The following is a 42,206-nucleotide window of genomic DNA, read 5'->3' as shown; positions in this document are numbered from 1 at the left end:
CCCGCCATCTCCGGCAGCCGCTGCGAATTGCGACAGCTGCTGTCCCCCAGCCCCGCCATTTCCGGCAGCCACTGACGCGTCCCGGCTATCTCAGATCGTCAGGTGATGTCACTGCCGGGGCAGCCAGCGGATCGGGGGCGCTCGACAGACCATTGATCGCACGAATCAGCCGGTATAGCGAGCCCACCTGATAGGGATCGAAGCGGCAGGCGAGCCGCGGCAGGCCGAGACGGTCTTCATCGTCCAACTCATGACGAAGGGGGCCCCGTTTGCGAATAGTGCCCCTGGTCAACATGGTGCCGAATCTCTCGTTCAGCCCGGCAACCTCCTCCTCGGTGGGTTCGCGACGCAGCCTCAGGACGAGGAGGTCCCCCACCCAGCGCAGCGAGTCGTAGTTGCGCCAGAAACCGGTGATCTCGTCAGCGGCCTCACAGACCGAATCGGTCAGCACGACCCTGCCGAAGTCATCCGGAGAGATGACGTCTGCGCCTAATAGATGCTGGTTCAAGAAGTCGCGGAAGTCGGTCCAGAAGCGCCCACCCGGCTCGTCCAGCAGAACGATCGGCGTTGGCTCAGACTTGCCGGTTTGTTGCAAGGTGAGTAGTTCGAAGAACTCGTCCAAGGTACCGAACCCGCCAGGTACACAGATGAAACCACTCGATTCCTTGACCAGCATCAGCTTGCGAGTGAAGAAGTACTTCATCGCGACGTTGTGACCATTAGCGATCGAGGAATTCGGTTTCTCCTCGAACGGCAGTCGAATCGAGACGCCCAGCGAAAGGTCCGGTCCTGCTCCCTCGGCTGCTGCCTGCATGATGCCTGGGCCGGCTCCGGTCACCACCATCCAGCCGCGTTCGGCCAACTCGGAGGCCACCCGCTTGGTCTGCTGATAGGCGACGTCGTCCGGCTTGGTGCGTGCCGAACCGAAGACCGTCACCTTGGGGACGTGCGTGAACGGCGCAAAGAGGGCGAACGCCGCCCGCATCTCGGTCAGCGCAGCGCTGGCGATCTTCAGGTCAAGCTTGTCTGCCGGGTCGGTGCCCAGCCCGATGGCGTTCGTGAGCAGGCGTTCGATCAATCCGACATTCGCGGTGATCCCGGCCTCGCCGATGGCGGTGGCGAGCGTCTGAGTCACTTCGGTGGGCAGAATCGGAGGATTGGACATGCCTTCAACACCTCTCGTAGATCTGGGATCAGTAGTCCATCTGCATGGCTTTGCGGACCTCGCTGAGCGTCTGCGTGGCGACCTCATTGGCCTTCGTGTTGCCGGCCCGCAGCACGTCGACGAGATAGCCCTGGTCAGCCACCAACTCGGCACGACGTTCGCGGATCGGCGCCAGGTGATCGTTGATCACCTCGGTGACCAGTCTCTTGAGCCCGCCGCCGCCGGCATCGCCGACCTGCTCGGCGATCTGCACCGGATCGTCCCCGGTCGCCAGAGCGGCCAGCATCAACAGATTCGACACCTCGGGACGATTCTGCGGGTCGTAGGTGATGTGCCGGTCGGAGTCGGTCTTGGCCTTCTTGATCAGCTTGGCGGTCTGATCGGCGGTCATGCCGAGTTCGATCACATTGCCGCGAGACTTGCTCATCTTGGTGCCATCCAGCCCGAGGATGTTCGGGGCCGACGAGAGCAGGGCGTCGGCGAACGGGAACACCTGCCGAGACTGGTCGGCGCGTCCATAGCGCTCGTCGAAACGGCGGGCGATCAGCCTGGTCAGTTCCAGGTGTGGCAGTTGATCCTTGCCGACCGGCACGATGTTGGCCTTGCAGAAGAGGATGTCGGCTGCCTGATGAACCGGGAAGGTCAGCATCAGCCCGCTCATCGGACGATCCGAATTCGCCAGTTCGTCCTTGACCGTCGGGTTGCGGCGCAGTTCGGCATCGGTCACCAGCGACAAGAAAGGCAGCAGCAGCTGATTGAGCGGCGCCACCGCCGAATGCGCGAAGATCGTGGAGCGCGCCGGATCAATGCCCGCGGCCAGGTAGTCGGCGATCGCGCCATAGACGTTCGCTTTCAAGTCGCCGACACCGTCGCGGTCGTAGATCACCTGGTAGTCGGCGACCAGCACCCACGAATCGAGTCCGAGGTTCTGCAGGCGCACCCGGTTGGTCAGCGAACCGAAATAGTGGCCCAAATGCAGCTTGCCGGTCGGACGATCGCCGGTCAGCATGCGGTAACGCTCCGGATGTACCTGGAGATCGGCCTCGATCTGCTCGCTGCGATTGAGGCTGGCGCGCAGAGATCCGTCGACCGAGGAGGCGAGGCCATCACCAGATTCCGCCGAGTTCGTGGGCAGATCGACTGAAGTCATGGTCGCGCTTCTCCTTCTCGTGCTGCGGTTGAGCGGGTCCAGCTTAGCGTCTCGATTAGCACCGCCCGTGAAGCCCGGCGGCTCAGTCGATCACTCCGCCATGTGCTTTGATCCGGCGCAGCAACTCATCGAAGGCCGGTGGCCGGGTGAGCGCACAGCCTAGGTCGTGGCCATTCTTGCCGGTGCCGTGGTAGTCGCTCGAACCGGTGCGTACCAGACCGAGACGGGCGCCCAGCTGGTGGTAGAGCTCGCGGGTGTTCAGATCGTGCAGCGGATAGTCCACCTCGATGCCATCCAGTCCGTGCTCGACGCGCAGCCGCTCGGTCAGCGGCCCGGTCAGCACCGTTGACATCCCGCGGATACCGGGATGCGCGAGGACCACCGCCGCCCCGGCACCGTGTAGCAGGTCGATGCCTGCGGCCAACGGCACCGCCGGGCGTCCGACGTACGCGGGCGCTTCACGGTCGAGATAGCGCTCGAATGCCTCATCGCGGTTCGCCACGTAGCCGCGGGCCACCATGGCATCGGCGACATGCGGGCGCCCCAATGAGGTCTGGGCGTCCTTGGCCTGTGCCCGCACCTCCTCGAGAGTGAGCGGCATGCCGAGGCCGTCCAGCTTGGCGAGCATCTTCGGCAGCCGATTCGCGCGCCCTGTCCGCAATCGCACCAACTCGGCGTTCAGCGCCTCGTCGTCGCGCCGCGGGCCGTATCCGAGCAGGTGCACCTCTCGGCCGTCCTGGACGGCGCTCAACTCGACCCCGCCCAATACTCCGATGCCCACGCGGCGGCCCGCTTCACGGGCCTCGTCCAGCCCTGCCAACGTGTCGTGATCGGTCAACGCGATGATGTCCAGCCCTGCTTGCTGAGCATTGAGAACCAGTCGGGTTGGACTGTCGGTGCCGTCGGAGACCCAGGAATGAGTATGCAAATCGATGCGCATGATTTCTATCCTGCCCGCCGTTTCTCCAACAGACCACGCAGCGAAGAAACAGCCACCGACATCCGTGCCAGATCGACCGGTCCGGACGCCAACTCGTCGAGTACCGCCTGCTGCTGAGCTGCGTCCGGATTGGCCTGCCACCAACGGTCGACGATCGCCTCGGCTGTGGTCAGCTCGGGCCCGGCAAGCTCCAGCGCCGCTCCGGTGACGGCTGCCTGGGCGTTGATCAGATCGTCGCGCACCGCTGCTCTGGCCATGATCTCCCAGCGTCCGGTTCGCGGCAGCTCGAGTGAGCGACGCAACGCGCGTTCGATACCGAGTTGCTCGCTCAACCGGAAGTAGACCTGCGCGCAGCACGGGACATCGCGTCCATATTGCCTTGCCACCCGGACGATGGGCAGTGCGGAGTGGGCCAGCGACCAGCGCGCAACCCGCTCGGCCAGCCCGGCGTCCAGGCCACGAGCGGTCAGAACGTCCGCGCTTGCCCGGTAACGCTGCACACCGGCCTGGGTGAGCAGCTCGGGAAGTCGGGCCATGACCTCACGCACGCCGGGCTTGAGCTCGGCGACAACCGCCTCGATATCGATGCCGCTGCGGTGGGTCCGCAGGATCCACCGGGTAGCGCGTTCGACCAGATGGCGGATCTGCACACGCACCAGGGTCTGGGTATCGGCGTCGGTGTTCCAGGTTGTGAGCGCGGACTCTTGGGCCCCGGCATCCATCAGGTTGCGGGCGGCCAGCTGCGCCCGGACGATATCGTCCGCACCCGCGCCGGTCTCGGAGGCGAGCCGGTGGGCGGCGCTGATCCCCTGGGAATCGACGAAGCGGTTCACCGCGACGGTCGTGATGATCTGCCGGGCCAACGGATGAGCCGGTATCTGATCGACGAAACGTCCTCGCAGCGCCGACGGGAAGTACTTGATCAGGCGGTCGCGAAGATAGGGGTCCTCCGGCAGATCACCGGCCAGTAGGTCGTCGGCCAGAGCGTTCTTCACGGTGGCCAGCAGCATGGCCAGCTCGGGACTGGTCAACCCGTGCCCCTGGGCGGGCCGGGCCGCCAGCTCCTGACTGGACGGCAACCCATCCTGGCCCCTGTCGAGCCTACCGGCGGCCTCCAGCGCGCTGATCAGATCGTCATGGACGCCCGCGTTGGCCCGCGCCTGCAGCAACGAATTGGCAAGCGCCCGGTTTTGCACCACATTTTGGTGCAGCACGATCTCCGCAACCTCGTCGGTCATCTGCCGTAGCAAAGCGTTGCGCTCGTCGCGATCCAGTAGGCCTGCGGCGATCGCGGTGTCGAGCAGGATCTTGATGTTCACTTCATGGTCGGAGGTCGCCACGCCAGCCGAATTGTCGATGAAATCGGTATTGATCTTGCCTCCGGCAAGCGCATACTCGACCCGCGCCGCCTGAGTCCAACCCAGGTTGCCGCCCTCGCCGACACAGCGGGCGCGCACCTTCGACGCGTCCACCCGCACGGCATCGTTGCTGCGGTCGTCGGCCGCGCTGTGTGGTTGCCGGGTCGCCTTCACCCAGGTGCCGATGCCGCCGTTCCACATCAGGTCGACCGGCGCGCTCAGGATCGCCTTGATGATCTCGTTGGGCGTCAGCTGCGTGATGGACGCATCCAGACCAAGACTGCGGCGTACCGGTTCGGTCACCGGGATCGACTTGGAGGTACGCAGGTAGACCCCACCGCCGGAGCTGATGGCCTCGCTTCGGTAGCCGTCCCAGCCGCGGCCCTCGGTGAACAGGCGAGAGCGCTCGGCGAACGAGACCTGCGGCTCGGGATCCGGGTCGAGGAAGATGTGGCGGTGGTTGAAGGCCGCGACCAGCCGGATGTGGGATGAACGCAGCATGCCGTTGCCGAAGACATCGCCCGCCATGTCGCCGATGCCTACGCAGCTGAAGTCGTGGGCGGCCGGATCGACCCCCAGTTCGCCGAGATGGCGTTGCACCGAGATCCATGCGCCGCGGGCCGTGATCCCCATCTTCTTGTGGTCGAAGCCATCCGAACCACCCGACGCAAATGCGTCTCCGAGCCAGTAGCCGCGCGCCAGCGCGATCCTGTCGGCCATGTCGCTGAACGTCGCGGTGCCTTTGTCGGCCGCCACGACGAGGTAGGAATCGTCATCGTCCCAGGCCACCACCCGGTCCGGGCGCACGATCAGCTCGCGCGCAGGCTTCCCGGTACCCGTCGCATCCATCGCGGCGGCACTGTGCTGGGTCGGGTCGGCATGCACGCGGTTGTCGGTCACCGATAGCAGAGCGTTGATGAACGCCGCATAGCTGGCCCGCGCCTCGGCGATCCGCGCGGCGGGCTCTAAACCGGCCAGCCGTAGCGGGTAGAAGCCGCCCTTGGAGCCGACCGGGACGATGATCGCGTTCTTCACCGTCTGCGACTTGACCAGGTCCATCACCTCGGTGCGGTAGTCCTCCGCCCGGTCCGACCACCGGATACCACCACGCGCCACCTTGCCGAAGCGCAGATGGACACCCTCGACCTGCGGCGAGTAGACGAAGATCTCGTGCGCGGGTTGCGGTCCGCGCGCGAATTCCAGCTTGCGGGGATCGATCTTGAGCGCGAGCGCATCTCGTCGCTGGCTAGTTCCTTTGGCGATCAGGGGGTCGTCCAACGCATAGAAATTGGTGCGCACCAGCGCGGTGATGACCGCCAGGTACTGGCGAAGCATCCGGTCCTCGTCGAGCACGGCGATGGTGTCGATCACCTGGCGTACCTGCTCGGTCAGGTCCTCGACTCGGGCGGCCCGGTCGGCTCCCGGCGTGAGCCATGGCGTGAACTTTGCCTCGAAGAGATCCACCAGCATCGTGGTGATCTGCTTGTGCTTGTTCAGGGTCTCGGCGATATATGGCTGGGAGTAGGTGGTTCCCAACTGGCGCAGGTAGCGCGCGATTGCACGCAGCAGCCCGACCTGGCGCCAGTTCAATGCGGTCTGGGTCACCAGCCGGTTCAGTCGGTCGGCCTCGGCCAGCCCCGCGTAGCTGGCGGCTACCGCGGCGGTGAATCGTGCTCTGGCCTCGTGTGACCAGCCGACGAGGCGCTCCGCTCCGCCGGGCAACCGCAACCCGAAGTCGTAGACGTGCGCGTCCACGCCACGCAACCGCAGGTCGAATGGACGCTCGTCGATAACGTCCACGCCCAGGTTCGACAGGTGCGGCAAGATCTGCGAGAGCATCATCTCGGAGTCAACCCGCACGATCTTGAGCCGGAAATCCACGCCGTTCTCCGGTGGGCTAGGAACATACATGGCCTCGACCATGTCGTCGGGCCCGCTCACCTGGTTCAGCAGCATCAAATCGTCGACGGCATCCAGCGGCGAATACTGTTCCTTGTAGCCGTCCGGGTATTGGACGCCGCGCTGGGAACTGTCCAGTCGCTCGGCAATCTGGATGAACCGGTCGTCCCAGCTGCGGGATGTCTCCTCGATCGCCCTCGACAGCCGCTCGATATCCAGATCTGGCAGCTCGTGTCCGTCCGGCATTTTCAACGTGACGTGCAGGCTGGCCAATTGAGCGTCCGAAATCTGAACGCTCCACTGAGACGACTGCGCTCCGGTCACCGAGAGCAGCAACTGCTCGATCCGCTGGCGCACCGAGGTGTTGTAGCGTTCGCGCGGCAGATGCACGAGTACCGAGATGAACCGTCCCCAGCGGCCCGGTCGTACGTGGGTGATCACCCAACGGGGATCCTCCACATCGGCGATCTCGGCGATGATCGGGGTCAGCTCCTCGGTGCTGGCCTCGAAGAGATCGTCCCTGGGATGAGCCTCGATAGCGGCGGCAACCGATCGTCCGCCATAGGAGGCCGGATCGTAGCCGATGGCCGCACTGATCTGGCGGGCCTTGCCACGCAGTACCGGAATGTTGGCCACCGGCTCGCTCAGCGCGGCCGGCATGAACAGGCCGAGGAAACGGCGCTCGACATGGGCACCATCCGGCTCGATCAGATGGAGCGCGAGATAGTCCAGATAGCTGGATCGCAGCACGGTGGAGCGTACCGAATCCTTGGTGATCACCAAGAGTTGGCCCTCCCGCGGCACCGCACCAAAACTCTGGGCGGCTCTGGCGTCGCCGGTCAAGATGCCGAGCCCACCGGGCAACGGCCGCAGCCGGTTGCCGGTCAGCTCGAAGTCGCGGGCACCGAGCAACAAGAAGCGGTCGTCGGCGCACCAGCGCAACATCTGGGCCGCGGTGGCGGCGTCCGCGTTGTCGCCGGAATCGGCCTGTTCTGCTGCGCTTAGCAGCCGGGCATGCATCGCGTCATGGTCACGGGTCGCCGCTTCGAGATCGGCCAGGCTGTTCTCGAGCGCCTCCGCCAAGTCGGGCAGCGCGTCCTCTGCCGATGCACCCACCGGCGGGTAAAGCTCGATCCACAGCCACGCTTCGGCGACCGCAGCCTTGCCCTCAGCGCGATGGACGACAGTGACCAGGTTTCCTGCCGCGTCCCGCGCGACCTGGTACTGCGGGTGGACGAGGTCGCGAACCGCCCAGCCCTGACCGCTCAGCACCATGGTCACGGTGTCGACCAGCCAGTCCTTGTCATCGGTGACGACGGTGAGCACGGTATGACCGCCGGCGTCCCAGCCGTCGATATCCAGCGTCGGGGTGAACAGCTCGATATGGGACTCCCCCGGCAGCCTGCGCCAAGCCAGTTTCGCGTGATGCATCAGCGCATTGGCGATCAGCTTCGGCGGCCGGGTGAGCAGCAGCGAATTGTCGGCGTGCCTGAAATAGTGCTGGAGGAACTCGGTGATCCGCTCTGGCCCGGCGAGGTTGATACCGGCGCTCGCCGCCAGATCAGCCACCTTCCGGAGCAAGTGATCACGATTCGGCCGTGGATTGCGACGAGCGTCGCTGTTCATTTCCTGGTCACACTCCCGTGCTCCGAGCATCTGCCTTCAGCGGAATCCTTGTCAAGCAACACTAGTGGCCACGATGCGTCGGCGAGTAGGACTTCGCCGTGTCCGATGGAAGTACGCAACAATAGAGCCCATGCAGATCACCGCCCGACACAGCTACTTCGCCAGCCCCGGCCAGATCCTCGTGATGATGGCGGACGAACGCTGGCTCGCCGAGATCGCCCGCCGCGCGGGCGCGCAAGAATGGGATGTCTCGGTCGACACGCAGGGCAGCCACGTCTGGGCCGCGATGCCCGCTCCGGCGCGCGCGCAACGCTTCACCGGCCCCACGATGAAGGTGGGCCTCACCATCGCTTGGAGCCCGCTCACCGATGTCGGCATCAGCGACGGGAGCCTCGATGTGAGCACCCCGGGGATGCCTGCCAGCATGACCGGTACCGCCCATCTGGCCGCGGAGGGTGCGGTGAGCATCGTCACCTACCTCGCCAACTTCGCCATCACCGTCCCGCTGATCGGCAAGTCCTTGGAGCAGGCCGCCGCCCCCTATGTGCGCCGCATCATCGACATCCAGCAGAGCGTGGGCACTGACTACCTGGCGGAAAATCTCTAGGAGATCGCGATGACCCGGCAGAGGATGTCACTTCGGGAGCGCCAACAGGAGCAGGCAAGACGCGAGATCGTCTCTGCCGCGCTGCAGCTGATCTCTGCGGAGGGTACCGAGGCGATCACCATTGACCGGCTGTCTGTTGAGGCCAATATGGCCAGAGCAACACTGTATGCGCGGTTCCCTGACGGCTTGGACGCGATCATCGCGGCTGCTTACGCGGCCGTCAGCGATCAGATCACCCAAAGCAGCGCTGCGGCGATATCGCCCGGCAGCGCATGGGATGAGTCGATGCTGGCGTGGGCCCAGTGCTTCGTCGACGTATCCGCCCAGCCCGGCATCGGGCGTTTCTATAACGTTGTCGGGCCGCGGATGAACGCGGCAGGCCAGGTCGTCGGACGCGGCTCCGAAGCGACGATGGCAGCCTTCGAGCAGCTTCTCGGCCGCGCTGTCGGCGAGGGCGCGCTGCCCGCTGACGCGCCGGTGCAGGCGCTGGCCGTGATGCTGGTCGGGGCGCTGCGCGAGTCGGGGATGGCGATAGCCCGGGGATCGGTGACTGCGGAGCAGGCATTGACATCATTCAGCTGGCTGCTGCAGCGGCTCAGCCGCTAGCCAGCACCGGGCTCACGCAGGGAAACTGGACCTGCCCGCGAACCCGAAATCGCTCAGCATCGATACGCCGTTGATAGCCCGCGACCGGGGCGAGGCGAGCATCAGCACCGCCCATGCCGTCTCCTCGGGCGTCTGCACCGGGTAGCCGGCGCCGTCGAATGACTTCACTCCGAGACCTCGGCGCGCCATCGGTGTGTCCACGATGGACGGGCAGACCGAATTCACCCGGATGCCATCATCGAATAGCTCCAAGCTGAGAGCCTGAGTGAGCTGGCGGACCGCGCCTTTCGAGGCGATATATGGCAGCATCCCGGGAGCGGAGACGAACCCGGAGTCAGAGCCGATCAGCACTACCGAGGGCGAGGCCGAGCACCGCAGGAATCCCAAAGCGGCCTGCACGGTGGCGAATGCTCCCACCACATTGATATCCAGCGCGGCGCGGAACCCTTCTGGGGTGAGATCGTCGACCGCGGCTCCGAATTCGCCTTCCACCCCGGCGCTGGTCACGACAATGTCAATGCCGCCGAGCCTCTCGCCGAGTTCGGCGACTGCCTCGCGCAGCTGCCCTGTCTCGCGCACGTCGGCAATCGCCGCCGCCCACGGGCCGCAGTCATCGAGCTCGCGGGCAAGCGCGCCGACTGCTTCTGGGCGCCGGATGATCACCCCGGCCGAGGCGCCCTCGCCCAGAGCTGCCTTCGCTACCGCCAGTCCGATCCCGGACGCGGCCCCGGTCACCAGCACCCTCGTGCCCTCAAGCTGCAGCGACACTTCAGCAGCCTCCCGTCGCGGATGCCAGCACGGCAGTCAGTCCGTCGGCGAAGGCTGCGGCGAAAACGTCTGCATCGGAACGACCAAAGGCCAGCGGAGGCCTCACCTTCATGACATTGTCGTATCTGCCTATCCGTGCGCCCAGGACGCCGCATTCCCGCAGCTCCTCGGTGAGCCAGCCCGCTGTCTGCGCGGCCGGACGGCCATCATCGCCGGTCAGCTCAATGCCGAGATAGAGCCCATCGCCCCGCAAGTCCGCGATCTGGGGCAGACCGGGGGCGAGCGCGGCCAGCTTGGCCCGCAGGTATTCGCCGGTTGCCTTTGCCTTGCTCATCAGCCCGGCATCATCCATCTCATCGAGCACGGCCGCCGCGGCAGCGGTCGGCACCGCCGTCGTCGCGAAGGTGTTGAAATACTGGTTGCGCGAGGAGAACTCATCCCCCAGTGCCGATGGCAGCACAACCGCGCCGATCGGCAGGCCATTGCCCATCGGCTTGCCGAGTGTCACCAGGTCGGGCACCAGACCATACTTCTGGTAGCCCCACATCCACGAGCCCAAACGCCCGAAACCCGACTGGACCTCGTCGGCAATGTACAGCCCGCCCTCGCTTCGGACCCGATCGGCCAGCCCTTGCAGGTACGCGGCCGGAACCCGGGGCAGACCCTCGGTGGAGAAGCTGGCATCGAGCAGCACAGCTGACACGCGATGCCCCGACGCGGCCAACGATGCCAAAGCCTCATCCGCCTCGACGAGTGCCGAGGAGACGATTGCCGAGATCTCTGCCTGGCCGGCGCCCTGCGGAACGTCGGGGATCGTGATGGCGCGCACGTGTTCTCCGAGGGGCTCCCGCACCGTCAGACCCGTGGTGAGCTGCGCCAGCATCGTGGTGTTGCCGTGATAAGAGAAATCGGAGATCAGCACCCCGTTGCCGCGGGCGTGCTGCCGGGCGATCCGCAGCGCCAGCTCGTTGGCCTCCGACCCGCTGTTCACGAACATCACCCGCTCCAGCCCAGGCTCGAAAGTGGCCAGCAGGCGCTCGGCGTAGGCGATCGGCTGCTCGGTCAGATACCGGCTGTTGATATTGATCTGGCTCAGCGCATCGCAGACCGCTTCGCGCACCCGCGGATGGCTATGGCCGATGTGCGGCACATTGTTATACGCGTCCAGATAGCGCTTGCCTGCGGAGTCGATCACCCAGCTTTTCTCCCCCCGCACTAGTTCGAGGGGCTCGGCATAGAACAGCGGGGAGCGCGAGCCCAAGGTGGCCAGTCTGCGGCGCATCAGCGGCGTTCGTGCCACGGCCTCTCGGGGACGGCCGTTGGTGATCAGTGCGGTGTCGGTCAACGTGTGACTCCGTTCATGGTTGCTGTGGATCTGAACTCAGTGCGTCCGGCCGGAGCCAGGCTATTCCCGCTGGCCTGCAGTCAGATAGCCGCGGGCCATAGATATAACGTGCGGCATGAAATCGTCGCGCAAGAACTCGGCCGCCTCATCGCCCCGCCGGTCGGCTGCCCAGCCCAGGTAGGTGAGCATGCGGGCCAGCAGCAGGCTCGGCCAGGCGGCAAGCTGTGCATCAGAGATCGCCCTGACGCGCTGGTAGCCCTCGAATAGGGCCACCTCGTAGCGCGGGTAGTCGGGATGCGAGGTGAGGAAGCCCAGCACGGTGGCAAGGTCGAACAGATACCAGCCCGATCCCGCATCGTCGAAGTCGATGACCGTCAGCCCTGCCGAGCCCCAGAGCAGATTCTCGAAGGTCAAGTCGCCATGCAGCAGCCCGAATTCGCCCGGCCCGGCGGGCAGCGCGGCGAGTGTCTGGCCGATCCGGCTCATCGCACGGCGCAGATCGGCCTTATCGTCCTCGTTTTCGGCCAGCCGCAGCGGGTCGCCCCACAGCGGACGCAGACCCACCAGCCCGGCGCAGTCCCAGCTCAGCCGGGCGTCCGCATTCAGCCTGCCCGATTGCTGGGCGCTGATGATCGCCTCATGCATGCGGGCGGCCAGTTCACCGACCTTTTCGATCTCGGCCACGCTGGGCACCGCAGCTCCCACAAAGACGTCGGTGACATCGCCGAGCTGGACCATATCCGGTATCCAGCGCTGAAGGTCAACGAAGAATGCGACCTGGTCAGGGCCGATGATCTGCTCAACCAGCAGGCCTGCCGCAGAGACGATCGGCTCAGGAACCGCAATCCCGGCCTCGCCCAGCACCGTCAGCAGCTCCATCTCGCATTCGATCGCCGCCCGGGTCTGGTATCCCGGACGATGCAGCCGTAGCGCGCAACTGCCGCTTGCGGTATCGACGCGGAATACCCAGTTCTCCCGGTATTTCACGAAATGGACCGATGCCTGGGTGATACCCCATGCGATGCAGGCCTGCCGTACCACCGGCGGCATCGACGCCGGCAATTGCGTATCGATCTCGATGTTGCTGTGCAGTGCCGGGCCGGCCGCCCACTCCTGCGCACCGGGCTGAGCGCTCATGAGGCCAGCGCCTCGATGTCGTTGCCGAGGCCCGCGTAGGTCACCGGGCGGGTCCGCTTGAGGATCTGCGAGTAGACCAGTCCCACAATCACCGCGATCGGAAGCAGCCACGGCAATGCGGCGATCACGGGCGAATCGGAGCCTGCCATCGTGCCGAAGTTCGCGATCGCCAAGGTGACGATGACCGCAAGCCCGAGAGCGCCGATCGATGGCATCACCAGAGTGCTCCAGATCCGGGGGTCGCGGTTGCGCCGGAAGTTGACGATGATCGCGATAGCGGCCAGCAGCTGCAAGGAGATGATGCCGAGCGTCCCGAATCCGGTCATGGCCGGCACCAGCGAGGTCATCGGGTCAGCGCCAACGACCGCGAAAACTCCGACAACGGCCAGTGAAAGCGCAATCTGAACCAGCGAGGCGTTGACCGGCGCACCATTGAGCGAGCGCGTCCGGCTCAGCCACTGCGGCAGCACCCGGGCCCGCCCGAGCGCGTAGAGATACCGCGTCGCCGAGCTGTGCAGTGCGAGCAAGGCGGCGAAGAGGCTGACCAACAGCAGCAGCTGCATCACGAAGGTGTATCCCGGCCCCAGGTAGGCATCGGCGATGGCGAAGACCAGGTCGCCGGCAGCCAGATGCTCCAGCGCGACCGATTGGGTCTCCATCACGCCGAGTGCGCTGATGAATGCCCAGGTGGTGAAGGTGGCAAATGCCCCGATCAGGCTGATCGCGATGATGGTCGCCTTGGGAATGGTCTTGCCCGGCTCCTTGGCCTCCTCGGAGAACAGGCCGGTGGCCTCGAATCCGACGAAGGCGTTGGCGGCGAACAGCAATCCCAGGCCCAGCGATCCCTGACCGATGGCCTGCGGGCTGAAGGCCCGAATGGCGAACCCGGTACGGCTCAGGATCACGAAATCCAGGACCAGCAGCACGGCCATCTCCAGCACCAGCGAGACTCCGAGGAATTTCGCGCTGAAACTCACTCCCTGCCTGGTGAAGATCCACGCTGCCGCTCCCATGATCAGTGACCAGGTGACCCAGGGGATCTCGACCCCGATCAGCGGCCCGAGAATGGCTTGGAAGAAGAAACCGGTAGTGCCGAAGGCACCAATAACAAAGCCGTTATAGCCGAGCAGTGCGATGAGCCCCGAGACGAGGCCTGCCCGATTGCCGAGGGCGCGCACAGTGTACGCGTAGAACCCGCCCGCGCTGACCATGGTCTTCGACATCTGACCGTAGCCAACAGCGAAACACAGCATGACAGCGGTCACTACAACGAACGATGCGGCCATGCCGCCGCCGTTGCCGACGGCCATGCCGATAGAGGCAACGACCACCATGCCGGTCAGCGGGGCGACCGCCGCCAGCACCAGAAAGACGATATGCGCAACGCCGAGTTCGTTGCGGCTCAAAGTGACGCTCGGGGAAGTTTGGATTGTCGCAGTCATGGGCTTCTCCGTCAGAAAGGGACCGACCCCGCCGCATCCGTAATGCGGCGATGAAGCTAGTTCAGCATACCGATCATTCAAAGCTTGAACTATGAGTCTAGTTGTAACGTAACTGCACGATCTTGTTACACCGCTGCCATCAAACAGCTGGCCTTGGCCCGGCATGCTCGTCTCAGCGAGACGTGCACGCCAAGCCGACCGGTCCGCAAGGCGCGGCACGACTGACGGAGGTGCGGAGCCATGCCGAAAATCGTCGATCATGCCCAGCGCCGCGCCGAGATCATCGACGCGACGCTGACCCTCATCGCCGCCGAAGGCGTGACCGCAGTGACCTCGCGAGGCCTCGCCAAGCATCTCGGCATCTCCAACGGCGCCCTGTGGCGCTACTTCGACGACAAGGCAGACCTGCTGGCGGCGGCCTACCGCACTGTGGTCACCAATACCAACAAGCGGGCTGCGGCCGCACTGAAGGGCGCCCACGGGGCCGAGGCCGTGCTCGCCTTCGTGGAGGCACTGCTACCGCTCACCGATATCGCCGGCCAGGAGGCAAAGGTGGTCGTCGGATTCTGGGGACTCGCCGCCGCCGACCGCGCCGCCAGCAGCCTCGGGCGCCCCGAGCTTCAAGAATGGGATAAGCAGATCGAAGTGCTCCTGCACCGGGCCCGCCAGGCCGGCGAAGTGCGAAACGAAACACCGGTTAGGGCACTGACAACCATGCTGCTGAGCTACGTCGTCAACACCCAGGTCGAGTACGTCTTCCAGGGTCCGGAGACCACCCGCAATATCCTGCAACCCGTGGCCGAAATCTTGCAGACCTTCCGCACAGGCTAGCCACGGCTCCGCATATCTGGTTGTCAGATCGGTATTCCGCACCGCCCGTCGAGCCACAACCGCTCAGCGTCCGCCCGGTACACCGCAACATAGTTGTCATATTTGCGAAACTTTTCGTGTACATGCGTTCATTAATGTACCGCTCACAGCACACGGAAGGACACAGCGATGATCTGCATCTGCGCCGCAGGCTCCAACACACGGGCTCCCCCGGCGCTGGCCAAGCCACCAGACCCGGATCCTGAACCCACGATCCAGTGCCGGGGCCGGCGGCCCCGCCGACAACACGTCTCAGCCAGGACCCGGCCCGGCCACTACTGGCAAATGGGCCTCAGCCTTTGGGAGCCATTGGGGGTTAACGACCCGAATTCTCGCGTGTCACCCCAGATTACTTGACCTGCATTTATCGTGCGCAGTAATCGAGCTCCACCCTTTTCTTTCAGCTGCGAGCACTTTCCAGTATCTCAGCGGAACAGGCAACAACTCTTGACCGCTACTCTTCGCGGCCAGATCAGATCTTGTGTGCGAATCAATCACACGCAGATCCAGCTTTTCAACCGTCCGATAAGCAACTGCACGGGATCTCCAAATCGTCCCGAAAGGACTCATCATGGCAAAATTCGCCCGCACGGCCACCGTAATCGCCGCCGTGACTATGGTTATCAGTCTTTCGGCCTGCTCATCTGGAAACACGGTCGGCAGCACCGGCTCGGAAAACGCACCCAATGGGGCTCTGGCCTGGAGTTTCCCCACCCAGGATGTCAGCATCTGGAATGCCCAGCTGAAGCTCATGGAGCCCATGGTCTCCGAAGCCGGCTACGAATTGCTCACCGATAGCCCCAATTTCAATGTGACCACCCAGGTATCTGACTGGGAGTCGTGGGTGGCCCGTGGCGATGTCAAAGCAATCGGCGGTTTCCCGGCGGATGCATCGTCCATGACTGCCGTTACCGCCCAGGCCGCATCCGCCGGCATTCCGGTGATCGGATATGCCGGAAAATGGGACGGTGTTGATCATGCCGTGCTGATCTCGAATTACGACGCCGGAATGCAGGTCGGCCAGGCCGCCGGCGAATGGATCAATCAGACCTATGGCGGCCAGAGCGTGCGAGTCGCGACTATGTCGGATACCACCGCTCAGCTGGGCCAAGATCAGCTCGCCGGTCTCAAAGCCGGGCTCGCTGCCAGCGGAGCAAAAGCCGAGATATCGCAGCTGGAGGCCAAGACCCGCAACGACGGCTACAGCCAGGCCCAAAGCCAGCTGGTCGCCCACCCCGACACAGTGGTGTGGCTCGGCATCGGGTCAGATATGGTGCTCGGCGCCCGGCAGGCGCTGATCGACAGCGGTGTGCCCGCCAACGATCCGAAGCACTACGTCAGCGCCACCGATGCCGACTCCGAAGCACTCGATCTGATCGCCAGCGGCAACGACATGTGGCGGACCTCCTTCGCCTGGAATGCCCAGGACCTGGCCGAGGCCAATGTCAAGCAGCTGCTCGCGGCAGCCAACGGCTCGCTCAGCGGCGACATCGAGGTAGGCGTGGCCCAGGTGACCAAGGACAATGTCGATGACTTCCGCAACAACTAGCCCGGCCGGCCCAGCCGGCCCGCCTGCTCCTCCGCGTATCTCGTTCGACTCTGTCAGCCGGGTCTTCGGCGCGACCACCGCGCTGTCTCAGGTGAGCTTCGCGATGGCTCCGGGCGAGATCGTCGGCCTGCTCGGCCACAACGGGGCCGGTAAGACGACCCTGATCAATATCGCCAGCGGGGCGCTCGCGGCCGGTTCGGGCACCGTAGCGATCGACGGAGAGGTGCTCAACGGGCTGGGCCCGGCGCGGATCGCCGAGCGCGGACTGTGCGTGGTGAGCCAGGTGCCCAGTCTGATTCCGGGCATCTCGGTCTGGGACAATCTCTTCCTCGCCGATACCCGCAGGCAATCCCATCACGAAAGGGTCGAGGCCGCGCGCAGCGCAATGGCCGAGGTGGGGCTCGGCGATATCTCACTGCACACCCAGGTCTCGTTGCTCTCGGTCGGTGAGCGGCAGCTCGTTTCGCTGGCGCGCGGATTAGTCCGGGGCGATATCAGGGTGCTGCTGCTCGATGAGCCGACAGCCGCGCTGGGCCTGCCGGAGACCCGCACCTTGCACGGGCTGGTCCGCCGGTTCGCCGCGTCGGGCACCTCGGTTATCTACGTCTCCCACCGGCTGCCCGACGTCATGGATATCTGCACCCGGGCGGTGATCTTCAACTCCGGCGCAGTGGTCACCGACCGGCCGATGTCGGAGCTGTCGCTGGCCGAGCTGGCTTCCGCGCTCGCCCCCGGCTACACCGACCTCGAACCGGCCGCAGTCACTCCCGGCGAGGTCGTGCTGCGCACTCACGACCCCGACCCCGCCGGTCTCCAGCTCGAGTTCCGGGCGGGCGAGGTGGTGGGAATGTTCGGAATGGCGGCCGGAATCGAATTTGACATCCTGACCGCATTGTTCGGGCTGGGCACCAACAGAAAAACCGACGACCTGACATTCGAGCTCTTCGGCCACCCGTTCGCCGCCAGCGGGCCATCGGAGGCGATCCGGGCAGGCATCCACCTGGTGCCGGCCGACCGCGAGACCGATGGCCTGGCACACAACCTGAGCGCCCGGGAGAACGTGATGCTGCCCTGGTATCACAGTGTCGATCCCGGCGGCATTCTGCGCGCGGCCACCGGCTCTGAGATCTATGCGCAGGCACGCTCCTTGCTGAATGTCCAGGGGCCCTCCGGCGACCAGTCGATCGACACATTCAGCGGCGGCAACCGCCAAAAGCACCTGCTGGCCCGCTGGATGCTGCCGCACCGCCCGCAGCTCCTGCTGCTCTTGCAGCCCACCCAGGGAGTCGATATCCGCGGCAAGAACGACATCGTCCGCGCCGTGCAGAGTTTCGCTGCCGAGGGCTGCTGCGTCATCGTCGCCTCCTCCGAGTCGGACGAGATCGCCCGCATGTGCAACCGCTCCTACGTCATCTATGGCCATCGCGCCACCCACGTCGAAGCAGGAGCCGAGATGGAGGGCGACCTGCTCTCCGGCCTGCTGGCCCTGTCCGGCGACTCACTCTTCCAGACAGGTAGGGATTCATGAAGCTGCCAAGCTCAGAGAGCATCCGGATGCTCCTCGTCCGCAACGGTGTCTTGCTGGCACTGGTCGCGCTGATCGCCGTATTCGGCATTCTCAATCCGCGCTTCCTCAGCGCACAGAATCTGCAGACCATCTTGCTGCAGATCTCCGAGCTGGGCCTGATCGCGTTGCCGGTGGCATTCGTGGTGATGCAAGGCACCGTCGACATGTCGGTCGGCTCGATTGCGACGCTGGCCGCGGTGATCGGCTCGCAGGTCATGGTGGCAACCCAGAACCCGCTGTTCGGCGTCGCCGCAGGATTGGCGGTGGGCGTTATCGCCGGACTGCTGAACGGCGTACTGGTCGCCAAGGCGGGGCTGAACCCGTTCGTGGTCACCCTCGGTTTCCTCAGTGCCTGGGGCGGCCTGGCACTGTTCCTCTCCGATGGCCGCACGATCAGCGGACTGCCCAAGTCGTTCACCAATCTCGGCTCGGCCTCCATCATGGGAATCCGGATGCAGATCGTCTTGCTGGTGATTGCGATCATTGCCTCCTGGTTCACCTTGAACCGGACCGCACGCGGACGCGAGATTCTCGCTGTCGGCGGGAATACCCGGGCCGCACATCTGATGGGCCTGCCGGTCTCGCGGATCAAGGTCACCACCTACGTCGTCAGCGGTCTGGTCGCCGCCTTCGTCGGTCTGCTGCTCTCCGCGAAGCTCGGGGCCACCAGCCCGGTGGTCGGCCAGGGCCTGGAGGTGGACGCGCTCACCGTGGTCCTGCTCGGCGGCATCGCGTTCGAGGGCGGCTCGGGCCGGATCAGCGGCGTGGTCTACGGCCTCGCCTTCGTCGGGGCTCTCAAGAACGGCCTGGTCATCTTGAGCGTCTCCCCTTACCTGCAGACCGTGATCGTCGGTCTCACCCTTGTCGCAGCGGTCATGCTGGACCGCTCGATCCAGCAGGCAGTGGCACGCGCCATCAATCTCAACGGACGCAAATCCAGCTCCGCCAGCACCCAGAACTGAAGGGACAGCTGAAATGATCGAGAAAGTCTTCACCAACGGCCACGTCTATACCGGCGAAAGCGCACAGCCATGGGTCAGCGCCTTCGCAATCGAGAACGGGCAACTGGCGGCGCTCGGCGACGACCGCGCCGCCGAAAGCTGGATCGGCGCGCAGACCGAAGTCATCGACCTGGAGGGCGCATTCGTGATGCCCGGGTTCGTCGATGCCCACTGCCACTGCGCCTTGCAGGGCCAGACCGAGGTCTTCGAGCATCCCGTCGAGCCGACCCTGGATCTGGAGGGCCTGCTGGCCGAGATCCGCAAAGCGGTGACCGGGCTGCCTGAGGGAGCCTGGGCGGTGGTCAGCCCCTACAGTGCTGCTTTGCAGACGCAGGTGGAGACCGCAGCGGCGCTGGCGCGCCTCGACGAGGCGGCGGCCGGGCACCCGGTGATCGTCCGTGAGTACAGCCGTCACAACCGCTGGGTCAGTTCCGCTGCCCTGGCCGCGGCCCGAATCGATGCCTCGACTCCCGATCCCGAGCACGGAACCGTCGTGAAGGATCCGGTCAGCGGCGGACTCACCGGCGTGCTCTATGAATCTGCCGGCCTGCCGGTCGAGCACGCCTTCCTCGCCGCCCGGGCGCTGAGCGCGCAGGATCACTCCCGCAGCGTGCGCGAGGGGCTGCGCATCCTCAACAGTTTCGGTATCACCGGGGCAGCCGACGCGGCGGCCTCGGAGCAGATCATGGCCGGCGCCGCCGCGCTGGATGAGGCAGGCGAACTATCCGCCTGGGTGGTGAGCGCGATGCCTGCCAACGACCACATCTTCGGCTTCGAGCCGATCGGTGCTGCCTTGTACGGGATCGGCAGTGAGCTGAGCACCAGCCATCATCGTCCCAACTTCGTCAAGGTCTTCTTGGATGGCGTTCCGCCGGCCCGTACGGCAGCCTTCTCGCAGCCCTATCTTCCCCAGCCCGGCGATGGGCCCGGCCAGCAGACCTGCGGCGAGACGCTGTTCGCCGAGGACGAGCTGTTCGACGTTCTGTTCGAGGCCGCCGGCCGGAATCTGTCCGCGATCATCCATTGCACCGGGGACGCCTCCATTCATCTGGCCCTGAACGCGATCGAGCGCCTGCGCAACGCCGGCTGCACCGAGCAGAGCTATCACCTGTCGCACTGCCAGTTCATTCTGCCCGCAGACCAGCCCCGCCTCGCCGAGCTGAATGTTGTCGCCGAGATGTCACCCTTCTTTTGGGTGCCGGGCCCGGTGCCCGAGGCCATCTCCACGATCGTGCCCGCCGAGATCGCAGGCGACATTCATCCGAACCGCAGACTGCTCGATCTGGGCGTGCAGCTGGTCAGCGGATCGGATTGGCCATGCAGCGACACCCCCGATCCCTGGTATGCCATCCATGGCCTGGTGACCCGCGCTGATCCGCTCGGGCTCACCCCCGGCGTCCTCAATGGCGATCAGGCCATCAGCCTGCCCGAGGCGATCACGATGTGTACCTCATCGGCCGCGGATTCGCTGGGACTGGGCGAGCTCACCGGCTCCCTGAAAGCCGGGAAATCGGCGGATTTCATTGTCTGCGACCGCAATCCGTTTACCATCGCGCCGGGCGAGCTGTCCCAGGTGCGGGTCCAGCAGACCTGGTTCGCCGGCGGTCTGGTGTACCGCGCGCCCGAGGTTCAGCAGACCAGCACCGTGGGCTCGCCGGCTTCTGCCTTGTCGTTTCTTTATCTCAGCGAGCCGGACGCGATCGCCGCGGGCGTGACCGATATGGCCGGCTGCGTCGAGGCGATGGATCAGACTCTCCAGCTGCTCCAGCTCGGTGACTACCGGATGGCCGGCAATGACGGCAATTCCCATGGCGCGATGGTCACCTTCCCGGCCAGTCCGCAGTTTCCGAATATGCCCGCCGATGGCCCCGACCGGCGGTTCATGGCGATGCCGGCCTACCTGGGCGGGCAGTACGACGCGGCCGGGATGAAATGGTACGGCTCCAATCTGGCCAACCGGGATCGCCAGCTGCCCCGTTCGATTCTGATGTTCATGCTGAACGACAAAGAGACCGGCGCCCCGCTGATGCTGATGTCGGCCAACCTGCTCTCGGCCTACCGTACCGGCGCCGTACCCGGTGTCGGCGCCAAATATCTCGCCCTCCCCGATGCCTCGGTGGCTGCCATCATCGGGCCCGGGGTGATGGGCAAGACCGGCCTCGAAGCCTATGCCGCGGTCAGGCCGATCACCACCGTTCGGGTGTTGGGGCGCCGCCGCGAAAGCGCGGAAGCCTACCGGGAATGGGTGCATAGCCGGCTGCCATCGGTACAGGAGGTGATCGTCTGCGGCAGTCTGCAAGAAGCCGTCGCGGGCGCCGACATCGTGCATTGCGGAGTCTCGGGCCCGGCTGGCAGCGCCGGCTACCCCCATCTGCTGACCGCATGGCTCAAGCCGGGCGCCTTCATCTGCTCGGTCTCCAATCTCAGCCTGGACGACGACGTACTGACCGATCCGGCGAGCGGGCTGTTCATCGACAACCTGCAGATGTACTTCGACTGGCAAGAAGAGGTCGGCTACCCGGCCCACGAGTCCATCGGCATCATCGGCAACCGCTATGTCGATCTTATGCACGAGAACCGCCTAGGCCCAGACTGCGTCTCCAATATCGGCGACGTCGCGCTGGGCCGGCGCCCCGGGCGCACCGACGACGCTCAGATCATCGTCTTCAGCGTCGGAGGCATGCCGATCGAGGACATCGCCTGGGCAAGCCAGGTCTATCAAAGGGCACGCGAACGCCGGATCGGCATCGAACTGCCGCTTTGGGATGTCCCGGTGATGGCCTGACCTGCAGATTCACCACCAAGCATTCACCACCATGGAGAGGAAATCATGAGCGAAGTCGTCATTGTCGGCGGTGGCGTGATCGGCACGGCCACTGCACACGCCCTGGTCGAGCGGGGAATCACAGACATCACCATCGTGGACCGCGATACTGTCGGCTCCGGAGGCACCGGCAGATCCGCCGGAATCATCCGCTGCCACTACGGAGTCAGCTCGGTCTGCGCGCTGGCGGTGGCAAGCCTGGAGTTCTTCGAAAATGCCCAGGACATCCTCGGCAGCGCCATCGGCTTCGAGCAGGTTGGCTATCTGGTCGGAGTCGGGGAAGAGAATTTGGAGCCATTCCGCGCCAGCCTCGCCAATCAGCGCTCGCTGGGTGTTGATACCCGCGAGATCGGCCAGGGCGAGGCCAAGCAGCTGTGGCCAACCGCATTCGTGGATGACTTCGCCACCTTCTGCTATGAACCGCGGGGCGGCTACGCCGACGGCTATGCCACCGCGCAGGCCTACGCGGGCTGGCTGCGCTCCCATGGCGTCGCCATCCGGCAAGGAACTGCGGTCAAGGCGATCCGCACCGACGGCCAGCAGGTGAGCGGCGTCGAGCTGGCCGATGGCGAGATCATCGCGGCAGCTGCCGTGGTCCTCGCCGCCGGGGCGTGGTCGGTGCCACTGCTGGCACCGCTGGGCATCGAGCTGCCGATCCAGCCGATGCTCATCCAGGAGGTGCTCATCGACCCGGGCGTCGATCTGGGTGCGCCCCCGGTCTTCTCGGACCTGGTCGCCAAACAGTATGTGCATCTTCGCGGCGGTGAGATGCTCTTCGGCAACAGCTCCGGCAAAGGCGCCACCCGGCCCGTGGACGATCCGGATTCCTACCCGGCGCATGCCTCGAACGCCGCAATCGAGGCAACCGCCGAAAAGGCGCTGCACCGCTTCCCCGGCATCGCCGATCCGCGGGTGGCAACCACCTCGACCGGAGTGATCGATCAGACTCCCGACAACAACCCAATCATCTCCGCGACCCGGTACGACGGGCTGATCCTCGCCACCGGCATGTCCGGACATGGCTACAAAATCGCCCCGGCCATCGGGCAGCTGACCGCCGATCTCATCGTAGGCGCCCAGACGGTGCTGCCGAATGTGCGAGCCGCCGATTTCCGACTCTCCAGATTCGCCGAGGACGATCTGCTGGTCAGCCCGTTCGCTTACCAGGGAACCGCCGGAATCCGCTGACCGCGCAAATGCTGCTTTGAGAGGAAGTGATCACCATGCTGCTACTGGCCATCGCCATAGCCGCAACCCTGGCAGGAGTCTGGCTGTTCGTGCGGGGCAGTGTGCGGCTGTATCGCCAGCTGCGCCAGGGCCAGCCCAGCCCGCAGCGGCTGACCCCGCCCGGCCGGCGGCTCGCCGTGATGGTGCGCCAGATCCTCACCCATGAGAGGTTCACCGCCCGGCCGGTGGTCAAGGTGGCGCACTGGTTCGTGATGATGTCATTCATCGTGCTGGTGCCCACCTTGGCGGCAGCATATGCCCAGACCATCGACCCGCTGGCCGGGCTGCCGCTGGTCGGCGGCTGGCCGCCGTGGCAGTGGGCGGTGGAGTTCTTCGCCTGGACCGGTCTGATCGGTATCATTGCGCTGGTCGTGGTGCGGGCGCGCTTCAGCCAGCCCGAGGTGGACGCACACGCCGCCAGAGATTGGAAGTCCCGCTTCTACGGCTCGACCCGCTGGCAGGCCTACTTCGTCGAAGCTGTGATCGGGGCCGTGGTGCTGTGCGTCATCGGTCTGCACGCGGCAGAGAACGCCCTGCTGCGCCGCGATCCGGCGACCGCGGCCGAGGGCAGCTGGATTCATTTTCCGACGACATATTGGCTCGGCAGCCTGCTGCTCGGCCTCAGCCCCGCCACTTTGGCGGCGCTGGTCAGCTGGATCGCGCTGGCGAAGATCCTGATCTCGATGACCTGGATGGGCGTGGTCGGCTACGGCGTCACCATGAGTGTTGCCTGGCACCGGTTCCTCGGTGTCATCAATGCCTATGCCAAGCGCGAGCCGAACAACGAGCCCGCCCTGGGCGCGGCAGCCCCGATGCTCATCGACGGGGAGCCCTTCGACATCCGCACCATCGACGAGCTGCCCGAGGATGCCAGCTTCGGTGTCACGACGGTCACCGATTTCGGCTGGAAGGCCCTGCTCGACTTCGCCTCGTGCAGTGAATGCGGACGATGCCAGGATCTGTGCCCGGCCTGGAATACCGGCAAACCGCTATCGCCGAAACTCTTCACGCTGGCCCTGCGCGATCACGCGGCAGCGGCTCTAGCTCCCGGCCGGGCCAAAGCTCAGGTACACAGCCCGGATCTGCTGGCCAGCCTGGCCGCCGCCAAAGCGGCAGGTGAGCTCGGTGATTCCGCTCCGGTCAGCGCCACCACCGAGCTGATCGGAGCGGTGATTGACCCTGATGTGCTGTGGGCCTGCACCACCTGCGGCGCCTGTGTGGAGGCCTGCCCGGTCGATATCGAGCATGTCGATCACATCCTCGACCTTCGGCGCGGCGAAGTGATGACCAAATCGCAGTTTCCCGCCGAGTTCTCTTCGGTATTCAGCAACCTCGACAATAGACAGAATCCGTGGGGATCACCGGCCCGCGGCCGCCTCGCGTGGACGAAAGGTCTCGGCTTCCCGGTGCCGGTCGCGGGCGAGGATATCGGCAGCCTCACCGAAGTCGACTACCTGCTGTGGGTGGGCTGCGCGGGCGCCTACGACGAGAAGGCGAAAAAGACCACCCGCGCCGTCGCCGAGCTGCTGCACCTGGCAGGAGTCAGCTTCGCCATCCTCGGCACCGCCGAAACCTGCTGCGGCGACCCGGCCCGCCGGGCCGGGAATGAGGCCTCCTACCAGATGGCGGCCGTGCAGAATATCGAGACCCTGACCGAGCTCGGGGCCAACCAGATCCTGGTCACCTGTGCGCATTGCTTGAACACCCTGTCTCGCGAGTACAAGCAGCTGGGCGCCGATTTCAAACTCACCCATCACACCCAGCTGCTGAACAGGCTTGTCCGGGAGCACCGGCTGGAGCTGACTGCGCCCACCGAAGATGAGCGCACCCCGATCACCTATCATGATCCCTGCTATCTGGGTCGCCACAACGGCGAATACCAAGCACCGCGCGAGTTGCTGGCGCAGCTTCCCGGCACTGAACTGATCGAGATGAGCCATCACGGGCCGTCCAGCATGTGCTGCGGGGCCGGCGGGGCCCGGATGTGGACCGAGGAGACCATCGGAACCCGGATCAGTGATTCGCGGCTTGCCGAGGCCGCCGATACCGCTGCCGCGACCGTGGCCACGGGCTGCCCCTATTGCTCGATCATGCTCGGCGATGCGGCTGCAGGCAGCGAATCGGCTCCGGTCGTCCAAGATGTGGCGCATCTGGTTCTCGCCAGCGTCAAACGCGGAGAGCGGGGCGGCGCGGAGCCCGCCCCGGCTGAGCCCGGCCCGAGCTGATTCTTGCCCGCCACGGCAGGCCCTTTCCGACCCACGCTCCTAGAGATTCCCTCCAAGACACCTGGAAGAAAGGCAGAACCAATGCGAATACTGGTCTGTGTCAAGTACGTGCCCGACTCGACAGATGATGCCGAGTTCACCAGCGATCACACCCTCGCCCGGCCCGACGACGCGGGTTTGCTCTCCGAACTGGACGAATACGCCATTGAGCAGGCACTGCAGCTGCGCGGCCGGCTTCCCGCACCCGTGCAGGTCACCGCGGTGTGCATGGGACCCGACGGCGCGGAAACCGCCCTGCGCAAAGCCTTGCAGATGGGCGCCGATGACGCGGTGCTGATCTGCGATGAGGCGATCGCGGGCAGCGACGTCTTTGCCAGCACGCTGATCCTGGCCGCCGCGGCCGGCAAGATCGGCGATGTCGGCCTGATCGTGTGCGGGATGAGCTCCCCCGATGCCGGAACTGGGGTCCTCCCGGCGCTGCTCGCCGAGCGGCTGGGCTGGCCGCTGCTGAGCCTGGCTGCTCAGGTGGACGCCACCGGCTCCGGGCTGTCCATCACCCGCACAGACGAGCTCGGCACCCGCACAGTGCAGGCCGCGCTGCCTGCCGTGCTCAGCGTCACCGACCAATCCGGCCAGCCCCGCTATCCCACCTTCAAAGATGTGCTCTCCGCAAAGAAGAAGCCTCTGGACTATCTCGAGCTCGATGATCTGGAGGTGCCCGCGGTGCTCGTCGGCTCCGATGCCGCCCGGGTGCAGGTGATCGGCATCGTCCGCAACCCGGATCGGGCGGCCGGGCGGGTGCTGCCTGGTGACAGCGAACTCAGTCTCGACGAACTCGCCAGCTTCGTGGCCACGGCACTTCAGTGAAAGGCAGCTCAGTGAACAGCAGCAGTGTGAATACCGTCCTTGCCGTTATCCCGACCGCAGCCGGCGTCCCCGATACGGTGGCCGCCGAACTGCTCACCTTGGCCCGGTCCATGGGCACGCCGGTGGCTGTGGTGAACGAGGAGCTGACCGACCAGGCTCTGGTCGAGCTGGGGCGCTACGGCGCCAGGGAGGTTCGCCAGGTCAGCTGCCCGCAGCTGACCTCCACCTTGTGCGTGGCGAAGGCTGCGCTGCTGACCCAGCTGGCCCGCGACCTCGATACCGGGCTGGTACTGCTCGCCAGCGGAGCCGAGAACAATGAGGTCGCCGCGCTCACTGCAGCGAAGCTGGAGGCGGCCCTGGTCACCGATATCACTGGGGCCGAACGCGAGGGCCAGGCGATCTCGGCCCAGAAGCCGGCCTGGGCGGGCCGCTATACCGTCACTGTCGGTATCCGCGCTGAGGCCGCTGTGCTGACCTTGCTGCCCGGAAGCCTCCTGCCCGAGCAATCTCCGGTCATCCCGCAGCTGGTCAGCGCTAGTTTCAGCTATCAGCCGGCCACGGCTCAGGCAGTGGTGACGGCCTGCGAGCCTCTGGTGGCCACCGGACGTCCGCCGCTTGGCGATGCGGCGGTCGTCGTCGCCGGTGGACGCGGCGCAGAAGGTGATTTCAGCCTCGTCGAAGAGCTTGCCGATACTCTCGGCGCAGCCGTGGGAGCATCTCGTGCCGCGGTGGACGCCGGCTGGGCACCCAGCAATCTGCAGATCGGGCAGACCGGCAAATCCATTTCTCCGAAGCTGTATATCGCCGTCGGCATCTCCGGGGCCATTCAGCACATGGCGGGCGCTCGATCGGCCCAGCAGATCGTCGCCATCAACAGTGATCCGGACGCCCCGATCCATTCGGTCGCCGATCTCAGCATTGTCGGCGATCTGAACACGGTGATCCCCGCGCTGATCCAGCGATTGGGCTGACCGGGCGCGGACCCGCCCGGGGTACGGGCCCGCCCAGGGTGCTCACTTCATGTGTTTGCCGCCATCGACGTTGAAGGTCGCACCGTTGACGAAGCTGGCGCCTTCGGAGAGCAGGAAATTGACGACCTCGGCGATCTCGGTCGGCTGGCCGACTCGTCCGAGCGGAATATTGGAGGCCATCGATGCCTTGCGGTCGTCGGTCAACTTGCCGCCCATGATCTCGGTGTCGATAGGTCCGGGACAGATGCAGTTGGTGTTGATGCCGTACTGGCCGAGCTCGCGGGCGCCGCCGCGGGTCAGACCGATGACCGCAGCCTTGCCAGCTGCATAGGCGATCTTGCTGAACGTGCCGCCACCGTCATAAGCGGTGATGGACGAGAAGTTCACGATCCGGCCGACGCCGGCCTGCATCATGCGGTGGGCACCGTACTTCATCATCAGCATGGTGCCGCGTCCGTTGACGGCCATCACCTTGTCGAACTCGTCGGCGGTCAACTCGAGCAGCGGTGTCGGGCAGGCGATGCCCGCCACATTCGCCAGGCCCACGACCTGGGGAAGCTCGGCGTCGATGCGCTCCCAGGTGGCCTTCACCGATTCCTCGTCCGCGATATTGCACACGGCGCCGACGACCTTGACGTCGGGAAACTCCGCGGCAAGTTCGGTGGCAAACTCGGTCACTGCCGGGTTGAGGTCAAGAGCCGCGATATTGAAGCCCGAGCTGGCGAGCTTGCGTGCGACGTGGCGTCCGATACCAGCCGGAGCCCCACAACCGCTGACTACTGCCGTGCGCTGCTCGGGGAAGGCATTTCCGGTTTCCGACATTCGATTCCTCCTTGTAAGATGCCCGCACCACTGCAGACAGCAAAATGAGATCCTGGCGGCGGCCTTATCCAGGGAACCGTTGTGAACCCATCGGTCGCACGCCTTCACGCAATCATATATCTTAGAGGGAAGGGCGGCGCACCGGACTGGCCCGCCATGATCATCATCTTCGCGGGAGAGGAAGATTCATGAAGCTTGCATTTGGCTGCGACCCCAACGCGGCAGAACTCAAGAAAGCACTCATCGCCAAGGCCGAATCACTGGGCCACGAGGTGACCGACTTCGGCTCACAGGACCCGATCTACGCCAATGTCGCTGCCGAGGTTGCGCATGCGGTCGCCGACGGCAGGTACGACCGCGGGGTGGTGGTCTGCGGCACCGGCATCGGCGTGTCGCTGGCCGCGAACAAAGTCAAGGGCGCCTACTGCGCGCTGCTCGCCGATCCCTACTCGGCCCAGCGCGCCACCCTGAGTAACAACGCGAACATGATCGCCATGGGCGCCCAAACCACCGGCATCGAAACCGCCAAGGTCTTGCTCGAGCTCTACCTGGCGAACACCTTCGATCCCGGCTCGCGCAGCGGGGCCAAGGTCGCCCGGGTCGTGGAGATTGAGGCAGAACAGCTGTGAGCCAGCGGGTAGCCGAACTCGAACTACATGCCGCCCGGGCCCGCCGCAATGTCGTCCGGATGATCGAGACGGGTCACTCCGGCCATCTCGGCGGAGCCATGTCGGCGATCGACGTCATCACAGCGTTGTACTTCGACGTCATGAACGTCGATCCCAGCCGTCCGGATTGGTTTGAACGCGATCGTTTCTTGCTGAGCGCCGGCCACAAGGCCATGGGCCAGTACGCGGTTCTCGCCGAGCGCGGCTACTTCGACGCCGCACTGCTCGATACCTACGGCGGCATGAAGACCGCCTTGGGCGGGCATCCCGATATGCACAAGCTTCCGGGCATCGAGGGCAACACCGGCGCGTTGGGCCACGGCCTGTCGATCTCGGTTGGTATGGCGCTCGGCCTCCGGCTGGCCGCCACGGGCTCGCGGGTCTTCACCGTGCTGGGCGATGGCGAGCTTCCGGAAGGCTCCAACTGGGAGGCTGCTGCCGCAGCGGCCCATCACAGGGTCGACAACCTGGTTGCGATCGTCGACAACAACGATCTGCAGATCTCCGGACGTGTCGGCGATGTCATGAACATGGCACCGATTGCAGGCAAGTTCGAGGCCTTCGGTTGGGCCACCCGCGAGATCGACGGCAACGACATGCCCGAGATTCTCGATGCTCTGGGCGCGGCGCCGTTCGTGCCCGGCAAGCCGAGCGTGATCGTCGCTCACACCATCAAGGCCAAGGGAATCAGCTTCGCCGAGGACAATCTGGCCTACCACTACTGGAAGCCGGCTGCAGGCGAACTGGAGCGGGCCGTCATGGAACTGGACGCGACGATCGCCGAATGCGAACAGAAGGTGACCCGATGAGCCAGTTGACCGATCCTCGTAAGGAATTCGGACGAGCGGTGACGGCTCTGGCCGCCGACAATGATCGCATCGTGGTGTTGTCGGCGGACTCTGGAAAGAGTTCGGGTTTCGGCGATTTCGCCAAGGCCTACCCGCAGCGCTATTTCGAGTTCGGCATCATGGAGCAAGGGGTCACCGGTATCGCTTCGGGTTTGGCCACCACCGGCCTGATTCCGGTCTTCGCCGCGATCGCCCCGTTCGTTACCTCCCGCAGCTTTGAGATGGTTCGCAACGACCTGGGCTACATGGGTCAGAACGCCAAGATCGTCGGACGCAACGGCGGTCTCACCTACTCCGATCTGGGTGCCACGCACCACTCGCTGGAGGACTACGCGATCATGCGAATGATCCCCGGGCTGGTGGTTTTCGCACCCAGCGATCCGGGTGAGATTCGCAGCTGCGTGGCCGCGATGATCGACCATGTCGGTCCGACCTATATGCGCATCGGCGCCCAGGGACTGCCGGATCTCTTCCCCGAGGAACCGGTCGCCATCGGCAAGGGACGTCAGCTGCGTGAGGGCGGCGATGTCACGATCGTCAGCACCGGTTACGAGTCGGTTCAGACCGTTGCTGCCGTGGAGATGCTGACGGCAGCCGGCATCTCGGTCGACCTGATCGGCATGCCCACGCCTTCACATCTCGACGCCGAGTTGATCACCGCCTCAGCCGCTCGCACCGGCGCGGTCGTCACAGTGGAGGAGCATTACGAGACCGGTGGCCTGGCAGGCACGGTCGCCGAACTGCTCTGCCGTGAACAACCCACGCGGCTGCTGCCCATCGGTGTGCCGCACGCCTACCAGCCGGCCGGACCCTACGACGGACTACTGGCCAACGCGGGAATCGACGCCGACCAGATCGCCCGACGGGTCATCGCTTTCGTTGGACACTGAAGGCGCCGAAACGAATCTGTATACACAATGATGGGCTGTCTTCCCGAGGACGACAGCCCATCATTATCAGCGGTGATCTGCGCCACTCCCCCATCCGGGGGCGTGCAAACCATGGATCGTGTATGATTTTAAATGCCCGGGACGGTCGGCTCGACTGTGGCCGGGCACCCGGATTCCCGCAGCAGCGAATACCGAATCAGTAACCACCACCTAGACGCAGGCAGCGTCTGTACCTGAGGAGTCGTCGATGACTCGTGTGTTCAATGATCCATCAAACTTCGCACTTGAGGCCGTGTCCGGAATGGCGTCGGCCTACCCGCAATACCTGAAGGCAGTGCACGGCGGTGCGGTGCGCGCGACCGCCAGCCCGACCGGCCAGGTAGCGGTGATCGTGGGCGGCGGATCTGGCCACTTCCCCGCTTTCGCCGGATGGGTCGGCCCAGGCATGGCCCATGGCGCCGTCTGCGGCAACGTCTTCGCCTCGCCGTCGGCGTCCCAGGCATATTCGGTCGCCAAGGCCGCCGACAACGGCGGCGGCATCATCATCAGCTACGGCAACTACGCCGGTGACGTGCTGCACTTCGGACAGGCCGCCGAGCGACTGCGTGCCGAAGGATACGACGTGCGCACCATCGAGGTGTCGGACGATGTCGCATCCGGTCCGCGCGACAATACCCGCAAGCGTCGCGGCGTCGCCGGCGATGTGGTCGTCTTCAAGATCGCCGGTGCCGCAGCCGAGCGCGGCCTGACCATCGACGAGGTCACCGAACTGGCCTGGCGAGCCAACGATCGCACTCGTTCGCTGGGCGTCGCCTTCGACGGCTGCACGCTGCCGGGCGCCGGCGAGCCGCTCTTCCATGTGCCGGCCGGACAGATGTCGGTGGGCCTGGGCGTGCATGGCGAGCCGGGCGTCTACGAGGTGCCGATGGGTACCGCCGCCGAGATCGCCGATCTGCTGGTCGACGGTGTGCTCGCCGAGGCCACCCAGATCGGCACCGACGGCTACTCGGGCCACTGCATCGTCCTGCTGAACGGGCTCGGCACCGTCAAGTGCGAAGAGCTCTACGTGGTGTGGAACCGGGTCGCCGAGCGGCTGACCGCCGCCGGCATTACTGCCGTGCTACCCGAGGTGGGCGAGCTGATGACCAGCCTCGACATGGCCGGTATCTCGCTGACCATGACCTTCCTCGACGACCAGCTCGAAGAGCTCTGGCGCGATCCGGTCGATACCATCTCACTGCGCCGCGGAGCGGTCACCGTGCGGGCCGAACGCGAGGTCGCCGACGACACCAAGGAGGCCGTCGCTCCCATCATCGCGGGCAGCGAGGCCTCCCAGGAATTGGCGGCCACCGTCGTCAAAGCGCTGGAGATCATGAAGCAGGTCACCATCGATCGCGAACCCGAGCTGGGCAGGCTCGACGCGATTGCCGGCGACGGCGACCACGGCCAGGGCATGCGTTTCGGGGCCACCGGGGCCGTGCAGGCAGCGCATCAGGCCGCCGAAGCAGGTGCGGGTGCAGGTACGGTGCTCGTGCGCGCGGGCGCTCAGTGGGCCGAGAGCGCCGGCGGTACCTCGGGCGCCTTGTGGGGTTCGATCCTGACCGCCGTCGGCGGCGCGCTGGGCGATGAGCAGCCCGCATCGTCCGAAGCGATCGTGGCGGGCGTGCGCGACGCGGTGGATGCCGTGCAACGCCTCGGTGGCGCCAAGCCCGGCGACAAGACGATGGTGGACGCATTGGTGCCGTTCACGGAGACCTTGAGCGCCAGGGCCGCCGACGGCCTCGCGCTTGCGGAAGCCTGGCAGCAAGCCACCAGCACCGCGCAGGCTGCGGCCGACGACACCGCGACCTTCGTGTCAAAGCTCGGGCGTTCTCGTGTCCTCGGTGAAAAGTCGCTCGGCGTACCCGACCCGGGGGCCATCTCGTTCTGCATGCTGATGCAGGCCATCGGTGACGCGGGACTGTTCGCGTCCTGCTCAAAGTGACCGCGTCGAACCGACAGGAGACCGCCATGAAGACCTCCCTCAACCTCATCCTCGATGACATCGCGCTCCCCCGATTCGCCAAGGTGCATCAGGAGTTGCCGGCGCCGCGATTGGACGATGTCGCCGCGCACATCGACGAGCAGTTGGCCAGGCCGGAGTTCGATCAGACCGTGCAGGCCGGACAGCGGATCGGCATCACGGTCGGCAGCCGTGGCATCGCGAACATGCCGCTGATCGTCGGCACGCTGGCCGACTGGGTGAAGTCGAAGGACGCCACCCCGGTGATCATCCCCTCGATGGGCAGCCACGGCGGCGCCACCGCAGAGGGCCAGCGTCAGATGCTCCTCGGTATGGGCTTCACCCCCGAGGTGACCGGCTGCGAGATCGTATCCAGCCTCGATGTGACCGAGCTGGACGAAGTCGATGGCCTGAAGGTGCTCTTCTCGTCGGATGCCTTGGCATGTGACGGGCTGATCTTGTGCAACCGCATCAAGGCGCACACCGACATCGTGGGGCCGATCGAATCGGGCCTGATGAAGATGGCGGCGATCGGTGTCGGCAAGCATCGAGGCGCTTTGCAGGCGCATTCCAGGGGTCTGGACAAGGCCGGGCAGATGATCCAGAAAATCGCCCCGGTGATGTTCGAGAAGGCCAACATCATCTTCGGTGTCGGCGTGCTGGAGAACTCTCTCGACCAGACGCGCGACATCGTCCTGATCGAGACCGCCGAGATCGAGCAGACCGAACGCGGGTTGCTCGCCGAATCGCGTCTGCACCTGCCGAGGCTCTTGATCCACGACATCGATGTCCTGGTCGTCGACTATATGGGCAAGAACATTTCGGGTGACGGGATGGATCCGAATGTCTTGGGCCGCTCGCTGATCGGAGTCAAGAACCCCGAGATGCGCGTCAACAAGATCCTCGTGCTCGACATGACGCCCGAATCGCACGGCAATGCGACCGGGATCGGCCTGGCCGACATCACCACCGCACGACTGTTCAACCAGATCGACTTCACCGCGATGTTCACAAACGGCGTCACCTCGAACGGCATAGCCGGTTCGAGGGTAGCCCCGTTCATGCCCAATCAGAAGATGGCCATGCAGTGTGCGCTGCGTTTGACGCTGATTCCCGATCTGACCAAGGCGCGCATCGTCCGCATTGTCAACACCCTCGATGTGGCCGAGATCTGGGTCTCCGAGGCGCTGCTGGACGAGGTCGCGGCCAACCCGGCACTGACACAGCTGACCGACCCTGTTGAGTTGGAGTTCGACGAGTACGACGATCTCTTCCCGGCATCGGCGCGGCTGGACTAAGGGCCTAAGGACCCTAACTGTCACGTCAGGCCTCCGCTGGACAACGAAGAGGGGCTCCTTCCGCACGGAAGGAGCCCCTCTTCGATTCGGACGATGAGTCAGCGCATCAGGCCATCTTGGCGCGCAGAATCGAGCGGATGTACTCGCGCGATTGAGCGAGGTTGTACAGCGAATCCGAACCGTAGTGCTCGACCATGAACGGCATCTCGAAGCCCAGCTCCAGGGCCCGCGCGATGATCGGGCGGTAGTTCACATAGCCGCCCGACAGCGGCGACGGATGAGTCGAGTAGGCGCCGGTGGCCGGATCGAAGTCGCGCGTGTAGTTCTTGATGTGCCAATAGTTGGTGAACGGCAGCATCTTCTCGAAGGCCTCGGTGACCGACTCGAGCGGACGATGCAGCCGCACCAGGTTGCCGAGATCCGGGTTCAGGCCGCACGCGGAGTTGTTGACATCATGCACGAATTTCACGCTGGCATCCGAACTGCCCAGGTAGGTGTCCTCGTACATCTCCAAGGTGATCTGGATGCCCACCGATTCGGCGTGTTCGGCCAGTTCGCGGGTGCGGTCCACGGCCAGCTTGTAGAGCTCGGGATCGTCCGAGTCCTTGTGCCCCTGGGCAAGCCAGAACCAGACGGCGGCATTCTGCGCCGCAGTCGTGGCCTGGAAGAAGCCGAACGAGACGACCTCTGCCCCCAGCGATACACCCGCGTCGATGACCCGATGGCCATAGGCCAGGTAGTCCTCGCCGCGCTCGGCGTCCACGACCGACTTGCGTGAGGTGGAGATACCCGGGACGGTGAGCCCCGTGTCGGCCAGGGCCTGCTTGAATTCGTCCAGCCGCTGCGGGGAGAGGTCTCCGACGCGCACCCAGACATCCAGCGGGTCGAGCTCGGTGAATCCCAGGTCGGCGACCTCCTTCATCTGGGCATGCCATTCGGAGGCATCGGCGTCCTGGATCGGACCGCCGTTGGAATCAAGGCCGCCGAAGATCAGCATTGGGCAGGCGATCGGCCAGTTCTCCGGGTTGTATTTCGACATTCTGAGGGTCTCTTTTCTCTGTGAGAGGGTCATCTTGCAGAAGCGCACGTGCTACTTGACGCCGGGTGCCTGGCCGAGCTCGGTCAGCAGCTGCTGCATCCGGGCGTATGCGGTGTTGCGGTACGCGACCAGCTCAGTGGTGTCGCCGGCCGGAATGACGAAGCCGCCACCCGACTTGGTGCCCAGGTGTCCCTCGTCCACCAGCTTCTTGAGGCCCTCGGGGGTGGCGAATCGCTCACCGAAGTTGTCCTCGAACGTCTTGAAGCAGTCACGGTAGACATCCAGACCGGCCATGTCGGCGATTGCGAACGGGCCGAAGAACGGCAGCCGGAAGCCGAAGGTGGTGCGCGTGATGATGTCGACATCCTCGGCGGTGGCAACGCCATCGTCGACGATGCTGATCGCTTCCTTCAGCAGCGCATACTGCAGCCGGTTGAGCACGAAGCCGGGCGAATCGTTGACCCGAGCGGTCAGCTTGCCCGTCGAACGGACGAGTTCTTCGACATCGGCCAGGATCGCCTCATCGGTACCAGCGTGCAGGATGATCTCGACACCCGGAATGAATGGGGAGGGATTGGAGAAGTGCACACCCAAGAAGCGGTCGGCCTTGTCGAGAGAATCGGCGAGTCCGCCGATGGGCAGCGTGGAGGTATTGGAGGCAATGATCGCGTCCGGACGTGCAGCGGCCTCGATCCGGCGCAGCACGGCGTCCTTGATCGCCGGCTTTTCGGGCACGGCCTCCTGGATGTAGTCAGCATCCGCGACCGCATCTTCGATGCTGGGGGCAACGCTCAGGTGCTGTTCGACCAGAGCCGCCTGGCCGGGCAGGAAGAGCCCTCGCTGTTCCCAGTCCTTCGCCTCAGCGATGAGCCGGGCGAGATTCTTCTTGGTTAGTTCCGCGTCGGCGTCCGCTAGCACGACGGGGTGACCGGCGATCGCGAAGACCTGCGCGATGCCACCCCCCATGTAGCCTGCGCCGACGAGAGCGATAGTGCTGATGGCCATGAAACTCTTTGCCTCCTCAGATTCGCTGCATTCCGTCTGCCTGGCTGACGCCACCGGGCGCCAATGGCTTTGATTCATACGGATCTGCAACCAGCGGTCGACCGGTGACCGACTGACAGCCCAATACTATAGGAAGTCTGGCCAGCTGCGACCTCGGGGCACGAACTTCTGTATACGAAGCTTTCCCCGTGAGGCCCGCGGCAGGAGCCATGCTGACTGCTATGCTCGGCTCAATATTTTGATCGCACAATTCGTCGCATCACATATCGCCTAGTGGTAGGGGATCCAGCAATCCCCTACCGTGGATTGCGGAGCCCTTGCACTGGGACCCGTCTTCTATGTAGCATATAGGCGCTACGACTGGACGCAGGAGACCGGCCGTAGCCACACCGAGGAGGCAGCGTTGCCCGTTTTGATCACCGCTGCATTCTTTGGCGTCGCTTTGCGCGGCGCACACCCTCGTGATTCGTTCGCGAATCGCGAGGCCCCGGAGCTGTCGCACCCGGCACAGCTCCCCGGTCACAAAGGAGCGATCCATGAGTACTGGGGTTGAAACGACACCCGTACTGGAGCCCTTACGGTATCCCGAGCAAGATCCGAAACTTGCTTCAAAGAAATTCCTCGACCTGATCAGCATCGTCGGCCCGGGCTTCATTCTGGCGTCAGTGACGATCGGTAACGGCGAGATCTTCCAGGCGACGCGAGGCGGCGCCGTATTCGGCTACACGATTCTATGGACCTTCGTCTTCGGTGCCATCTTCAAGGCCGCCGTGGTTTACGCGGCCGCTCGCTACATGGTCATCACCGGCGAACATCCCTTCCAACGCATGGGCCACGTCGTCCCGGGATTCGGCACCAAGGGCATCGGCAGGCACTGGCTGGCCACCTTCTTCGGGGTGCTGGCCGCGGTTTGCTTCCCGGCCTGGTGCGTCGCTTTCCTCTTGGCACTGAGCCAGTGGACCCCGTGGATCATCACCGGTTCACAGGAGCCCTGGCTATGGGCAGGTATCGCCTGGGGCCTCATCGCCTACGCCACCTTGTGGGTCAAGGACTTCAGCAAGGTTGAAAACCTGCAGACGGCCATCGTCGGGCTGCTGGTCGTGTTCTCGGTGATCGCCCTGATCGTCGCTCAGCCGAACTGGATCGATGTCTTCAAAGGCATGGTGCTGCCCGAGGTCCCCTCGCAGTACCCGGCATGGGTGCAGGAGAAGTTCCCTGACGTCGCAGCCAAAGCGATTCCGGTCGAGATCCTCTCGTACCTGGGAGCGCTCGGCGGCGGCATCTACGACTACATCGGCTACGTCGGGACCTTCCGCGAGAAGACCTGGGGCATGCTCGGGCGCGCCGACAACATCGAGATCAACCTGCAACTGCAAGCTCTCGGCAAGGACGAGCAAATTCCGATCGCCATGGACGAAGAGAATCTGTCCAGGGCAGCTGCCGGCGTGAAGGCCGCGAAAATCGACTCCGTCACGTCCTTCATCGCCGTAGGCATCTTTGCCATCACCTTCATGGTGCTAGGCAACGTCGTGCTCGGCGCCGACGCCCTGCAGGAGGTTCCTGGCAACGACAACATCCTGACCGCCCAGGCGGCGTTCTTCACCAATATCCACCCGATCCTGAAGTACCTCTATATGGTGGCCATCTGGTGTGCGTTCTGGGGTTCGCTGCAAGCTCTGTTGACAGTCACCTACCCGTACACGGTACGCGAAGCGTTCAGCCCGGCGTTCCCCGTGCTGAACGATCCGAAGCATTGGCAGAAGCTGCGAATCATCGTTGCGACCTATACCCTCGGCCTCGCCATCATCCTCGCGTTGACGGGCGTGAGCTATACCACGGTGATCGCCTTCGCCGGCATCCTCGGCGGTGTCTTCGCGCTCGGTCTGTGGGGCTTCTGCCTGCTGGCCGCCGAGCACAAGGTGCTGCCGAAGCAGTTGCGGATGAAGCCGTTCCTCCAAGTGGTCTTGGTGATCGCATCTATCGCCATGACGGGTATGGGCATCGTCGGTTTGATCGGCTTCTTCGGCGGCTGATCCGCTCTGATCGATGACTACCGATACGAGTCCGCGTTCTGGCCACAAGGCCGGGACGCGGACTCGTCCCACGAATGCTTCCGTCCGGCCGCGTCTCACGGTTACGGCGCGGGTGGTGGGGAGTAGTCGGTACGGCGCGAGTGGCGAAGTGGTGTCGGGTAGTCGCGCCGCTCCCGCTTTTCCTATAGCATGTACGTATCCGTTCTGGGAGACTGGACAGCGATCACGCGGTCGTCCGAAGATGTTCGTCCGCCGTCGTCCATTCGGCCGATCTGTTTGGAGCACTAGTGAATCCACAACTGCGTGGCGTGATCATTCCGGTCGCCACCCCCTTTGATGCAGCCAACGACGAGAGGATCGATCAGGCCGCTCTCGAATACAACTTCGGATTGTGGGGAGCCACCGGCGTAGCGGGCTTCATGGTGCTGGGCACCAACGGCGAATTCAAGGCGGTGGACGACGACGAGTCGCGCACCGTGATCGCCACGGCAGTCGCCAACAAGGGCGACAAGACCCTGATCGCCGGAGCAGGACGCGAATCCACCAAGACCACGATCGCTTTCATCCGGTCGCTGGAGCCGTGGGCCGATGCGATCGACTATGTCTCCGTCCTTACTCCGAACTACTTCGCGAAGCTGGACGATGGCCCCGCGCTCGCCGACTTCTATGCCTCGGTGGCAGACGCCAGCCCGGTACCGGTGCTGCTCTATGTTGCGCCGGGCTATGCCAACGGCGTCACGGTGCCGCCGAAGGTGCTTGCCGAGTTGGCCGGCCACCCGAATATCGCCGGGATCAAGGACACCTCCCCGACGATGATGACCGACTACATGGTGGCGGCAGGCTCCCGCGACGACTTCGCGGTGATGGCCGGTTCGCTGAGCAACATCATGACCTGCCTGCGCTTCGACGGCCCCGGCGGGGTCGTCTCTGCCGCGAACTATTTGCCGGACGAATGCGCCCGGCTCACGGATCTCTATTTCAACGAGTCTCGCGAGACCGCGGGCCGCTACTACCGGATCCTGCAGAGCGTGGCCAAGAACGGCGGCGGCAAGCAGGGCGTGGCAAGCCTCAAAGCGGCAATGAACATCCGCGGCTACCGCGCAGGTGCACCCAGGCGTCCCCTTCGCCCGGTGAGTGCCGAAGCCGAATCCCAGATCCGCCGGGCCCTTGAGACCGGGCTGGCCGAACTCGCCGCGTTCCAGGCTTGAAAGGACGAACTGCCGTGTATTACCTGTCCATCGATTTCGGGACCTCCGCGGTGAAGATGGAGATCCTCAACGACGCTCTTGAGGTGCTGGCCTCCGAGAAGGAGGATTACCCTTACATCCTGCTGCCCGGCGAGAAGGTCGAGATCGACCCCGAGGTGCTCTTCGGAGCCACCAATCGGGCCGCAAGGCGGCTGCCCGTCGCGCTACGCGACCAGGTCGGGGTGCTGTGCTACGACACCTTCTCGCCCTCCCCGGTCTTCATCGCCGAGGACGGCACGCTGGCCTACCCGAACATCATCACCCACATGGATCGCCGCAGCCGGGCCATCACCGACTTCATCAATGAGACGGTCGGCAAAGACAGGTATCTGTCGATCGCCGGCATCTATCCGTTCGCGGGTGGCGCCGGCATCATGACCGTGCTGTGGATGCAGCAGAACGAGCCCGGTGTCTTGGAGCGCACCTACCGGATCGGCCATTTGCCCACCTATGTGCATCACCGTTTGACCGGCGAGTGGATGGTCGATTTGGTCAATGCGTCGATGTTGGGGCTCTACGAGACCACCACGCAGGGTGGTTGGTCGTCCGAACTGCTGGATGCCTTCGGCCTCAAGCATGAGTGGTTCAGTGAGATCCGCAACCCCGGCGAGTTGCTGGGCACGCTGCTCCCCGATCCAGCCGAACAGCTCGGCATTCCCGCCGGGATTCCGGTCGCGGTAGGAACCAACGACATGGCCGCCGCTCAGATGGGCGCCCACAATGACCGCGCCGGCCGCATCATGAACACCGCGGGCAGCTCAGACATGGTCTCGATCCTGATCGACAAGCCGGTGACCAACCCCGGCTACTATCTGCGCAACTCGGCGCTTCCGGGCATCTGGCAGATCTACGCCACCACCGCCGGCGGATTCGGTATCGATTGGTTCTTCGAGCAGTTCTGCAAAGAAATGACCCGGGAGCGGTTCAACACCGAATACCTGCCGGCGTGTATCGACAGCCAGGTCGACGACGGCGAGGTCAGCTTCGACCCGTACCTGACCGGGGATCGGCAGTCGCTCGAGAAGCGCACCGGAGGTTGGCACGGGCTGACGCTGGCGGCAACCCGCGACGAGATGCTCGCGACCTTGCTGAGGTCGATGAACAAGGTGCTCTACGACGTCGTCGAACTAGCCGGCAGTGTTGTGCCGATGGACACGGTCATCAAACTCACCGGTGGCATGTCCACACCGGCATTCATCAAGCTCAAAGAGCAACAATTCCCCGGCTTCACCTTCGAGGTCGTCGACAACTGTTCGGTCTTGGGTAACGTCGAACTCGTTCGCCATTACAACACAACGGAGAGCTGAGCGCATGAACCGAAGCTGGGGTGTCTACCTCATGACCGTCGCCTGCCTGGGCATGCTGGCGAGTATCTTCGCCTCCCGCGGAGATCTTATCTGGGCCATCGGCTTCGGTGCCCTCGCGGCGGCCTATCTCGGTCGCGCGGTGTACAAGCAGGTGCGCGAGAACCAGCGGCACCGCGACGCCCTCGGTGAACACCTGGCCGGTCATAAGACGACCTCCGAGAAGCAGCAGATCGTGGACAACCTGCTCACCACCCGCAAGCAGCTGAAGGGACGCCGCAGCTCCGAGGTCCTTCTGGGACTGATCATCGTCGTGGGTATCGTCTACATCTACCCGATGAACGGGCTGCTGGCACTGGCCATCTCGGTGCTCTTCATTCCCCTGGGCTACCTCATCATCAAGCAGTCCCGTTCGATCAGCCTCATTGAGCGCGGTCTGATCGAACGCGGCTATTCGCTGCAATCCACCAATTGACCTCATCAAAGGCGATATCACCTCTCTGAAAGTTAGGAGCATTTCCCAATGCATCATTCGCTGACACCTCCGCTACAGCTGCGACTGCGCTCGCTCGGTCTTGAACCGGCCCGCGGCGCCAGTGAGCACCTGAGCCGGATTCTCGCTCAGCCGATAGACGAGCTTCAGTTCTCGCTGCTCGCCGAGACTGCGACTCACATTGGTGTGACCGACGAGTTCGTCCGCATTTGTGACTACTTCAAGCCTGCGGACGGTCACACTCCGGCAGGCTTCCGTTTCGAATACGACCTGGAGGCCGATGGCCTGCTGAACGTCAATCTGAAGCGCGATATCGGCTATGACACCGACGGACGTCGGCGTCCGACCGCAGTCATCTACTCCGCCGATTCGGCCAACCCTTACGAGGTCGCACCCATCGCTCCCCTGCTGGGCAACCTGACCTGTAACCCGGGCATCATCTACGACCTTTTCATCAACAATCCCAAGGCCAACGTCGACCACAAGTTCAACACCCGTGACGAAGTCATGGCCGAACTCGGACGCGTTCTCGGCGCCGGTTGCGATATCTCGGTGGAGCTGAACAATCCGTTCGAGGAGGACTTCAACAAGATCCTGGAGGAGGTCGCCTTCTTCAAAGAGTTGCTCGGGCAGGATCGCGTCGTCATCAAGGTTCCGCACACCGGCCCGGTGAATGCCGGCAACGTGCATCAGCTGCTCGAGGGCGATGGGCGCCTCGATCGCCGCTACTGGCAGCCCTCGACCGAGGACGCATTGCGCGGTCACAATCTCACTCTGAAGCTGACCGAACTCGGCTACCGCGTCAACTTTACGCTGATGTTCGAGGGCTATCAGACTCAGATGGCGCTGCAGGCCCGTCCGTACTTCATCAACTCGTTCGTCCGGCATCGCCTGATGCAGTCGCAGAAGATGGTCACACTGCTTGCGCGGGTCGATGGCGGCGACAAGGACGCGGCCGCGGAACTTCGCGACCACATGCTGTCGACCGATTACCTGGCGAGCACGGACGCCGAGATGGATCCGGCCGAAGCGGTTTCTCGGGCGCGGACGATCGTGGCCTACCGCCAGATCAACGACGCCGAAGGCAGCGACGGCCTGGATTCGGTGCGTCACAACCTGCGGCTGTTGCGCAACGCGAATCTGCCCGACACGCGGCTGATCATCTGCTCGATGGAGGGCGACCTCAACTACCCGGATATCGACAACCTGCTGGCGGGCGACGAGTTCTCCGACATGGCAGACCGGGTCGTCGTCACCGCCGAGCCAAGCTACCTGGCACGCTTCACCTCGACCAACCAGGTCGTCAGCTACCAGCGCCGCTTCATGAAAGCGGCTCAGGGCGAGAAGTAGGCGTCTGCGCGGCTCAGGGCGAGAAGTAGGCGTCTGCGCGGCTCAGGGCGAGAAGTAGGCGTC

32 protein-coding genes are annotated in these 42,206 nt (G+C 64.7%); 21 read left to right on the top strand and 11 right to left on the bottom strand.

From position 1 onward, the window contains the following. Window positions 1–85 precede the first annotated feature (85 nt). The 4 genes from AAFP05_RS05865 to AAFP05_RS05850 form a co-directional block, all read right to left on the bottom strand. On the bottom strand, window positions 86–1,165 hold the full coding sequence (locus AAFP05_RS05865) for a TIGR00730 family Rossman fold protein (protein WP_341728920.1): 1,080 nt from the start codon (window positions 1,163–1,165) through the stop codon (window positions 86–88). 28 nt (window positions 1,166–1,193) lie between these two features. Beyond that, complete coding sequence (trpS, locus tag AAFP05_RS05860) at window positions 1,194–2,315, bottom strand: tryptophan--tRNA ligase (RefSeq protein ID WP_341728919.1); 1,122 nt, start codon at window positions 2,313–2,315, stop codon at window positions 1,194–1,196. An 82-nt stretch (window positions 2,316–2,397) separates the two neighbouring features. Further along, entirely contained in the window at window positions 2,398–3,255 is an 858-nt protein-coding gene (locus AAFP05_RS05855) for a PHP domain-containing protein (RefSeq protein ID WP_341728918.1), read from the bottom strand. 5 nt (window positions 3,256–3,260) lie between these two features. After that, on the bottom strand, window positions 3,261–8,081 hold the full coding sequence (locus tag AAFP05_RS05850) for an NAD-glutamate dehydrogenase domain-containing protein (protein WP_341728917.1): 4,821 nt from the start codon (window positions 8,079–8,081) through the stop codon (window positions 3,261–3,263). Window positions 8,082–8,268: 187 nt separating this feature from the next. On the opposite strand from AAFP05_RS05850, the gene AAFP05_RS05845 reads away from it, so the two are divergent. Then, window positions 8,269–8,745 carry a DUF2505 domain-containing protein gene (locus AAFP05_RS05845; protein WP_341728916.1) on the top strand — a complete coding sequence of 159 codons (477 nt, stop codon included), beginning with the start codon at window positions 8,269–8,271 and terminating at the stop codon, window positions 8,743–8,745. 9 nt (window positions 8,746–8,754) lie between these two features. Further along, window positions 8,755–9,351, top strand: a complete 597-nt coding sequence (locus AAFP05_RS05840; protein WP_341728915.1) for a TetR/AcrR family transcriptional regulator — start codon at window positions 8,755–8,757, stop codon at window positions 9,349–9,351. A gap of 12 nt (window positions 9,352–9,363) precedes the next feature. Here AAFP05_RS05840 and AAFP05_RS05835 read toward each other — a convergent pair whose 3' ends face one another. From AAFP05_RS05835 to AAFP05_RS05820, 4 genes are read right to left on the bottom strand one after another with little or no spacing between them, the layout of a single operon-like run. Beyond that, on the bottom strand, window positions 9,364–10,119 hold the full coding sequence (locus AAFP05_RS05835) for an SDR family oxidoreductase (protein WP_341728914.1): 756 nt from the start codon (window positions 10,117–10,119) through the stop codon (window positions 9,364–9,366). 1 nt (window position 10,120) lies between these two features. After that, entirely contained in the window at window positions 10,121–11,464 is a 1,344-nt protein-coding gene (locus tag AAFP05_RS05830; protein WP_341728913.1) for an aminotransferase class III-fold pyridoxal phosphate-dependent enzyme, read from the bottom strand. 60 nt (window positions 11,465–11,524) lie between these two features. Continuing rightward, window positions 11,525–12,601: a phosphotransferase gene (locus tag AAFP05_RS05825; protein WP_341728912.1), complete on the bottom strand. Its 1,077-nt coding sequence runs from the start codon at window positions 12,599–12,601 to the stop codon at window positions 11,525–11,527. Then, window positions 12,598–14,043 carry an APC family permease gene (locus AAFP05_RS05820; protein ID WP_341728911.1) on the bottom strand — a complete coding sequence of 482 codons (1,446 nt, stop codon included), beginning with the start codon at window positions 14,041–14,043 and terminating at the stop codon, window positions 12,598–12,600. Before AAFP05_RS05820 ends, AAFP05_RS05825 begins: the two co-directional genes overlap by 4 nt. A 240-nt stretch (window positions 14,044–14,283) precedes the next feature. Between AAFP05_RS05820 and AAFP05_RS05815 the strand changes: the two genes are divergently transcribed. The 9 genes from AAFP05_RS05815 (at window position 14,284) to AAFP05_RS05775 (ending at window position 27,144) form a co-directional block, all read left to right on the top strand. Beyond that, window positions 14,284–14,874, top strand: coding sequence for a TetR/AcrR family transcriptional regulator (locus tag AAFP05_RS05815; protein WP_341728910.1), 591 nt, complete (start codon window positions 14,284–14,286; stop codon window positions 14,872–14,874). Between the two features lie 610 nt (window positions 14,875–15,484). Continuing rightward, window positions 15,485–16,462: a substrate-binding domain-containing protein gene (locus tag AAFP05_RS05810; protein ID WP_341728909.1), complete on the top strand. Its 978-nt coding sequence runs from the start codon at window positions 15,485–15,487 to the stop codon at window positions 16,460–16,462. After that, window positions 16,443–17,990, top strand: coding sequence for an ATP-binding cassette domain-containing protein (locus tag AAFP05_RS05805; RefSeq protein WP_341728908.1), 1,548 nt, complete (start codon window positions 16,443–16,445; stop codon window positions 17,988–17,990). The genes AAFP05_RS05810 and AAFP05_RS05805 overlap by 20 nt, the downstream gene beginning before the upstream one ends. Further along, on the top strand, window positions 17,987–18,991 hold the full coding sequence (locus AAFP05_RS05800) for an ABC transporter permease (protein WP_341728907.1): 1,005 nt from the start codon (window positions 17,987–17,989) through the stop codon (window positions 18,989–18,991). Before AAFP05_RS05805 ends, AAFP05_RS05800 begins: the two co-directional genes overlap by 4 nt. Window positions 18,992–19,004: 13 nt before the next feature. Beyond that, window positions 19,005–21,815, top strand: a complete 2,811-nt coding sequence (locus tag AAFP05_RS05795) for a tyramine oxidase subunit B (RefSeq protein WP_341728906.1) — start codon at window positions 19,005–19,007, stop codon at window positions 21,813–21,815. Between the two features lie 45 nt (window positions 21,816–21,860). Next, a complete protein-coding gene (locus AAFP05_RS05790) occupies window positions 21,861–23,042 on the top strand; it encodes an FAD-dependent oxidoreductase (RefSeq protein ID WP_341728905.1) in 1,182 nt (393 codons plus the stop codon). A gap of 35 nt (window positions 23,043–23,077) precedes the next feature. After that, window positions 23,078–25,306 (top strand): (Fe-S)-binding protein, encoded by a 2,229-nt coding sequence (locus AAFP05_RS05785; RefSeq protein WP_341728928.1) that lies wholly within the window; start codon window positions 23,078–23,080, stop codon window positions 25,304–25,306. Window positions 25,307–25,387: 81 nt separating this feature from the next. Next, entirely contained in the window at window positions 25,388–26,173 is a 786-nt protein-coding gene (locus tag AAFP05_RS05780) for an electron transfer flavoprotein subunit beta/FixA family protein (RefSeq protein WP_341728904.1), read from the top strand. 11 nt (window positions 26,174–26,184) lie between these two features. Continuing rightward, window positions 26,185–27,144: an electron transfer flavoprotein subunit alpha/FixB family protein gene (locus AAFP05_RS05775; protein ID WP_341728903.1), complete on the top strand. Its 960-nt coding sequence runs from the start codon at window positions 26,185–26,187 to the stop codon at window positions 27,142–27,144. A gap of 42 nt (window positions 27,145–27,186) precedes the next feature. Here AAFP05_RS05775 and AAFP05_RS05770 read toward each other — a convergent pair whose 3' ends face one another. Continuing rightward, window positions 27,187–27,966, bottom strand: a complete 780-nt coding sequence (locus tag AAFP05_RS05770) for an SDR family oxidoreductase (RefSeq protein WP_341728902.1) — start codon at window positions 27,964–27,966, stop codon at window positions 27,187–27,189. Window positions 27,967–28,154: 188 nt separating this feature from the next. Between AAFP05_RS05770 and AAFP05_RS05765 the strand changes: the two genes are divergently transcribed. From AAFP05_RS05765 to AAFP05_RS05745, 5 genes are all read left to right on the top strand, one after another. After that, a complete protein-coding gene (locus AAFP05_RS05765) occupies window positions 28,155–28,595 on the top strand; it encodes an RpiB/LacA/LacB family sugar-phosphate isomerase (RefSeq protein WP_341728901.1) in 441 nt (146 codons plus the stop codon). Next, window positions 28,592–29,443 carry a transketolase gene (locus AAFP05_RS05760; protein WP_341728900.1) on the top strand — a complete coding sequence of 284 codons (852 nt, stop codon included), beginning with the start codon at window positions 28,592–28,594 and terminating at the stop codon, window positions 29,441–29,443. The genes AAFP05_RS05765 and AAFP05_RS05760 overlap by 4 nt, the downstream gene beginning before the upstream one ends. Further along, on the top strand, window positions 29,440–30,372 hold the full coding sequence (locus AAFP05_RS05755; RefSeq protein ID WP_341728899.1) for a transketolase C-terminal domain-containing protein: 933 nt from the start codon (window positions 29,440–29,442) through the stop codon (window positions 30,370–30,372). The genes AAFP05_RS05760 and AAFP05_RS05755 overlap by 4 nt, the downstream gene beginning before the upstream one ends. Before the next feature lie 247 nt (window positions 30,373–30,619). Next, window positions 30,620–32,356, top strand: coding sequence for a dihydroxyacetone kinase family protein (locus AAFP05_RS05750; protein WP_341728898.1), 1,737 nt, complete (start codon window positions 30,620–30,622; stop codon window positions 32,354–32,356). A gap of 26 nt (window positions 32,357–32,382) precedes the next feature. After that, complete coding sequence (locus AAFP05_RS05745; protein WP_341728897.1) at window positions 32,383–33,672, top strand: DUF2088 domain-containing protein; 1,290 nt, start codon at window positions 32,383–32,385, stop codon at window positions 33,670–33,672. A 106-nt stretch (window positions 33,673–33,778) separates the two neighbouring features. Here AAFP05_RS05745 and AAFP05_RS05740 read toward each other — a convergent pair whose 3' ends face one another. Beyond that, on the bottom strand, window positions 33,779–34,711 hold the full coding sequence (locus tag AAFP05_RS05740; protein ID WP_341728896.1) for a sugar phosphate isomerase/epimerase family protein: 933 nt from the start codon (window positions 34,709–34,711) through the stop codon (window positions 33,779–33,781). Window positions 34,712–34,762: 51 nt separating this feature from the next. Continuing rightward, window positions 34,763–35,716 carry a 3-hydroxyacyl-CoA dehydrogenase family protein gene (locus AAFP05_RS05735; RefSeq protein WP_341728895.1) on the bottom strand — a complete coding sequence of 318 codons (954 nt, stop codon included), beginning with the start codon at window positions 35,714–35,716 and terminating at the stop codon, window positions 34,763–34,765. Between the two features lie 536 nt (window positions 35,717–36,252). Between AAFP05_RS05735 and AAFP05_RS05730 the strand changes: the two genes are divergently transcribed. The 5 genes from AAFP05_RS05730 to AAFP05_RS05710 all read left to right on the top strand — a co-directional run bounded on the left by AAFP05_RS05730 (window position 36,253) and on the right by AAFP05_RS05710 (window position 42,143). After that, window positions 36,253–37,749 (top strand): Nramp family divalent metal transporter, encoded by a 1,497-nt coding sequence (locus AAFP05_RS05730; protein ID WP_341728894.1) that lies wholly within the window; start codon window positions 36,253–36,255, stop codon window positions 37,747–37,749. A gap of 287 nt (window positions 37,750–38,036) precedes the next feature. After that, window positions 38,037–38,957 carry a dihydrodipicolinate synthase family protein gene (locus tag AAFP05_RS05725; RefSeq protein WP_341728893.1) on the top strand — a complete coding sequence of 307 codons (921 nt, stop codon included), beginning with the start codon at window positions 38,037–38,039 and terminating at the stop codon, window positions 38,955–38,957. A 14-nt stretch (window positions 38,958–38,971) separates the two neighbouring features. Then, complete coding sequence (locus AAFP05_RS05720) at window positions 38,972–40,303, top strand: FGGY family carbohydrate kinase (RefSeq protein WP_341728892.1); 1,332 nt, start codon at window positions 38,972–38,974, stop codon at window positions 40,301–40,303. A gap of 4 nt (window positions 40,304–40,307) precedes the next feature. Beyond that, window positions 40,308–40,775 carry a hypothetical protein gene (locus AAFP05_RS05715; RefSeq protein ID WP_341728891.1) on the top strand — a complete coding sequence of 156 codons (468 nt, stop codon included), beginning with the start codon at window positions 40,308–40,310 and terminating at the stop codon, window positions 40,773–40,775. Between the two features lie 48 nt (window positions 40,776–40,823). Next, on the top strand, window positions 40,824–42,143 hold the full coding sequence (locus AAFP05_RS05710; protein WP_341728890.1) for a transaldolase family protein: 1,320 nt from the start codon (window positions 40,824–40,826) through the stop codon (window positions 42,141–42,143). Window positions 42,144–42,206 lie beyond the last annotated feature (63 nt).

The sequence above is a fragment of the Brooklawnia sp. genome, from assembly GCF_032229645.1.
Classification (GTDB): domain Bacteria; phylum Actinomycetota; class Actinomycetes; order Propionibacteriales; family Propionibacteriaceae; genus Brooklawnia.
This window is presented reverse-complemented; position numbering and strand designations above follow the sequence as displayed.

What these genes read in the sequence shown, in the direction of transcription:
- AAFP05_RS05840 (WP_341728915.1), top strand. Translation starts at nt 8,755, where the DNA reads ATGACCCGGCAGAGGATGTCACTTCGGGAGCGCCAACAGGAGCAGGCA.
- AAFP05_RS05740 (WP_341728896.1), bottom strand. Translation starts at nt 34,711, where the DNA reads ATGTCGAAATACAACCCGGAGAACTGGCCGATCGCCTGCCCAATGCTG.
- AAFP05_RS05745 (WP_341728897.1), top strand. Translation starts at nt 32,383, where the DNA reads ATGAAGACCTCCCTCAACCTCATCCTCGATGACATCGCGCTCCCCCGA.
- AAFP05_RS05825 (WP_341728912.1), bottom strand. Translation starts at nt 12,601, where the DNA reads ATGAGCGCTCAGCCCGGTGCGCAGGAGTGGGCGGCCGGCCCGGCACTG.
- AAFP05_RS05790 (WP_341728905.1), top strand. Translation starts at nt 21,861, where the DNA reads ATGAGCGAAGTCGTCATTGTCGGCGGTGGCGTGATCGGCACGGCCACT.
- AAFP05_RS05865 (WP_341728920.1), bottom strand. Translation starts at nt 1,165, where the DNA reads ATGTCCAATCCTCCGATTCTGCCCACCGAAGTGACTCAGACGCTCGCC.
- AAFP05_RS05730 (WP_341728894.1), top strand. Translation starts at nt 36,253, where the DNA reads ATGAGTACTGGGGTTGAAACGACACCCGTACTGGAGCCCTTACGGTAT.
- AAFP05_RS05785 (WP_341728928.1), top strand. Translation starts at nt 23,078, where the DNA reads ATGCTGCTACTGGCCATCGCCATAGCCGCAACCCTGGCAGGAGTCTGG.
- AAFP05_RS05795 (WP_341728906.1), top strand. Translation starts at nt 19,005, where the DNA reads ATGATCGAGAAAGTCTTCACCAACGGCCACGTCTATACCGGCGAAAGC.
- AAFP05_RS05770 (WP_341728902.1), bottom strand. Translation starts at nt 27,966, where the DNA reads ATGTCGGAAACCGGAAATGCCTTCCCCGAGCAGCGCACGGCAGTAGTC.
- AAFP05_RS05755 (WP_341728899.1), top strand. Translation starts at nt 29,440, where the DNA reads ATGAGCCAGTTGACCGATCCTCGTAAGGAATTCGGACGAGCGGTGACG.
- AAFP05_RS05845 (WP_341728916.1), top strand. Translation starts at nt 8,269, where the DNA reads ATGCAGATCACCGCCCGACACAGCTACTTCGCCAGCCCCGGCCAGATC.
- AAFP05_RS05820 (WP_341728911.1), bottom strand. Translation starts at nt 14,043, where the DNA reads ATGACTGCGACAATCCAAACTTCCCCGAGCGTCACTTTGAGCCGCAAC.
- AAFP05_RS05715 (WP_341728891.1), top strand. Translation starts at nt 40,308, where the DNA reads ATGAACCGAAGCTGGGGTGTCTACCTCATGACCGTCGCCTGCCTGGGC.
- AAFP05_RS05815 (WP_341728910.1), top strand. Translation starts at nt 14,284, where the DNA reads ATGCCGAAAATCGTCGATCATGCCCAGCGCCGCGCCGAGATCATCGAC.
- AAFP05_RS05735 (WP_341728895.1), bottom strand. Translation starts at nt 35,716, where the DNA reads ATGGCCATCAGCACTATCGCTCTCGTCGGCGCAGGCTACATGGGGGGT.
- AAFP05_RS05750 (WP_341728898.1), top strand. Translation starts at nt 30,620, where the DNA reads ATGACTCGTGTGTTCAATGATCCATCAAACTTCGCACTTGAGGCCGTG.
- trpS (WP_341728919.1), bottom strand. Translation starts at nt 2,315, where the DNA reads ATGACTTCAGTCGATCTGCCCACGAACTCGGCGGAATCTGGTGATGGC.
- AAFP05_RS05805 (WP_341728908.1), top strand. Translation starts at nt 16,443, where the DNA reads ATGACTTCCGCAACAACTAGCCCGGCCGGCCCAGCCGGCCCGCCTGCT.
- AAFP05_RS05810 (WP_341728909.1), top strand. Translation starts at nt 15,485, where the DNA reads ATGGCAAAATTCGCCCGCACGGCCACCGTAATCGCCGCCGTGACTATG.
- AAFP05_RS05765 (WP_341728901.1), top strand. Translation starts at nt 28,155, where the DNA reads ATGAAGCTTGCATTTGGCTGCGACCCCAACGCGGCAGAACTCAAGAAA.
- AAFP05_RS05780 (WP_341728904.1), top strand. Translation starts at nt 25,388, where the DNA reads ATGCGAATACTGGTCTGTGTCAAGTACGTGCCCGACTCGACAGATGAT.
- AAFP05_RS05800 (WP_341728907.1), top strand. Translation starts at nt 17,987, where the DNA reads ATGAAGCTGCCAAGCTCAGAGAGCATCCGGATGCTCCTCGTCCGCAAC.
- AAFP05_RS05855 (WP_341728918.1), bottom strand. Translation starts at nt 3,255, where the DNA reads ATGCGCATCGATTTGCATACTCATTCCTGGGTCTCCGACGGCACCGAC.
- AAFP05_RS05710 (WP_341728890.1), top strand. Translation starts at nt 40,824, where the DNA reads ATGCATCATTCGCTGACACCTCCGCTACAGCTGCGACTGCGCTCGCTC.